A 55,648-nucleotide genomic window follows, 5' to 3' on the forward strand; every position below is an offset into this window, starting at 1 on the left:
CATTGTCGGCGCCGACGAGAAATCGGTGAGCAAGATTTCGACCGAGATGAAGGAACTCGCGGGCCGCGCCAAGGAGGGCAAGCTCCAGCCCCACGAATATCAGGGCGGTACCGCGAGCATCAGCAACATGGGCATGTTCGGCATCAGCCAGTTCGACGCGGTGATCAACCCGCCGCAGGGCATGATCATGGCGATCGGCGCAGGCGAGAAGCGGCCGTGGATCGTCGACGACGCGCTGGCCATCGCCACGGTGATGTCGGCAACCGGCAGCTTCGACCACCGTGCCATCGACGGCGCCGACGGCGCGCAACTGATGCAGGCGTTCAAGCAGATCGTGGAGAACCCGCTGGGGCTGGTGGCGTAATGATCGACGGAGGGCATGGCCCCTCTCCCCTTGCGGGAGAGGGGTTGGGGAGTGGGGTCTGCGCCGCGTCCGCGGCGCGCCGGACTCTGGCCGATGCCCTCGCTCGAAAATCCACGATGCTGGAACGCGCGCGCCATATGCGCTCGAACCCGACCGATGCCGAAAGCCGTCTCTGGTCTATTCTTCGTGGGGGACGATTGGCTGGCCTGCGCTGGCGGCGCCAGCAGATCGTCGATGATCTCTACATCGTCGATTTCGTCTGTTTTGCGCATCGTCTGGTCGTCGAAGTCGATGGCGGGCAACATGCCGGAAACGAATATGACAAGCGGCGTGATGCGTGGCTGCAATCGCAGGCTTTTCGTGTCCTGCGATTTTGGAACAGCGACATACTGACCAATAGGGAAGGCGTTGCTGAAGCCATATTGCATGAAATCGAATCTCCGGGCGCGCGGACGCGCGCCAACCCCTCTCCCCAACCCCTCTCCCGCAAGGGGAGAGAGGCTTTAGAAGGAGCCCATAATGGCTGACACCAACTACGACCTCATCGTCCTCGGCTCGGGTCCCGGCGGCTATGTCGCGGCGATCCGCGCGGCGCAGCTCGGGCTCAAGACCGCGATCGTCGAGCGCGAGTATCTCGGCGGCATCTGCCTCAACTGGGGCTGCATTCCGACCAAGGCGCTGCTGCGCTCGGCCGAAATCTATCATTATATGCAGCACGCCAGGGATTACGGCCTCGCCGCGGCGAGCATCAGCGCCGATCTCGACGCGGTGGTGAAGCGCAGCCGCGGGGTCGCGAAGCAGCTCAACCAGGGCGTCACGCACCTGATGAAGAAGAACAAGATCGCCGTCCATATGGGCGACGGCAAGCTGACGGCACCGGGCAAGCTGGAGGTGAAGGGCGAGAAGGGGAGCGAAACCCTGACCGCGAAGCACATCATCGTCGCGACCGGCGCCCGCGCGCGCGATCTGCCCTTCGCGCCTGCCGACGGCAAGCGCATCTGGACCTATCGTCACGCGATGACGCCGGCCGAAATGCCGAAGAAGCTGCTCGTCATCGGGTCGGGCGCGATCGGGATCGAGTTCGCGAGCTTCTACAACGACATGGGCGCCGAAGTGACCGTGGTCGAGATGCTCGACCGCATCGTGCCCGTCGAGGATGCCGACGTGTCGAGTTTCCTCGAAAAATCGCTGAAGAAACAGGGCATGACGATCCTGACCGGTGCCGGAGTCGAGGAGCTGAAGGCGACCGGCAACGGCGTCTCGGCAAAGATCAAGACGAAGGACGGCAAGGTCCAGGCGGGCGACTACAGCCACGCCATCGTCGCGATCGGCATCCTTCCCAACACCGAGGGCGTCGGGCTCGACACGCTCGGCGTGAAGACCACCAAGGGGCATATCGATACCGATCCTTATTGCCGGACCAATGTGAAGGGGCTGTGGGCGATCGGCGACGTCACCGCGCCGCCGTGGCTCGCGCACAAGGCGAGCCACGAAGGCGTGATCGCGGCCGAAGCGATCGCGCAGGAACTGGGCAACAAGGACGTCCACCCGCATCCGATGGACGCGCGCAACATCCCCGGCTGCACCTACTGCCACCCGCAGATTGCGTCGGTCGGCCTGACCGAGGCGAAGGCGAAGGAAGCGGGGCACGAGGTGAAGGTCGGCAACTTCCCCTTCGTCGGCAACGGCAAGGCGATCGCATTGGGCGAGGTCGAGGGCTTCGTGAAGACGGTCTTCGACGCGAAGACGGGCGAACTGCTCGGCGCGCATATGGTCGGCGCCGAGGTGACCGAGATGATCCAGGGCTACACCGTCGGCAAGACCGCCGAACTGGTCGAGGCGGATTTCATGCACACGGTCTTCCCGCACCCGACGATCAGCGAGACGATGCACGAAGCCGTGCTCGGCGCCTGGGGCCGCGCGCTGCACATCTGAGGTCGCCGATTTCTTAAGTTTTGGGCGCTATGCAGGCCGGCGAAGGGGACGGCCATGCGCACGATCAGGTTCGGGACCGGAAAGCTCGTCATCGGAACGCTGGCGGGGATCGTCCTGCCGGCGATGGGGTTGCCGATGCTGTTCGGCGGCGGTCTGCTTGCCGTTCTCGGCGTCGTCCTGATCGTCGCAGGGCCGCTCGCTTCGGCGTCGAGCATCAAGCGGCTGCTCGGTGACGGCGTGGCGCTGGAATATGACGCCGCCGGGGTGCGCGTCGCGACAAGCTGGTCGTCGGAGCGCTTCCGCTGGTCGCAGGTCCGCAGCATCGGCCGCAGCCAGCTCGTCACCCGCATGTACGGCTTCATTCCGGTGAACCGGCAGAATTTCATCGACTTCAAGGTCGAAGGCGGCGTGTTCGGAACGCGGACGATCCGCCTTGCCGCATCGGTGCTCGACGTGAAGAAGCGCGATCTCGATTCGCTCGTCGGCGACCTGCAGGCGGCGCATGCCGGGCAGGTCCCCGCGGCCGCGATGGAACCGGCAGCGTCCGCGAGGCCAGAGCGCGGCCGCGATCCGCTCGAAGGCGCCCCGCGCGGCGACACGTTCGACGCCGACGCGGCGCTCGCGCGCTATCTCGCCCATCGCCCGGCGCCCCAGCACGAGGCGCCTGCCGCGACGCCCGGCCTGCGTCCCCGCCCGACGTTCGGCCGCAAGGTCGCCTGACCGCCCGCTTGCACGGCGCTTCGCGGGCGTCTGGGGCATGGCGACTGTAGAAGAACTCCTATATCCGTTCGTGTCGAGCGAAGTCGAGACACCCATCGGCCTTGCGCCACGACGATGGGTGTCTCGACTTCGCTCGACACGAACGGGTTTAATTGATGCCATCTTGCTTCAGGCGCCGGGGATGATCGCGCGCAGTTCGCTTTTTTGGGCCGCATTGCTGGTCGCCGCCGCGCTGCTGCTCGGCTTCGCGACCGGCGCTCTGGCCCCCGTCGATGAACGCCTGTCGAAGGCATTGGCGCTGCGCGAGGGTGCGGCGGCGCCCGCACTGATCGCCTTCCTGCAAGGCGTGAGCTGGTTCGGCGGCGGTGTCGCGCGCTGGGCTCTCGTCCTCATCCTGTGCCTTTCGTTCTGGCGCTGGGTGGACAGGCAGGCGGCGCTGCGGCTGTTCGGCGCGGCGCTCGCGGCCAATCTGGCGTCGAGCCTGCTGAAGACTGTCTACGACCGGCCGCGCCCCGACCTTGTCCCGCACCTCGATCGGGTGTCGAACTGGTCCTATCCCAGCGGTCATGCGACGAGCGTCGCGGCGATCGGGATCGCGCTCGCGCTGCTCGTCCCGCCGCGCTGGCGTCCGGCGGCGGCCGGTTTCGCGGCGCTCGCGATCCTGCTGACCGCGCTGTCGCGGGTGATGCTCGGCGTGCACTGGACGAGCGATGTCGTGGGCGGCACGCTGCTCGGCGCGGGATGCGCGCTCGCGGTAGCGGGGACCGGGCGCGTCAGCCGCTGAGCAGCACGACGCCGACGACGAGCAGCAGGCAGCCCGCGAGCCGCCAGCGCCCGACCGCCTCGCCCAGAAAGATCATCCCGAACAGCGCGCCGGCCATCATCGACATCTCGCGCGTCGGCGCGACGACATGGACCGGCGCGCCCATCCGCAGCGCCGTCAGCACGAGGATATAGGAAGCGGGCGACAGCAGCCCGACCGCGATCGCGAGGCGCCAATGCCCGCGCATCCGCGCCATGTTCCCCCGCGGGTCGCGCAGGATCACCGGCAGCAGGAAGAAGAAGCGCAGCGTGTTCGACAGCCAGTCGAGCACGACGGGAAGCACGCCGAGCCGCTTCACCGCCCAGCCGTCGACGACCGTATAGGCGGCGATCAGCGCGCCGGTGCCGAGTCCCCAGCGCACGCCGCGATGCGCCTCCGCGCTGCGGAAGGCGGCGAAGCGGCCCTGCGTCGCGATCAGCCCTATGCCGGCGACGACGAGCAGCAGCCCCGCCAGCCCCGGCGCGCTGATCGCTTCGCCGAGCAGCACGACGGCGCCGACCGACGCGAGCATCGGCCCGGTGCCGCGCGCGATCGGATAGACGACCGACAGATCGGCGACCTGATAGCCGCGCTGGAGGCACAGGCTGTAGGCGAGATGGATGAGCGCCGACAGCAGGATGACGCCCGCGACGGGCAGGCTCCACGCCATGCCGTCGCTCAGCAATATCCACGCGACCCATGGCGCATAGGCGATGCCCGCGACCAGATTATACGCAAAGACGAACGCGACGCCGGCGTGCGCCGCGCGCTTCGCGAGCAGGTTCCACGTCGCATGGATCAGGGCGGCGAGAACGACGAGGCCGAGTGAGAGAAAGGTCATGGGAAGCCCGGCCTTCCTATCCGATTGCCGGCGGCGATCAATCACCCTCGACAGTCGCGCCGAACGGACTAACGTTGCGTGCATGGCACATGGCACCCACGACTTCGTCCCCGACCCGCGCAACGATGCGATCCTGATCAACGTCAACGGCGCGCTCGTCCCGCGCGCCGAGGCGAGCGTATCGGTGTTCGACAGCGGCTTCATGCTCGGCGACGGCGTGTGGGAAGGGATTCGCGTCCACAAGGGGCGCATGGCCTTCCTCGACCAGCATCTCGACCGATTGTGGGAAGGGGCGAAGGCGATCGCGATGGATATCGGCCTGTCGCGCGCGGAACTGGAGCGGCGGCTCTACGACACGATCGACGCCAATGGCATGGACGGCTGCCACATCCGGCTGATGGTGACGCGCGGTATCCGCTCGACGCCCTATCAGGACCCGCGCGTCGTCATCTCGCCCGCGACGATCGTCATCATCGCCGAGCACAAGGACCCGCTGCCCGCGACGGTGGAGACGGGGCTTTCGCTCTTCACCGTCCACGTGCGCCGCGGTGACCCCGCGGTGCAGGACCCGAAGCTCAATTCGCATTCGAAGCTCAACTGCATCACCGCCTGCATCCAGGCGGCGCAGGCGGGCGCCGACGAGGCGCTGATGCTCGACCCGCACGGCTTCGTCGCGACGTGCAATTCGACCCATTTCTTCATCGTCCGCAAGGGCGAGGTGTGGACGTCGAGCGGCGACTATTGCCTCGGCGGCATCACGCGCGGCAACGTCATCCGCATCTGCCGCGAAAACGGCATTCCGGTGTTCGAGAAGAATTTCTCGCTCACCGACGTCCATGGCGCCGACGAGGCGTTCGTCACCGGCACCTTCGCCGGCGTCGTCCCGGCGCACACGGTCGACGGCCGCCAATTGACCGAGGGCAGGGGGCCGATGGTCGAGCGCCTGCAGGGGCTCTACAAGCAGTTGATCGAGCGCGACATCGCGGAGCGGGGGCGCCCATGACGACCGTCCGCATCGCCATGTGGTCGGGGCCGCGCAACCTGTCGACCGCGATGATGCGCAGCTTCGGCAACCGCGCCGACACCTTCGTCACCGACGAGCCCTTCTATGGCGCCTATCTGAAGGCGACGGGCGATCCGCAGCCGATGGCCGACGCGGTGATCGCCGACATGGATTGCGACTGGGCCGGCGTCGCGCGCAGCATGACCGGGCCGTGCCCGGCCGGGAAGGCCGTCTGGTACCAGAAGCACATGGCGCATCACATGGTCGGCCCGGTCGCGCACCACGACCTGCCGGGGCTGCGCCATGCCTTCCTGATCCGTGACCCGGCGCGCGTCGTCGCGAGCTATGCCGCAAAGCGCGAGGCGGTGCGGCCCGAACATCTCGGCACCGCGAAGCAGGTCGAATATTTCGATCGCGAGGCCGACCGGCTCGGCCACGCGCCGCCGGTTGTCGACAGCGCCGACATCCTGCGCGATCCCGCCAATATGCTCGCCCGATTGTGCGAAGCGGTCGGCATCGCCTGGGATCCGGCGATGCTGCATTGGCAGGCGGGGCTGCGCGACACCGACGGCATCTGGGCGTCGCACTGGTACGACGCGGTCGCGGCGAGCACCGGCTTCGGCGCGCCCGACAAACCGATGCCCGATCTCGACCCCGCGGCGCGCGCGGTCGCCGATGCCTGCCGCGCCGACTATGACTATCTGGCACAGCACAAGATTTCGATCTGAGACCTTTTCCGCTGTCCTGCCGCGCCGCTTTTTGCCATCAGGGTCGCGGGCACCAACAATGGGGGCGGATATGCAATCCAGTGTGAAGTTCGGCGGTTTCCTGCGCGCAATCGCCTTGGGCGCGGGCGCGGTCTTCGCCGCGAGCGCGGCGCAGGCCGATGGCGGGCAGACGGTGATCACCGCCGCGCGCTATGTCGACGTGCTGACCGGCAAGACGGTCGAGCATCCGGCGATCTTCGTCGGCGCCGACGGCCGCATCGCGAGCATCGCCGACGCGCGCACCGTGCGCTGGGGCAGCGACGTGAAGCAGATCGACCTCGGCGACCGCACGCTGCTGCCCGGGCTGATCGACATGCACGTCCACCTGACCTCGCTGGCGGAAGTCGGCGGCTATCAGGGGCTGCGCTACACCGACAGCTTCTGGACCGTCGTCGGCGTTGCCAATGCGAAGAAGATACTCGACGCCGGCTTCACCACCGTCCGCAACCTCGGCTCGGCCGATTTCGGCGACGTCGGGCTCAAGCAGGCGATCGAGGGCGGTCATATCACCGGGCCGCGGATCATCCCCGCGGGCTGGGCGCTGGGCGCGACCGGCGGACATTGCGACAGCGGCGGGCTGCCGCCGTCGATGGATCGCAAGCAGCCGTCGATCGTCGACAGTCCCGAGGAAGCGCGCGCCAAGGTGCGCTGGCTGCACAAATATGGCGCCCGCGCGATCAAGATCTGCGCGACCGGCGGCGTCTTTTCGCTCGGCGACAGCGTCGGCGCGCAGCAGCTCACCTTCGACGAGATGAAGGCGATCGCCGACGAGGCGCATATGCTGGGGTTGAAGGTCGCGGCGCACGCGCATGGCGACGACGGGATCAAGACCGCGATCCGCGCCGGAATCGACACGATCGAGCATTGCAGCCTGGCGAGCGACGAGGCGATCCGACTCGCGGTCGAGCACAAGACCTGGTTCGACATGGATATCTACAACGACGATTATATCCTCGCGACCGGCACCGCCAACGGCACCGAGCAGGAAAGCCTCGACAAGGAAAAGGCGATCGGCCTCGCGCAGCGCCAGACGTTCCAGCGCGCGGTCAAGGCAGGGGTGCGGATGATCTTCGGCACCGATGCGGGCGTCTACCCCCACGGCGACAATGGCAAGCAGTTCGCGAAGATGGTCGAATGGGGCATGACCCCGCTGCAGGCGATCCGCGCCGCGACCGTCAACGGCGCCGAAGCGCTGGGGATGACCGGCGACGTCGGCGCGATCGCGGTCGGCCGCTATGCCGACATCATCGCGGTCGACGGCGACCCGCTGACCGATGTGACCCGGCTGGAACATGTCGCGGCGGTGGTGAAGGGCGGGACGCTGGTAAAGAGCGAATAGACGGCGCCCGGCGAAAACAGGGAAACGTCATCCCAGCGAAAGCTAGACGCTGATGATTTTGGATTGGCCCACTTCGTCATTGCGACCCCGGACCTGATCCGGGGGAAGCAATCCAGGGCGTTTTACGCCTGCTCTGGATTGCCGCGCGGCTTCGCCGCTCGCAATGACGAGTCCATTCGATGTCATCACGCCCTAAGGTCTGTGGGGATTCAGAGTCTATCGCCGCGATATTGTATAAAGCCGTGTTCCCCCGCGAAGGCGGGGGTCCATCTTCGGCCGGTTCCATCTCGAAACCACCGCAGATGGGTCCCCGCCTTCGCGGGGACACACGATAAAGGACAGTTGCAAGATGAATCCCCACACGCCTTAGGACGGATCGACATTCAGAAGATGGCGAGCCGGAGTCGAAGACGACCACAGGTCAAAATAGTGGATTTTCGGGACCCGGAGCGCAGCGTGCTGATGGCATGTGAGCAGCGGAAGCGCGAAAATCCGCCATTTGCAGGCCGCCAGAGCTGAATGGCGATCCGTCCTAGAGTGTTTTCAAGTCAGGTGGAATTACCTGACGACTCGGAAAACACGGTAAAACTAGAATCTAGAGTGCCGGTTTTGATTCCATCAAAACCGAACGCGCTCTAGAGCCGCTATCGCCATTACAGACCGCCAGCGGCTCCAGCTTTCGTTGGGGCGACGGATGCCGGTCCGGGAAACCGTCGTTCAGACGACCAGCTTGTCGACCATCGCCTCGCGCATTTCGGGGGTGACGTTCAGCACCGCCTCGGCATAGCCCGCGATGTCGCCATGATCGCGGCGCACCGTGGCCAGCGCGGCGTCGAGGTAGGCGGGGTTGACCGACATCAGCGCGCGAACCGCATCGTCCTTGATCTCGCCGCCATAGCGCTGGCGGATATGCGCGGCACCCTGGGCGATCCGCTCCTCGATCTTGCCCGCCGTGTTGGTGAGCAGATAGTCGTGCATCAGATCGTCCTCGTGCACGCCGAGCAGGCGGTGGACGATCGCGACCGCAAAGCCGGTGCGGTCCTTGCCCGCGACGCAATGAACGAGGCTCGGCGCATCATATTCGGCGAGCGCCGACAGATAGAGGCGCAGCGTCGCGACGAGCGCGGGGCGATAGGGCATGGCGGCATAGGTGTCGATCATCCGCGCCCGCGCCGTCTCGACGTCGATCGCGCCGCCGGCCGCCTGAAGATGCGGAGCGAGGCCCGCGGTGATGCCGCCCGCGAACAGCACGCGCGCCGCGAACCGGTCCGATCGGCGGCACGGATGCAGTTCGCGCTCGTCGTCGCCGCGCAGGTCGACGACCGTTTCGAGCCCCAGCGCGTCGAGCGCGGCGAGGTCGTCGTCGGTCGCCGCCTCGTGCTGCGCCGACCGCCACAGCACGCCGCTGCGCAGCTGCCCGCCGCCTTCGACGCCATAGCCGCCATAATCGCGGAAGTTGTGGACGCCCGAAAGCGGCAGGACGCGGTCGGCGGCCATGGTCAGTCTCCCGTGAACACCGGCGCGCGCTTTTCGACGAAGGCGTTGATCGCTTCGCGGTTGTCGGCGGTTTCGTGGACGATCGCCTGATAGGCAGCGCTGAGTTCGAGGATGTCGCTCATCCGGCTGTGCTGCGCCTCGCGCAGCAGCCGCTTGGTCAGCCGCAGCGCGCGCGGCGGGTTGCAGACGATGCGCTCGGCGATCGCGACGGCGCGGTCGAGCAGGTCCGCATCGGGCACGACCTCGGTGACGAGACCATAGTCCTTTGCCGTCGCCGCGTCGAAACGGTCGCCGGTCAGGAACAGTTCGGCGGCGCGCGGATAGCCGAGCACGCGCTGGAGCAGCCAGGCGCCGCCGTCGCCGGGGACGATCCCGACCTTGATGAAGCTGCACGCGAATTTGGCGCTCTCGGCCGCGATGCGGATATCGCAGGTGCAGGCGAGGTCGCAGCCGAGCCCGATGGCGTGGCCGTTCACCGCCGCGATCATCGGCACCTCGCAGTCCATCAGCGCGCGGATCACCGCCTGGACGCCGCGGCGATAGTTGGCGCGGGTCGAATCGGGCTGGTCGAGCACCCCGATCCCCTGCCGTTCCTGCATGCTCTTCAGGTTGCCGCCGGCGCTGAACGCCTTGCCGCTGCCGGTCAGGATGATCGCGCTGACGCCGCGATCCTCGCCCAGCCCGCGCAGCGTGTCGATGATGTCGTCGCAATCCGCATGCGTTCCGATCGCGTTCATGCTTTCGGGCTTGCTCATCGTCAGGATCGCGATCTTGCCCCGCCGTTCGACACTCAGAAATTCACCCACGCCCTTATCTCCTCTAGAATCCCGACTCTGGAGCATCGAGACATCAATTGTACCCGTTCGTGCTGAGCTTGTCGAAGCACCGTCCTTTCTCTGACTCCGTAAGAGAAAGGACGGTGCTTCGACAAGCTCGGAGCCTGCCCCCGCGAAAGCGGGGGGCAAATGGTTCAGGTTTAACCCGCGGTGCTCTAGCGAACCGCGCCGCCTTCGCGCAGCGCCTTGATCCGGTCGGCGTCATAGCCGAGCCCGGCCAGCAGCGCATCGCCGTCGGCGCCAACCTCGGGCGCCGCCAGCGGCACGTCGTTCGTCGTCGCCGAATAGCGCGGCGCCGGGGCGGGCTGGGTCGCGCCGCCGATGGTGACGAAGGTTTCGCGCTCGACATTGTGCGGATGCTTCGGCGCCTCGTCGAGCGAGAGCACGGGCGCGAAGCAGACGTCGGTCATCTCCATCAGCGCGCACCATTCATCGCGGGTCTTCGTCGCGAACAGCGCGGTCAGCCTGTCCTTGAGCGGGCCCCATTGCGCGGGGTCCATCTGGGCGTCGAAGGCGGGATCCTTGTCGAGCCCCGTCTTCTCGCGCAGCAGCGCATAGAATTGCGGCTCGATCGACCCGATCGAGATGAACTTGCCGTCGGCGCAGCGATAGGTGTCATAGAAATGGGCGCCGCTGTCGAGCATGTTGACGCCGGCTTCGTCGTGCAGCCGGCCCATGGCGCGGAAGCCCCAGGTCATGCCCGCGAGCAGCGCCGACCCGTCGGTCATCGCGCAGTCGATCACCTGGCCCTCGCCGGTCTTCGCCGCGTGGAGCAGCGCGCTGGCCATGCCGAACGCGAGCATCATGCCGCCGCCGCCGAAATCGCCGACATAGTTGACGGGCGGCGTCGGCTTCTCGCCGGCGCGGCCGACCGTGTGCAGCACGCCCGACAGCGCGATATAGTTGATGTCGTGCCCCGCCGACTGGGCATAGGGACCGAACTGGCCCCAGCCGGTCATGCGGCCATAGACGAGCTTCGGATTGTCGGCGAGCAGCACCTCGGGCCCAAGGCCCAGCCGCTCCATCACGCCGGGGCGATAGCCCTCGATGATGCCGTCGGCGCTTTTGCACAGGTCGCGCGCGATCTCGACCGCCTGCGGGGTCTTCATGTCGAGCGCGATCGAGGTGCGGCCGCGCGACAGCGGATCGCGGGGGTCCATGAACCCGCCCGGGCGGTCGATGCGGATCACCTCGGCGCCATGGTCCGCGAGCATCATGCCGCAGAAGGGGCCGGGGCCGATGCCGGCGAACTCGATGATCCTGACGCCCCTGAGCGGTCCGGTCATATCGTGTCTCCTGTTCGTTCGTCAGCCACCCGCGAGCGGAGCGAAGCGCTCGCGGGTAGCGATAATTGCCTCAGATGCGTTCGATGATGATCGCCGGCGCCATGCCGCCGGCGGCGCACATGGTGACGAGACCGTAGCGGCCGCCCGAACGCTCGAGTTCGTCGAGCGCGGTGCCGATCAGCATCGAGCCGGTGGCGCCGATCGGGTGGCCGAGCGCCATCGCGCCGCCGTTGATGTTCACCTTCTCGCGATCGAGGTCGAGGTCGCGGATGAACTTTTCGGCGACCACCGCGAAAGCCTCGTTGATTTCCCAGACGTCGATGTCCTCCTTCTTGAGGCCCGCCTTTTCCAGAACCTTTTTCGCCGCGGGGACCGGGGCGTTGAGCATCAGCGTCGGATCGTCGCCGATATTGGCATAGGCGACGACACGGCCGCGCGGCTTCAGCCCATGCTTGTCGGCATAATCCTTCGAGGTCAGCAGGACCGCCGCCGCTCCGTCGACGACGCCCGAGCTGTTGCCGGCATGATGGACATGCTGGATTTCCAGGTCGGGATAGCGACGATTGATCTGCTTGCGGAAGGTCGTCCCGTCACCGAGGTCGAAATCGGCGAGGGCGGTAAAGCTGGGCTTCAGCGCCGCCAGCCCCTCGGCCGTGGTTTCGGGGCGCGGGAATTCCTCGCGGTCGAGCGCGACGCTGCCGTCGGGATTGTGGACGGGGACGACCGACTTGTTAAAGCGGCCTTCCTTGATCGCCATGTCGGCGCGCTGCTGGCTGACGAGGGCGAGGGCGTCGAGCGCTTCGCGGCTGATCCCCTCCATCGTCGCGATCGCGTCGCCGCACACGCCCTGGTGCGACTGCGGGTGCAACGCGTCGAGTTCGGGGTTGCCCGATCCCATCATGCGCTGCGGCAGGCCGGCATTGGCGCGCTCGGCGGACAGCTGCTGCTGATAGCTCATCATCTCGGTGCCGCCGGCGATGACGCAATCTTCCATGCCGCTCATCACGCTGGCGGCGGCGAAGTTCACCGTGCTGATGCCGCCGCCGCAGAAGCGGTCGAGCGTCGTGCCGCTGGCCTTGATGTCATAGCCCGCCGCGAGCGCCGCCATGCGGCCGAGGTCGCCGCCCTGCTTGCCTTCCTGCGTCGAGGTCGACCAGACGATGTCGTCGACGGTCGCGGTGTCGAGATTGTTGCGGTCGCGGATCGCGGCGAGCACCGTCGCGGCCAGATGCTGCGGGTGCAGGTGCGACAGCGCGCCCTTGCCGGGCTTGCCGATTCCGCGCGGGGTGCGGACGGCGTCGATGATATAGGCTTCGGACATGTATTTATTCCTTTCGTTGGGGAGATAATCAGCGCGGCGCCATGCGGATCGCGCCGTCGAGGCGGACGCACTGGCCGTTGAAATAGGTGTTGCGAACCATCTCCATCGCCAGGCTCGCATATTCCTCGGCCTTGCCGAGGCGCTTGGGGAAGGGGACGGAGGCCTCCAGGCTTTCCTTGACCTTCGGGTTCATGTTGCCGAGCAGCGGCGTGCCGAACACGCCCGGCATGATCGAATTGACCCGGATGCCCAGGTCCATCAGGTCGCGCGCCATCGGCAGGACGAGGCCGTTCACGCCCGCCTTGGCCGATCCGTAGATGACCTGCCCGATCTGCGCGTCCTGCGCCGCGACCGACGCGGTGAAGACGATCGCGCCGCGCTCGCCGTCCTCCAGTTCGGGCAAGCTGGCCATGCCCTCGGCGGCGATCGAGCCGATGCGATAGCTGGCGGTCAATATGCCCGCGACGCCATATTCGTAATCGGCGGTCGGGGTGCGGCGGTATCGGCCGGTTTCCTTGTCGAAGGCGAGCGTCTTGCCGCGGCGCGAGGTCATCGCGCAGTGGACGGCGATGCGTTCCTGCCCATGCGCCGCGCGCGCCGTGGCAAAGCCGTCGACGACCGACTGCTCGTCGGTGATGTCGACATGGACGAACAGCCCGCCGATCGCCTTCGCGACCTCTTCGCCGAGCGCGTCGTTGATGTCGAATATCGCCACCTTGACCCCGGCGGCGGCGAGCGCTTCGGCGGTCGCGCGGCCCAGCCCCGATGCGCCGCCGGTGACGACGGCCGCGGTGGAGGAATCGATCTTCATGGGGAGGCTCCTGTCAGGCTGGTATCTCGTTGAAGGGGACGCCCTTGTCGGGGCGATGATCCTGCGGCAGGCCGAGGATGCGTTCGGCGATCGTGTTGAGCAGCGTCTCGTCCGACCCGCCGGCGATGCGGCCGGTCGGCGCGTTGATCCAGCTCGAAGCCCAGTCGTCCTTGGGCGAGGCGTGCGCGTCGAACGCGAAGCCCCCTGCGCCCTGCAAATCGATGGCGAGTTCGGACAGCTTCTGGCGCGAGCGCACCGCGACCAGCTTGTTCAGCGATCCCTCCGGCCCCGGCGTCATCCCCGCCTGCATCATCAGCCGCGCGCGCACATTGATCGAATCGAGCCCGGCGCGCATCGCATAATTGCGCGCGATCTGCTGCCGGATTCGGCCGTCCTCGATCGCCGGGCGGCCGTTCAGCCGCACCTCTTTCGCCAGGTCGACGAACAGGTCGAGGTGCGGGCCGAAACCGGCGCTGTCGGTCGCGACATAACGCTCGATCATCAGCGTCGCCATCGCGACCGCGAAGCCGCCGCCGACCGGCGACATGCGATGATCGTCGCCGATCCGCACATCGTCGAAGAACACCTCGTTGACATGGCTGTCGCCGCCCGCGAGCTTGATCGGGCGCACTGTGACGCCCGGCGCCTTCATGTCGACCCAGAAATAGGTCAGGCCCTTGTGCTTGGCGACGGTCGGGTCGGTGCGCACGACGATGACGCCATAGTCGCTATATTGCGCCCAGCTCGTCCAGACCTTCTGCCCGTTGATCTTCCAGCCGTTGCCGTCGGTCTCGGCGCGGGTGCGCAGGCCGGCCAGGTCGGTGCCGCCCGACGGTTCGGAGAAAAGCTGGCACCAGATTTCCTCGCCCTGCAGCGCCTTCAGCACGCGTTCCTTCACGAACTCGCGGTCGGTGCCGAACTGCATCAGCACCGGCACCGGCATTCCCAGCGAAATGCCGAAATAGACGTTCGGGAAACCGTGCTTCATCTCCTCGGCCTCGAAGGCGATCTTCTCGATATGGCCGAGCCCCTGTCCGCCCAGATCGGTCGGCCAGTTGATGCCGGCGAATCCCGCGTCGAACTTCGCCTTCTGATACCGGCGGCCGAGCGCGAGATCCTCTTCGACCGACAGGCCCTTGCGCGCTGCCTTGCCGAATTGCGGCACCATCGATTCGCACCATGCGGCGGCCTTGGCGCGCCAGGCTTCCAGATCGCTCATGCGTCTTCTCCCGCCAAACGGTCGACGAGGATATCCTCCCAGAACAGGGTGCTGCCCTGTTCGAGCGCCAGGCTGCGCGCGCGGCGCATGTGAAGGTGCAGGCCGATTTCCCACGTCACGCCGATGCCGCCGTGAATCTGGACGCAATCGCGCGCCGCGCTGTCATAGGCTTCGGTCGCCGACAGCCGCGCAGCGGCGGCTGCGGTGATGAAATCGTCCGCGCCCTCGCGCGCCGCGGCATGGATGCAATTGGCGCGCGCCAGTTCGACAAGGCCGTAAAGCTCCGCAATGCGGTGCTTGATCGACTGGAAGGCGCCGATCGGCTGGCCGAACGCCTTGCGCGTCACCGCATAGTCGCGCGCGATCTCCATCAGCGCTTCGGCGCCGCCCGTCTGTTCGTGCGCGGTGACGACGGCCTGGAGCGCAAGGATGTGCAGCGCCGCGTCGCGCGCCGCGCCGCCCGTCTCCAGACGCGCGGCGGGCGTGCCCGCGAAAACGAGGTCGGCGAGGCAACGACTGTTGTCGAAACTGGCAACCGTCCGCCGCTCGACCCCGGCCAGCTCGGCGACCGCCAGCACCGGCCCGTCCGCTCCGGCGGAGAGCAGGATCGCGACGTCGGCGGCGACGCCGCCCGACACGGCGGGCGCGATGCCGTCGAGCCGACCGTCGGCGAATCGCACGCCGGGTTGCGCCGGCAGCGGATCGGCGCCCGATGCAAAGGCGATCGCCCCGATGCTGTCGCCGCTCGCGAGGCCCGGAAGCCAGCGCGCCTTCTGCGCGTCGGAGCCGTAGAGTTCGATCGCCTTGGCCGCGCCGAAGCCAGAGGTCAGGAAAGGCGCGCCGCTCAGCGTGCGTCCGGCCTGATGAGCGATCAGTCCCAGCTCGACGAGGCCGAGCGCCAGCCCGCCATGCGATTCGGGCAGCGCGAGGGCGGTCCAGCCCTGCTCCTTCGCGGTCGCCCAGAAACCTTCGTGATAGCGCCCCTCAAGCTCAAGCAGCGGCAGTAGCTCTTCCTTGCGCATGCGGGCCTCCAGCACGCGCCGCGATTCCGTCGCGATCGCCTGCTGGCCCTCGTCGTGGAGGATCGTCATCGCCGCACCTGTCCTTCTCTCACCCTTCGCTCTTGCCAATGAACCGGACGTTGACGTAAACGTCAAGTCAATTCCGGCGCGGCGGCGACGTAGCGTCACCATGTGGGCAACGAACAGAGGGAAGGACAGCGAATGGCTTTCAAGACGCGGATCACCGAGATGCTGGGAATCGAGCATCCGATCGTGCAGGGCGGTATGCAGAGCGTCGGCTATGCCGAACTGGCGAGCGCGGTGTCGAACGCCGGCGGGCTCGGCATCCTGACGGCGCTGACCCAGCCGACTCCGCAGGCGCTGCGCGAAGAGATCGAGCGCTGCCGGTCGATGACCGACAAGCCGTTCGGCGTGAACATGACGGTGTTTCCGACGATCAACGCGCCCGACTACAAGGCCTATGCGCAGGCGATCATCGACGGCGGGGTCAAGATCGTCGAGACGGCCGGGACGCAGGCCGTGCGCGAAATCTGGGAAATGCTGAAGCCGCACGGCGTCACCATCCTCCACAAATGCACCGCGGTGCGCCATGCGCTGTCGGCCGAACGGGCGGGCTGCGACATCATCTCGATCGACGGCTTCGAATGCGCGGGGCACCCGGGCGAGGACGATATTCCGGGGCTGATCCTGATCCCGGCGGCCGCCGACAAGGTGAAGATCCCGATGCTCGCTTCGGGCGGTTTCGGCGACGGACGCGGCCTCGTCGCGGCGCTCAGCCTCGGCGCGGAGGGCATCAACATGGGCACGCGCTTCTGCGCGACGAAGGAAGCGCCGATCCACGACAATGTGAAGCAGGCCTATGTCGAGAATGACGAGCGCGGCAGCTTCCTGATCTTCCGCAATTTCAAGAACACCGCGCGCGTCGGCAAGAGCGCGGTCAGCGAAGAGGTGGTGCGCCGCCTGTCGTTGCCCGATGCGAAGTTCGAGGACGTCCAGCCGCTCGTCGCGGGCGCTGCGGGTCGCGAACTGCTCGAAACCGGCGACCTCAGCAAGGGCGTCTTCTGGGCCGGTATGGTGCAGGGGCTGATCCACGACATCCCGACCTGCCAGGACCTGATCGACCGCATCATCGGCCAGGCCGAAGCGATCATCGACCAGCGCCTGGCGGGCTTTCGCCGCTAGAGTGTTTTCAAGTCAGGTGGACTCACCTGACGACTCGGAAAACACGGCAAAACAAGAATCTAGAGTGCCGGTTTTGATTCGATTAAAACCGAACGCACTCTAGAAGCCGATGACGTTGGATTGACCTTGCGAGCGGAGCGGAGCAATCCGGGGCGGCCTGCGGCCGCTCTGGATTGCCGCGCGGCGTCGCCGCTCGCACTGACGATTCCGCCGAATGCGGCATCCGTGTGTTCCCCTGAGCGCGGGGACCCGAAGCGCCCTGATGCCGTCACCGAACTTGACCACGGGGTCCCGCTTGTCGACGCCGTTGAGCGAGACCCCCGGATCAGGTCGGCAATTAATCCCTTTTTCGAAAGACAATCGTTCCCCGGCGAAAGCCGGGGTCCACGCGGGGCAGCGCTGTGCCATCTGGACCCCGGCTTTCGCCGGGGAGCAGGCTCTTACGCGTCAAAATATATACGCCGATCAGGCCCGGGGGTGGCGGTCAATTCGGTGGAAAAAGAACGCCCCGCCGCAGGACGACGGGGCAGTGGGGAGATGGTGCCGAGGAGCAGGCCGCCGCGACCGTGTCGCATTGGCTACAGGCCGACACCGAACCTGTGTCCGGCAGAATAGGGTGGAAGCATGTCCTCGCGTTGATATGGATCAAGCGAGGCCATATTCTTTCGCGGGCTGGCCTTGCCCGGGAAAGCACGGCATGGCCCTCGTGATCAGGAAAGACGGAATGGCATGACGACGGTCCAATATCGCGGCTTCGCGGGCGTTCGGCTCGAAGCGGACATCATCGGGTCGGAAAACGATCCCGCGGTGCTGCTGCTGCACGGGGCGGGGCAGACGCGCGCGGTCTGGGCGCGGCTCGCCGATGCGCTCGAACAGGCCGGGCGCCGTGTCATCAGCCTCGACCTGCGCGGGCATGGCGGCAGCGAATGGCCGGCCGACGGCCGCTATGATTTCGACGCGATGGTCGAGGATCTCCGCGCCGTGCTCGCGCAGCTCGGTACGCGTCCGGTGGTCGTCGCCTCGACTTTCGGCGGCTGGATCGCCAGCGCGGCGCTGGCGCGCGATGCGGCATTGCTGGCTTCGGGGCTCGTGCTCGTCGACCTGCCTGTCGGCGGCGACAGCGGCGCTGCGCTTCGGATCGGCGAATGGCTGCACGACGCCGTCAGCCCCGGGCCGGGGCAGCCCGCCTGCGATCCGCGCCTCGCCGATGCGTTCGACACCGCGGCGCTGGCCGAACGTCTCGCGGATGTGGCCGGGACGATTACGCTGCCGACGCTCTACATCCACGGTCTGACGAGCGATCTGGCCTCGCGCGCCGATGCCGCGTCCTTCGTCAATCGGCTTCCCGATGGCGAACTCGTCGAGGTCGAGGATACGGCGCCGCGCTTCGCCGACGATGGCAGCGATACGCTCGGGGCCTATCTGATCGACTTCCTCGAACGCCGTGTGCCGCGCGAATCGCCCGCATATCGCGCCGGGTCCGATGCGCGCACCTTTCGCGACGCGCTCGGCTGCTTCGCGACGGGCGTGACCGTGGTGACCGCGATCGACCCCGACGGCGTGCCGATCGGCCTGACGGCGAACAGCTTCACCTCGGTATCGCTCGATCCGCCCTTGCTGCTCGTCTGCATCGCGAACAGTTCGGGCAGCGCGGCGATCCTGCGCGGCGCCGACCATTTCGCGGTCAACGTCCTCCAGATCGGGCAGCAGCCCACCTCGAACCGCTTTGCCGGCAAGGGGGAGGATCGCTTTGCCGCGACGCCTTGGGAAATCGGCGAGTTCGGCACGCCGGTGCTCGTGGGGTCGCTCGGCAGCTTCGAATGCGCGCGCGATGCGGTGCACGAAGGGGGCGATCATTTCATCCTCGTCGGACGGGTGCTGAAGGCGATTTTCGAGCCGCGCCGCGATCCGCTGCTCTATTTTCGCGGCAAGTATCGCAAGCTGCACTTCGTCTGAGCCCACCACGCAATGCCCCCGGCCGTGCCGCTTTGTCGTCGAATCGAGGCCGAAGCCGGATCGCGGCACGGTTTCGCGCGTTGATGTACGCGAAACACCGGCCCTGACATGGAGGACTTCATGGGATATCTGAGCAAAGCCGCCGTCTGTCTGGCGGCGTTTTCGATGGTGGCGGCACCAGTTGCGGCCTCGGCCGCCTCCGTATTCGACGGCGCGCGCGCGGTATCGTCAAGCGAGGAAAGTAGCGAGTTCGCCGGCGGCGCAAGCTGGATCATCGGTCTGATCGGGCTTGCCGCGGGCATCGCGGTGATGATCGCGATCGCCGATGACAACGACGACGATTCACCTGTCAGTCCCTGACAGCCGGGTTCGCCTCTTATGGAATGAAGCGCTTGCGGTTTCGAAGTCGCAAGCGCTTCTATTTCTGGAGGGAGTTTCGGATTCCGAAAGCGGCAGCCCGGCAGCGCCGGCCGATCGGGCAGCTTCGACAATCGGCGCGATCGGCACGGCAGACCGTCTGACCCAGGCGTTTGATCAACACATGGAGTTCCGCAAGATCGGTCGCACACCAGTCGGACAATGCCGTCATGGTCAGATCATAGACGGTCCGCGTGTCGGCCTTGCCTCGAACGAACCCGAATCGACGCATGATCTTCAATATATGCGTGTCCACTACGAAGGCCGGCATGCGCAACGTGCTGAAGTTGAGGGTGGACGCCGAAACCTTTCGGCCGACACCCGGCAAACGTTCCAGCCACGCGAGCGCGCTCTCTACGTCCAGCGCGCCGAGAAACGTCAGGTCGAAATCAGGGCGATCTGCGGCGACGGAGGTCAAGGCATCACGAAGGTATTGCGCCTTTACATCAGGAAAGGTCACATCACCGATGACTTTCTCGACCTCAGCGGTCGTCGCTCGTGCGATGCTGAACCATTCGGGATAGATCTTGACGAGGCGGTGATAGGCGCCCAACGAGACGGCGTCGCGTGTGCGACCGCTGATCATCGACTTCACCAGCTGGCCGACGGGCGTTCGCACACGGACCGGTTCAGCAGGGCGGCCAAAGCGGCATCTTAACCGATCCCGCACCCACTCCATATCTTCTGTAGCCCAGAAGCTAAACGCCATCTGCATAGTCTCATAATACGAACAAAAAGAGAACATCGCAAGAAAAAAAGCGGCCGACGGGCTGTGCGGTCGCCCCGGCACGTCGCACTATGGGATTAGATTCGGCAGAAAATGGCGGAGCGGGAGGGATTCGAACCCTCGATACGGTTTTGCCGTATACTCACTTTCCAGGCGAGCGCCTTCGACCACTCGGCCACCGCTCCGCATGCCTTGGACGAGCGCCCCTAATCGGTTGGCAAGGCTTTCGCAAGTCGCATGGACGTGGCAGACAGGCCCGATGAGACATCTGTTCCTGGCCGCAGTCGCCGCCTCGCTCGCCATTCCGTCGCACGCCCAGCAGGCGGAACCGCCGTCGCCGGGCGAGATCGTGGCGGCCGCTCCGGACGAATCGTGGATCGCCATCGCGCCCACGGACCTGCTCGTGATGGACCTGGCCTCCGATGCGAAGGGGCAGCCGCGGCGCGTCATCATCCAACTTATGCCCGCGCCGTTCAGCCAGGGATGGATCGACAATATCCGCAAGCTCGCCGCCGCGCATTGGTGGGACGGCACCGCCGTCACCCGCGTGCAGGACAATTATGTCGCGCAATGGGGCGATCCGACCGAAGCGAAACCGCTGCCGGAAGGGCTGACGGCCGTGCCGGAGAGCGCATATGTCGTGGACGCGAAAACGGCCGCGGATTGGTCCGCCGCGCGGGCTATGCACGTTTCGGCGCCGGTGATCGCCGATCCCTATGCCTCAAGCCAAGCGCTTTGGGGATGGCCCATCGCACACGGTGAGAATGGCGAGATATGGCCCGTCCATTGCTACGCCATGGTCGGTGTCGGTCGCAATATGTCGCCAGATACGGGCTCCGGCGCCGAACTCTATACGGTGATCGGCCACGCGCCCCGCCATCTCGACCGCAACATCGCGCTCGTCGGACGCGTCGTGAGCGGGATCGAGCATCTGTCGAGCCTGCCGCGCGGGACGGGCCCGCTGGGCGTCTATGAGCGGGCGGATGAGCGCGTGCCGATCCTGTCGATCCGGCTCGCCAGCGATCTGCCCGCAGCCCAGCGACCGCGGTTCGAATATCTGTCGACCGAGAGCGAAAGCTTCGCGCGCTATGCCGACGCGCGCGCCAATCGCCGCGATGCCTTTTTCATCCGGCCGGCGGGCGGCGCCGACATCTGCAATATCCCGGTTCCGATCCGCCCTGCTGCCCAGAAATAGGTAGCATGGAAGATTTCACCGTCACCGTGCCGCTGTGGCGCTGGCAATCCGCGACGGGAACTGCCGCCTGGCATTTCCTTACGATCGTGGGCGAGGCGGCCGATGGCATCAGGCTGGCGGCGCTCGGCGGGCAATGGCTGGACGGGCGCCGCGGATTCGGATCGGCAAAGTATTTGTGACGATCGGCGATACGTGCTGGAAAACGTCAGTCTTTCCGCATCGCGAAAGCGGTGGCTGGCTGTTGCCGGTCAAGGCTGCGGTGCGAAAGGCCGAAGATCTGGCCGAGGGCGATGCGGTAACCGTGACCGTCAGTCTTTAGCCGGGCTTTCGGCCTTCGCCTCGCGTGCCTTTGCCTTGCGCTTGCGCAGATTGGCGCGCAGCGCTTCGGCCAGACGGCGCTCGCGTTCGAGGTCGGTGGGGGAGGGCGGCTGACTCATGCACCGGCCATGCCCGCGAAATCCGCACGACGTCAAGCCTCGCAGCTTGACAGGCGCGGGACGCCCCGCCATAGGCCGCGCCTGCCCCGCGACGTCGCCGCCGCGGCCGGCCGGCGCTGCTGTAGCTCAGTGGTAGAGCACTCCCTTGGTAAGGGAGAGGTCGACAGTTCAATCCTGTCCAGCAGCACCATCTTTTTCAGATTTTCGTCGCCAGCAGCCAGTCGTGGAACAGCTTCACGGCGGGCTGGCGCAACGCGCGGGGCCGGCAGACGAACCAATAGCTGTAGCTGCTGTCGACGTCGAAATCGAACAGGCGCACGAGCCGCGGGTCCTGCGCGTCGTCGAAGTGATGGGCGTGCATGAAGGCGACGCCGATCCCCTGCGCCGCGGCTTCCAGAATCAGCGGGCCCGAATCGAAGAAATCGACCCCCGCCGGTTCCAGATAGGGCATGCCGATCGCCTGCCGCCATTCGCTGAAAGTTTCGGGCATCTCGCGGTGCAGCAGGATGGTCATCCGCTGAAGCTGTTCGGGCACCGTGATCGGGCGGTCGCCGTCGGTCAGCGCCCGCGATGCGATGGGGAACACCTTGTTCTGATCGAGCCGGGCCGCGTAGAGGGCTGGGTCGATCGCGCGCGCCAGAGCGATCGCCGCATCTATCCCTTCGCCCAGCCGCGCCTCGCCATGCGACATGGTGTCGATGTCGATATGCAGTTCGGGATGCTGCTGGCGCAGCGCGGGCAGCCGCGGGAACAGCCGCTGCTGCGCAAAGAGCGGAAGGACGTTGAGATGCAGGCGCAGCGAAGCTTCGGGGCTGCCGGCGCGGACGAGCACCGACCGCAGATCATCGAGGATCGGGCCGAGTTGATCCTGCAACTGCCGCCCGGTTTCGGTGAGCTTCAGGCCGTGATGATGCCGATTGAACAGCGGGCGACCGACCGCATGCTCGAGCGTCTGGATACGCCGCGACAGCGCCGGCATCGACAGGCCCAGCTCGCTCGCGGCGGCCTTCACCGTGCCGTGGCGCGCGACCTCCAGAAAGGCCTCCATGCTGCTGAGGGGGGGAAGGCGTTGCATCATCGTCTCCTGACGGCGCTGATGGCATGGCCTTGGCAAGCTTGCCAGAATTTTGTGCGGCGCGTCATCGATCGTTCCGCCGCGGGGGGTGAAATCGGGGAACGATCCTCCTATCTTTCCCGTTCTGACCATTTTGCGGGAGACGGGTATTGGCCGACGCACCGGTGAAGGAAAAGCAGGTCAAGTTGCAGGTTGCGACGCTGCGCGCGGAAGAAAGCGGCGCAGGAATCGCGCGCATTCCGCGGTCCGCGATGGCCGCGCTGGGCGTGACCGAGGGCGATGTCGTGCAAATCAGCGGCAAGCGCGATACCGTGTCGCGGATTGTCGCGCCCTATCCCGAGGACGAGGGGTTGGAGGTGATCCGCCTCGACGGCCTGCAGCGCGCCAATGCGGGTGCTGGTGCCGGCGACATGGTGATGCTGAGCCGGGTGGAGATGCGTCCGGCAACGCGCGTCGTCTTTGCCCCGGCGCAGGAGAATCTGCGGCTTCAGGGATCGGCGATGGCGCTCAAGCGCAGCTTTTTCGGGCGTCCGCTCGTTGCCGGCGACACGGTGGCGACCGCGGGGCAGCAGCGCCTGCCTTCGGGCGACATGCCGCCGCAGCTCCGCCAGATGCTCAACGCGCCCGCCTATGCGCTGGCCGAGGTACGCCTGCTCGTCGTGTCGGCGACCCCGAAAGGCGTCGTCTTCATCGACGAAAACACCGAAGTCGAACTGCTCTCCGAATATCAGGAGCCGCAGGATGCGCGCCGCACCGACGTCACCTATGACGACCTCGGCGGGCTCGGCGAGACGATCGACCAGCTTCGCGAGATGGTCGAACTGCCGCTGCGATATCCCGAACTGTTCCGGCGGCTGGGCGTCGATCCGCCGCGCGGGGTGCTGCTCCACGGGCCGCCGGGTACCGGCAAGACGCGGCTGGCGCGCGCGGTTGCGAATGAAAGCGACGCGCAATTCTTCCTGATCAACGGCCCGGAGATCATGGGCAGCGCCTATGGCGAGTCCGAAAAGCGGCTGCGCGAGATCTTCGAGCAGGCGACCAAGGCGGCGCCGTCGATCCTGTTCATCGACGAGATCGATTCGATCGCGCCGAAGCGCGGGCAGGTGACGGGCGAGGCCGAGAAGCGGATCGTCGCGCAGCTTCTGACGCTGATGGACGGGCTCGAACCGCGGACGAACCTCGTGGTCATCGCGGCGACCAATCGTCCCGATGCGATCGACGAGGCGCTGCGCCGTCCCGGCCGCTTCGACCGCGAGATCGTGATCGGCGTTCCCGACGAGAAGGGGCGGCGCGAGATATTGGGCATCCACACTCGCGGTATGCCGCTGGGCGAGGATGTCGACCTCGACGAACTCGCGCGCACGACTTTCGGTTTCGTCGGCGCCGATATGGCGGCGCTGACCCGCGAGGCGGCGATCGAGGCGGTGCGGCGCATCATGCCCAAGCTAAACCTTGAGGACGGGACGATCCCGCCCGAGGTGCTGGAAGAGGTGCGGGTGACGCGCGACGATTTCCTGAACGCGTTGAAACGCGTGCAACCGTCGGCGATGCGCGAGGTGATGGTGCAGGCGCCCCGGACGCGTTGGAGCGATATCGGCGGCCTCGACGCCGCGCGCGACAAGATGATCGAGGGCATTGAACTGCCGCTCAAGCATCCCGAGGCGTTCCGCCGGCTCGGCATCCGCCCGGCCAAAGGCTTCCTGCTCTATGGCCCGCCGGGCACCGGCAAGACGCTGCTCGCCAAGGCCGCGGCGCGCGAATCGGACGCGAACTTCATTGCGATCAAGTCGTCCGACCTCCTGTCCAAATGGTATGGTGAGAGCGAGCAGCAGATCGCGCGATTGTTCGCGCGGGCGCGGGCGGTGGCGCCGACGATCGTCTTCATCGACGAGCTCGACAGCTTGGTTCCCGCGCGCGGCGGCGGAGCGGGCGAGCCGCAGGTGACCGAACGCGTCGTCAACACGATCCTAGCCGAGATGGACGGGATAGAGGAGATGCAGTCGGTCGTCGTCATCGGCGCGACCAATCGCCCGACCCTGATCGACCCGGCGCTGCTACGTCCGGGGCGGCTCGACGAACTGATCTATGTCTCGGTTCCCAATGCCGAGGGGCGGCTACGCATCCTGGAAATCCATACCGGCCGGATGCCGCTCGCGGACGATGTCTCGCTCGATGCGCTCGCCGAGCGGACCGAGCGCTTCACCGGCGCGGACCTCGAGGATCTGGTGCGCCGCGCGGGACTTGCGGCGCTCAAGCGCTCACTCGACAGTGACATCGTGACGATGGCCGATTTCGAGGCCGCGCTGAAGGATACGCGTGCCTCGGTCACCGAGGCCATGGAGCGCGATTATGAAAAGATCCAGGGCGAGATCAAGCAGCAGGCGATGAGCGTCGATCCGATCGGCTTCTTCGCGCCGGGCATGCTCAAGCCGGTCCGCGAGCAGAAGCACGGGGGCGAAGCAGAAGCAAAGGATTGATTCAGTCCTAGGGCTGGTCCTCCTGCTGGAGGGCGGACCAGCCCCACAGCACCAGCCAGCCGCAGAACATCGCCATCAGGCCATAGGACACCATCGCGTGCCAGTTGTAGAGCAGTACGCCGACCGCGGGTGAGACGATGTAGGCCGACCCATTGATCGACGCGGTCATGCCGGCGACGCTGCCCTGATCACGGCGTGATACCGAGAGCGAAGCCCCCGCCGTGAAACCGGGCCGGAACAGCCCGAAGCCGAGCGAGGCGAGGGCGAAGCCGATGACGATCGCGTGCAGATCCTGCGCCAGCCCGGTCAGCAGGATGCCTGCCGCACCGAGCGCCGCGCCGTATAGGACGGTGGTGCGCGGCGTCATCTTCAGCAGCGGGATCAGCCCCCATTGCGCGAGCAGCGTCGCGAAGGCGCCGGCCATCAGCACGATACCGGTGATCGCGGCGCCCTCGTCGGGCTTGAGGCGCAGGTGCAGCCGGTCGAGGATCAGGAAGCCGATGACCCCCAGCATCATCGCCTGCGCCTGGCCGCCGAAGAAGCCGGCGAGCAGCCAGGGCCGCACGCGCAGATCGCGCCAGCCCAGCGCCTTTTGCGTCGAGGGATCGCGGTCGTTCTCGTCCTCCGCCGTCGGCTCGGCCGGGCCGGCGGATAGCGGGTAGGGCGCGATCGCGCCGCGCGCGGCGAATCGCGGCGTGTCGTTGGGCAGGCGCCAGCGTAGCATCACCAGCACGATCAGGCCGATGAGCGCGAAAACGAGCAATGGCCCCGCGAGTCCGACGAAGGGCAGGATGAAGAAGGGCGCGATCGCTGGTCCGATCACGGTGCCGAGCCCGAATGAGGAGGAGACGAGCGACAGTGCCTGCGTGCGCTCCTCGGCATCGGTGCGTGCGGCGACATAGGCCTGCACCGCGGGCGGCGAGGCCGAACCGAGCCCGCCGTAAAGGCTGCGGAACAGCGCGAAGAGGATGAAGGTCGTGCTCGCCGCGATCGCGCCGCTCAGCCCGGCCCACAGCGCGAGTCCGCACAGCGCCATCGAGGCGAGGAAGCCGACGATGCCGAGCGCCATCAGCGCCCGACGCCCGCGTTTGTCCGACTGGCGCGCCCAGTGCGGCGCGGTCATCACCCACAGCAGCGCCGACCAACTGAAGGCGAGACTGACCCACACGTCGGGGATATGCAGCTTGGCGCCGATCGCCGGCAAGATCGACTGCATCGCGGTATTGCCGGCCGCGGCGACAAGCATGATGGCGAAAAGCACGGCCATGCGGTCGGCGGGAATCGAACGCGCTATCGCCGTCATGTTCGCCTCCTTTCGTCGCAAGCCTGCCTCTCCCTACACGCGAAGCGCGCGCTGTCCAGCATCGGGCCAGACTCTTTCCTTGCGCCGCGGCTTCAACTTTGCCACGCAATTTCCGACCCTAACAATGCGAAAGCCATCATGACCAACCCCAGGGCGCAGGCCCATGAATCGAAGATCGCGCCGCTCAGCCGGATTCGCGAGCGGCTCAAGCGCGTATTCGGCCCGTGGGGCATGTTTATCCGAGGCTTCATCAAGCATCCGGTCATGGTGGGTTCGATCGTGCCGTCGTCGCCGACGCTGATCCGCCACATGCTGCGGCCCGTCGACTGGAAGAACACGAAGCTGTTCGTCGAATACGGCCCCGGCGTCGGCACCTTCTGTCGTCCGATCCTCGAGCGGATGCCGGGCGACGCGACGCTGATCGCGATCGACACCAACGAGGATTTCATCGCCTATCTGCGCAAGGACATCCGCGACAGCCGCTTCATCGCGGTGCATGGGTCGGCCGCCGATGTCGAGGCCATCATCGCGGCGCACGGCTTCGACCAGGCCGATTACGTCCTGTCGGGCCTGCCCTTCTCGACGCTGCCCGCCGGGGTCGGTCCGGCGATCGCCGCCGCGACGCACCGCGTCCTCCGCCCCGGAGGCGCTTTCCTCGTCTATCAGTTCCGCGCCCGCGCGCGCGATTTCCTCGCCACGCATTTCAGGCGCATCGACAATGCCTTCGAATGGGTCAACGTCCCGCCCTGCTTCCTCTTCTGGGGCTGGAAGGACTGACCCTTTCAGATATCGGGGTCGGGATCGGCGAGACCGAAATTCAGCCGCCGCGATACCGTATAGTCGACGATGCCGACCACGAACCAGGCGAGCGTCCAGCGCAGCCGCGTCAGCCACCCGGCGCGCACCTTGTGCGACGACCGGGTAACGATCGCGCAATTAGGTTCGAGGCCCGCCAGGAAGTCGCGCATGCGCGCCGCGAACTCGGCATCGGCGATCCGCACCATGATCTCGACATTCAGGAACAGGCTGCGGATGTCGAAATTGGCCGATCCGATGTAGACGACATTGTCGATTACGATCAGCTTTATGTGCAGCCGGCACGGCTGATATTCCCAGACTTCGGCTCGCCGACGCAACAGATAGCCGTAGAGCAGCCGCGACGCGCCGATCGTCGCGGCATTGTCCGACCGCCCGGCCATGACGAAGCGCGCACGCCCCTGTCGCGCGACGCGTCCCAGCCGCCGCAGCATGCCTCGTCCCGGCGAGAAATAGGCCATCGCCATGTCGAGTCGCGCCGCGCCTTCCAGGTCGCTGCGCACTGCGCGCGCCCATGGCGACAGACGCTGCGTCGGGCCGCCGACCAGCCAGGATATGGGGCCTTCCCGCTGCGGCCATGTGCGGATCAGGCGTCGCAGCATCAGCAACTTGCCGTCGTGGTGCAAGGTATAGGCGTGAAGCCGCTCGAACCACCTCGCCACCTGGACAACGCTGGCCCCCTTTACGATCAGGCCGAGGTCGAACCAGCAATCGCGGTGCGGCTCGTCCAGATAGGTGTCGGCGATGTTGAATCCGCCGGTGACCGCGATGGCATCGTCGATCAGGATCAGCTTCTGGTGATTGCGGATCAGATAGCTTGACCGCCAGCGCCGCGAGAAGAAGGTTACCTCGCCCCCCGCCGCGCGCAGCGGCGCGAACAGAGTGTCGGGCGTCGTCGCCGATCCGAAGCTGTCGATCACGGCGCGCACCCGAACCCCGCGCCGGGCGGCGGCGGTCAGGTCCACGACCATCGCGCGTCCGGCGGAATCGTCGGCGAAGATATACATGACCAGGTCGATGTTCCGCACCGCCCCCGCGATCAGGTCGTGCAGTCGCTCGCGGCGCTCGCTGCCCGAGAAGAGCAGTTCGAGCCGATGGCCCGCGACGTCCGCGGTCAGTTGCTCCGGCATCGGGCTTTGATCGGCCGCTTCGGTCATCGCCCGGACATAGGCTGCAGGCGCCTCCGCGCAAGAGGGCCGCGACCACAAGGCGCTACGCTGCCGATGCCTCAGTCTTCCTGTCCGTAGCCCAGCGGCAGGCCGACCGTCAGCGTGGCTACATCGCACTTCATGGCCCGGCATAGCCTGATGAGCGCCACGAAGGTCAGATTATGCTCGCCGCGCTCGATTCGCCCGACATAGCTGCGATCAAGCCCCGCTTCGTGGGCAAGGCCTTCCTGCGACATGCCTAGCTCGCGCCTGCGAGCGCGAATGCGCTTGCCCAAGATGTCCAAATAGGGATCCATCCGCTCCAGTCACGGGATAGGTGACTATCAGTCCACGGAGTATTGATCCTTTTGTTAACCTTTGCGGCTTATTCGATTCGCAGTTTGACCGATGGAGGGTGAGACGAGGAATTGGAAAGCCGCTGCGGTCATCGCGGCATTCATGGTACATGGGACGGCGCAGGCGCAGACGGTATTCCATTGGCCCGTGCCCGAGACGCAGCCGCTCGGGGAGGCCAAGCGTTACTATCTGCCGATGGGAACGCCACTGATGTTGAAAACGCGCACGCAAATTTCGACCAAGGACAACAAGCCCGGCGATCGCGTGTATCTGGAGGTGGCCGAAAGCGTCAGTTTCCGCGGACAGATCATCGTCCCGATCGGTGCGCCTGTCGTTGCCGAGGTGTCGCGGGCGCAGCGTAACGGTCATGTCGGCAAAAAGGGAAAACTTGAGATCCGACTGCTTTATGCGGAAACGCCGAGCGGTCCCGTGCGCCTTACGGGAACATCCTATGACGAGGGCAAGAGCGGCACGGCGCTGTCGGTCGGCACGATGTTGTTTGCGTCGGCGCTGGGTGGTTTCTTCATTCACGGCACAAGCGCCAGGATCGACGCGGGAACGCCCGTGGAGGCCTATCTCGCGGAACCGCTGCGATTCACTTGGTATCCGGAGCCGCGTCCCAAGATCGCGTTGATTCCGGCAGCCCGATTCATACGAAACGGCGCGCCCCGGCTTCTCTTCCTTGCAACAGCCGGTATCGCGAGCGGATTGACCTGCGATACGGGCAGGCCGTGCGGGGCGGGGCGGTGGACCGGGCGCCTTGAACTCTACCGCCCCCCACACCGCGCTCGATTGACATTTTGTCGGCTCCCTGCTAGCGCGCAGCGCTTGCCGCCACGCCTCTCCGGCTGGCCTCTCCTCAATCCAAGGAAACAACATGGCCCGCGTTACCGTCGAGGATTGCGTCGACAAAGTTCCCAACCGTTTCGATCTGGTCCTGCTGTCCGCACACCGCGCGCGCGAGATTTCGGGCGGTTCGGAGCTGACGATCGACCGCGACCGCGACAAGAATCCCGTCGTCGCGTTGCGCGAGATCGCCGAGCAGACCGTGCGTCCCGTCGACCTCAAGGACTCGCTCGTCGGCACGTTGCAGAAGGTGGTCGTCGACGATGACGATACGCCCGATGAGATCAGCTCGATCGCGCGCTCGGCCGAAGCACTGCGCCTGACGGCCGCCGCGCCGCCGCGCAGCCCCGCCGGCGGCGGTGGCGATTTTGAATAAGCGCCGCGTCCGACGCATCGAAAGGGGCTCCGGGAAACCGGGGCCCTTTTTCGTTGCGCTATTGGATCATGGCAGCCGGGTCAGCTCGGCGACGCGGATCGCGCGCGAGGCGAGCAAGGGTTCGAGGATGATGCCGATGCGGTGCGCCCGCTGCGACCGGGCGGTGATGTTGTAGAGGCTGTTCGCGACCACGTCGGCGATCTGCACGCCGTCGGACCGCCGGCTGTCCGCAAGCGACGCGCGGCCCCAGTGACCGAGCCCGGTCTGGATCGTGTCGCGCACGCGCGTCAGGATCGCGGGGTCGTAGCGGCCGTCGTCGATCACCACATCGGTGCACACGCCGCCCGTTTCGGGCAGCCAGTGGCCGACCGCGCTGTCGAGCAGCGCCGCGTAAAGGGCGAGGTCGCTCAGCGGGGTGCCGTTGGCATTCGGCAACAGCCGCTCGCGCTCAGCGACCGCGACCCAGGCGCGTCCACCGGCACGATCGAACAGTTCGAGCAGATAGGCACGCTCGGTCAGGCTGATCCGGCTGCCCTTCAGTTCGCCGCGCAGGCCCGTGACCGCACGAAAGCGCGCGTGGATCGCCGCCGCCGCCTCGGGGGTGAGCATCACCGCGGCAAAGGTCATCGCGCCGGCGTTGAGCCCGCCCGATTCGTCGCAGTAAATCGTCATGATATGGCGAAGAGCGTGGCCGGTCCGTCCGGTCCCGCCACGCTGCCCCCTTTTTCTCCGTGAATGCCCCGAGTCATCGTGTCCGTATCATGGCGCATCAGGCGGGGCACGGATAGCGCTTCTTCATCAGGCCGTCGAAGGCGGCATAGACGCTTACCGACTTGCGCGTCTGCGGCGGGTAGGTGCGCAGATGTGCGAGCCATTCCTCGGGCGTCAGCGTGCCCGAAGCGGGAGGGCAACTCGTCGTCTTGCGCCCCGCCCGGCGTTCGGCGTCGATCCGCGCCTTGTAGCGCTTGCCGGCAGCGATCACCTCGCCCTTGAGCGCGCCCGCTTCGGGGGTGGCGAGCGCGAGAGGGCCGAGTCGCATCAGATTGTTGGCGCGCGCCAGAAAGGCCGCGACGCTCATGTCGCCGGGTGCCATGCCGCACAGCAACGCGGCGGTACCCAAGGCGACCGCCGCGCGTGCGCTTTGCCTCCGGATCACTCGCTGCACCCCGACATCATTTACCGAACGCCCCCGATCAGGGATCAGGCGCCCTGCGGATTGGCGTCGCCGAAGGGGCGCGGCTTGCGCTTGATCTGCGGCAGCGAACCGGCGTGACCCTGGATCGGCGTGCCAGGGCGGCCCTCGTCATTCTCGCGGCCTATGTCCTCGCCCTTGATCGCCCGGCGCGCTTCCTCACCCGACAGCGTCTCATATTCGAGCAGCGCCCCCGCGAGCAGGTGCAGTTCGTCGAGATGATCGGTCAGCACCTGCCGCGCGGTCGTCTCGCCTTCCTCGACGAGGCGGCGGACCTCGCTGTCGATCAGCTTCGCGGTCTCTTCCGACATGTTCTGCGCCCGCGACACGCTGTGGCCCAGGAACACCTCGTCCTGATTGTCGCGATAGCGCAGCCAGCCGAGCTTTTCGGACATGCCATATTCCATCACCATCGCGCGCGCCATGTCGGTCGCCTGCTGGATGTCGTTCGACGCGCCGGTGTTGAGCTCGTCCTTGCCATAGATGAGCTGTTCGGCGATGCGGCCGCCGAAGCAGAGCGCGAGCCGCGCCTTCATCTGCTTCATGTTCTGCGAATAGCGGTCGCGCTCGGGCAGGTTCCACGTCACGCCCAGCGCGCGGCCGCGCGGGATGATCGTCACCTTGTGCAGCGGATCGTTGCCTTCGACGTGCAGCGACACCAACGCATGGCCGGCCTCGTGATAGGCGGTCGCCTTCTTCTCGTCCTCGGTCATCACCATCGAGCGGCGTTCCGCGCCCATCAGCACCTTGTCCTTGGCTTCCTCGAACTCGTCGCTGGCGATCAGGCGCTTGCCCTTGCGCGCGGCGAGCAGCGCCGCCTCGTTGGCGAGGTTGGCGAGGTCGGCGCCCGAGAATCCGGGGGTGCCGCGCGCGATCCGGCGCAGGTCGACGTCGGGCGCCAGTGGCTTCTTGCGCGTGTGGACTTCCAGAATCTTGTGGCGACCCTCGATGTCGGGGCGCGGCACGACGACCTGGCGGTCGAAGCGGCCCGGACGGAGGAGGGCGGGGTCGAGCACGTCGGGGCGGTTGGTCGCGGCGACGATGATGATGCCTTCGTTCGCCTCGAACCCGTCCATCTCGACGAGGAGCTGGTTCAGAGTCTGCTCGCGCTCGTCGTTGCCGTTGCCAAGGCCCGCGCCGCGATGGCGGCCAACCGCGTCGATCTCGTCGATGAAGACGATGCACGGTGCGTTGCGCTTCGCTTGCTCGAACATATCGCGCACGCGGCTGGCGCCGACGCCGACGAACATCTCGACGAAGTCCGAGCCCGAAATGGTGAAGAAGGGGACGCCCGCCTCGCCCGCGATCGCGCGGGCGAGCAGCGTCTTGCCGGTGCCGGGCGAGCCGACGAGCAACGCGCCCTTCGGAATCTGGCCGCCGAGCTTCGAGAATTTGCTCGGGTTCTTCAGGAACTCGACGATCTCCTGCAGTTCCTCGCGCGCCTCGTCGATGCCGGCGACGTCGTCGAAGGTGACGCGGCCCTGCTTTTCGGTAAGCATCTTGGCGCGCGACTTGCCGAAGCCCATCGCACCCGACCCGTTGTTCTTCTGCACCTGGCGGAAGACGAAGAAAGCGACAGCGAGGATCAGCAGGAAGGGCAGCGACTGGACGAGCAGATACATCCAGAAATTCGGCACTTCCTGCGGCTTGCCGTCATATTTGACGCCATTCTCGTTGAGCATCTTGAGCAGGTCGGGATCGCGCACGACATTGGCGGTGAAGCGGTCGCCGTTCGACATCGTGCCTGTCACCCGATCCTCGGACAGCACGACCTCCTTGACGGCGCCTTCCTGCACCTTCTGCCGGAAATCGGAATAGGCGAGCGGGCTTCCCGCGGGCTGTGCGGCGCCGCCGAACATTGAGGCGACAAGGAGCATGGCGAGCAGGATGCCGCTCCAGATCATCACGCTCTTCATCCAGGGGTTGCCCTGCGGTTCCTTGTCGTCCTGCATGCGGAATCTTTCCAAAATCACATCGATGGCAGAATCGCGCCAACGGCCAGAATCTGTATCCATGGTCGGCGCGATACGATCAGCTTCCTAAGATAGGAGCATGGCGTTAAATGACAATGAGCCAATCGGTCCTATTGTCGCCTAGCGTAAAGCGGCGTTCAGCGGCGCGTTTTGCGGCGGGGCGCCGTGGAAATGCGCCAGGCGCGATGCTCGTCGGTCGCAATGGCGTCGATCAGCAGGCTGCCGACCATCGCCCGCCGACCCGCGCGCATCGCCGCGATCACCCCGTCGAGGGTGATGCCGCGCAGCCCGAGCCGTGGGTCGTTCGCCTTCAGCCGCTGTTCGACAATGCGCCGGAACAGTTCGGGCGGATAGGCGCGGTCGCGGATGATCGCGATGTCGTCGGCGTCGGGCCAGCACCCGATCGCGGCCCTGACCGCCCAGTCGAGCGCCTCATCGGCTTCCGCCAGCCAGCGTGCCGATCGCGCGGCGGCGTCGGCGTCGATGATGGTCTGCGAGGCCAGCGCCCGGCGCAGGCGCGCGCGGTCGAAACGCGTATCGGCGTTGGTCGAATCCTCGACGAACGGCAGATCGGCGTTCAGCGCGACATGCGCCAGTTCGGCGCGGCGCCAGCCCAGCAGCGGGCGCAGCACCGCGCCGTTGCGCGCGCGGATCGCCGCCAGCCCGCCGACCCCGCTGCTGCGGTTGAGCCGCATGATGATCGTTTCCAACTGGTCGTCGGCGTGGTGCGCGGTCAGCAGAAAATCGATGCCGTTCGCCTTGCGCCACGCGTCGAGCAGCCGATAGCGTTCGGCGCGCGCCGCGGCCTGCAACGAACCGCGGATCGGGGCGGGAGGGCGCAGCGTCGCGTGCGGAACATGCTCGCGCGCGCAGAAGCCCGCGACCATGCGCGCCTCGTCCGCGGATTCGCGGCGCAACCCGTGATCGACCGTTGCGGCGTCGACTTGTCCCGGCAGCAGCGAGGTCGCAAGCCAGAGCAGCGCCATGCTGTCGGGCCCGCCCGAAACCGCGACGCCATAGTGACGCCGATGCCAGTCGGGCCCTGCGACGAGCGCCAGGTCCGACGCGAAACGCTCGACCGCGTCCGCGTCAGCAACCAGTTTTTGCTTTGGCGGCAGCTGCATCATCGCGGACATCCTTTGGCGCCTTGTCTCCATAGACTTCGTCGAGCTCGCGGAACGCCTTGCACGCGTCGGCCTTCCGTCCCAGTTTCTCGAGCGCTACCCCCATGTACATCAGACTGTGCGGTGCGCGGGCGCCGCTCGGCCGATCCTTGTAATTATTATAGAAAGCGACCGCGGCGAGGCTTGGCTTGCCTTCATCGAGATAGGCGCGGCCGAGGAGGTTCTGCGCGTAGCTCGCAAGTCGGTGATTCGGCCATTTCGTGACCACCTGCTTCAACTGTGCTTCGGCCTCGGGGTAGAGCTTCGCCTCCCACAGGCGATAGCCGTAATTGTAGCTGTCCTCGACCTCGTTGCCGGTCGCGGGAATCTCGACCTTCTTGACCAGCGCAAGCCGTGTGGCGTCGGGTGTGGTGGCTGCGGGCTTGGTCGTTGCCGGCTTCTTCGCCGGCGTCGCTGCGGCGGTGGTCGCGACCGTCGCGGGCGGCTTGACCGTGGGAGCCAGGCTGGCAGGTGTGCCCGTTACCTCGGACGCTTCGGGTGCTGCGAGGCGCTTGTCCGTTTCGGCCTTGTAGGCGTTGAATTTCTTTTCGAGTTCGCGAAGTTGGAAGGCGTTCTGCTCGGTTTGTCCGGTCAGCGTCTGGAGTTGCGCTTCGAGCGCATCGACGCGCGCGGTCAGGTCGATCACCGGTGCGCTGCTCTTGACCCGTTCGCCCGGCGTGTTGTCGGGTGCGATCTCGCCCTCGAAGAAGGCTGGGCTGCCGCCCGGGAACACCGACCGCTGGACGGCGCGCATTTCCTTCTCGAGCCGTTCGACCCGCTTGTCGATTCCGGCATCCTGCGCGAGCGCCGGCACCGAAGCCGAAAGCGTGATCGCGGCGGTTGCGAGAAAAGAGATATGACGCATCTTCATCTGCCGATAGGCCCCCACCAATTAACCTTGTTTGGCGTCCATAACGCGGCACGGGGCGGCGGCGCAAACCCATTTCGGTGCACCGCAGTTCCGATCGGCCCGATTGTTGTGGAATTCAGCGCCGCGGCGAAGCCTTCGGCGCCGGTGCTGTGGCGCCGCCCTCGGCCCGCGCCAGAAGGTCGGCGGGCTTGAGCGAGATGCTCTTGACCAGCGTGTCGGCGGCGCCGAGCGACCCGATGTCGCGCCCGCCGACGGTCACCTTGAGCGCCTGCGGACGGCTGGTGCGCAGCGTGAACTGCTCAATATAGGCAGAGGGCACCTGGTAGGTCTCGCCGGGATCGAGCGTGCGCCAGTTCTCGGTCTTGCCGTTTGCATCGTCGAACCCAATCCATACCTCCGAAATGCCGGTGAGCACGATCGGCGCGTCGGCGGGAACGGCGCCGTCGGCGGCGGTCTTGCCCGCTACGACCGGCGCGGTTGCGGCCGCGGGAGCTTCGGATGCGTCGGCATCGCGATTCTGCGCTGCGACCAGCGCCTCGTCGGGCTCGACCGACAGGAAGCGCCATACGCCATAGGCCGAAACGAGCACGGCGGCGACGATCACCAGCGTCCACGCCAGCCGCGCGGTCGGCAGGCGGGCGGGGTCGGTCGGTTCGTAAGCCTCGTAAATCGGCCGGGCGCCATATTGATCCTCGTCAAGTTCGCGGCGGATGTCGGCGGCGATCTCGGTTTCGGGCAGGTCGACCGCGCGGGCATAGGCGCGCGCGAAGCCCGTGACATAAGTGCGCCCCGGCAGCTCCGAAAATTCGGATTTCTCTATGGCTTGAAGATGCCGCTGTGTGATGCGCGTGCGCGTCGCGACGTCGGCGAGCGACAATCCCGCCGCCTCCCGCGCCAGCCGCAGCCGGTCGCCGGTGCGCGTGATCGCCAGTTCGCCCTGCGTGGCGACCTCTTCCTCTGCCATTGCTGTCTCCGTGCCGGTCGGTGCAACCCGGTTTGACCGTGGCGCCGTTCATCGCATTGGCGATGCGCGAAAGTCAAATGAAGTTCGGCGAAACGTAGGCGGCAGGCATGCAGGTAAGGTGCGGCCCGAGGGGCAGGCGATCAGAGCACATATTTGCTGAGGTCGGTGTCGCCGACGACGTCGGCAAGCTGCCGGTCAACATAGGCGGCGTCGATGGAGAGCGTCGTGCCCGTCCGGTCCTCGGCGGTGAAGCTCACCTCCTCGACGAGCCGTTCCATGATCGTCTGGAGGCGGCGGGCGCCGATATTCTCGACCTTCTCGTTGACGTCCGCCGCGAGCCGCGCGACGCGCGCGATCGCATCGGGCGTGAAGGTCAGCGTCACGCCCTCGGTCGCGATCAGTGCCGAATATTGCTCGGGCAGGCCGGCCTTGGTCTCGGTCAGGATGCGGACGAAATCCTCCTCGCCGAGCGCGCCCAGTTCGACGCGGATCGGCAGGCGGCCCTGGAGTTCGGGTAGCAGGTCGCTAGGTTTCGCGACGTGAAAGGCGCCAGAAGCGATGAACAGGACATGGTCGGTCTTCATCGGACCATATTTGGTGGCGACCGTCGTACCTTCGATCAGCGGCAACAGGTCGCGCTGCACACCTTCGCGGCTGATAGAGCCGCCGCGCACGTCGCTTACCGCAATCTTGTCGATCTCGTCGAGAAAGACGATGCCGTTCGCCTCCGCATCGGCCAGTGCGACGCGCGCGACGTCGTCCTGGTCGAGCCGCTTGTCCTGCTCCTCCTCGATCAGCCGCGTCGCGGCCTCCAGCACGGTCAGCTTGCGGCGCTTCTTCGGCAGGCCGCCCATCGCCTTGCCCAGCATGTCGGACAGGTTGATCATGCTCATCTGCCCCGGCTGGCCGGGAAGCTCGAACGGCATATTCGGGGTGTCGGCGACCTCGATCTCGACCTCGCTGTCATCGAGGTGGCCTTCGCGGATGCGCTGGCGGAAGCTCTGGCGCGTCGCCTCGCTGGCGCCCTTGCCGGTCAGCGCATCGAGCAGTCGCTCCATCGCCGCCTCTTCGGCCGCCGCGCGTACCGCCTCTCGGCGGCGGTCCTTCTCCAGCCGCACCGCTTCCTCGACCAGGTCGCGCGCGATCTGCTCGACGTCGCGGCCGACGTATCCGACCTCGGTAAACTTGGTCGCCTCGACCTTGATGAAGGGCGCGTCCGCGAGCTTGGCGAGACGGCGCGAAATCTCGGTTTTGCCGCATCCGGTCGGGCCGATCATCAGGATATTCTTGGGGCTTACCTCGTCGCGCAGCTCGGGCGCGAGCTGCTGGCGGCGCCAGCGGTTGCGCAGCGCGACGGCGACCGCGCGCTTCGCGGCATCCTGGCCGATGATATGCGTGTCGAGCGCGGCGACGATCGCCTTCGGGGTCAGATCCTTGTTCATGGTCGATTATGCCTGGATGTCGATGGTTTCGAGGGTGGTCTGGTCGTTGGTGTAGACGCAGATCTCGGCGGCGATCTTCATCGCTTTCTTTGCCAGCACCTCGGGGTCCTTTTCGTAATCGACAAGCGCGCGCGCCGCCGACAGCGCGTAATTGCCGCCCGACCCGATCGCCGCGATGCCGCTCTGCGGTTCCAGCACGTCGCCGTTGCCGGTGATGACGAGCGTCACCTCCTTGTCGGCGACGATCATCATCGCCTCCAGATTGCGCAGATATTTGTCGGTGCGCCAGTCCTTGGCGAGTTCGACCGCGGCGCGCAGCAGCTGGCCGTGATGGCGTTCGAGCTTCGCCTCGAGCCGCTCGAACAGCGTGAACGCATCGGCCGTCGCCCCCGCGAAGCCGCCGATGACGCTGCCGTCGTGCAGGCGGCGGACCTTTCGGGCGTTGGGCTTCATCACCGTCTGGCCCATGGAAACCTGGCCGTCGCCGATGACGACGACCTTTTCCGGGGTGCGTGCCGACAGGATGGTGGTCCCGTGCCAGGGCGCGGCACGATGTGCGTGAGGATCGGTCATGCGGCGCGATATGGGCAATCGGCGCCGGGGCCGCAAGGGGAGGGAGATGCAATCAGATCGCGGTGGCGCCGAACGTGTCGCACTGGCGCGGATCACCGGTCTCCAGCCCCCGGCGCAGCCAGCGCATGCGTTGCTCGCTGGTTCCGTGGGTGAAGCTTTCGGGTACTGGCCGCTGACCCGCCGAGCGCATCAGCGTATCGTCGCCGATCGCGTTGGCAGCGGTCATCGCTTCCTCCATATCACCCGGCTCCATCACGGTCTGGCCGTCTTTCGTCCGCGCCTGTGAGGCCCACACGCCGGCGTAGCAGTCGGCCTGTAACTCCATGCGGACTTGAAGCGCGTTTCCTTCCGCCTGCGAGGCACGGGCCTGCGCGCGGCGAACCTGATCCGATGTGCCGGTGATCGTCTGAATATGATGCCCGACTTCGTGCGCGACGACATAGGCTTGCGCAGCATCGCCGGCCGCGCCGAACTTCGTCTTCAATTCGTTGAAAAAGCTGGTGTCGAGATAGATGCCATGATCGGCGGGGCAATAGAAAGGTCCCATCGCCGCCTGTGCCGCGCCGCAGCCCGAACTGTTCTGGTCGGTGTAGAAGCGCAAGCCGGGCGCGCGATATCCGCTGATCTGGCTTTCCCAGAAGCGGTTGGTCGAACTGAATACCTGGCATGCAAAGCGCTCCGCGGCCGTGTCGCAGGCGACGCCTTGTTGCGCACCACGACTGTCAGCCATCGGGTCGGCTGTGCCGCCACCCATGCTCAGCATTTGCGAACCGGGGCCAAGAAAGACGAAGGCAAGCACGCCGATCAGCAGGATCGTGCCGCAACCCATCTTGCGCCCGAGCAGCATCGGCAGGAGGCCGAACAGAAGCCCGCCCATGCCGCCACCGCCGCCGCCGCCGAACCCGCCGCCCCCGCGACCGAGGTCGCGGATATCGTCGCCGGGGTCGTAATCGTCGAGGCGCATATGGCTCTCCGCTGTTGAAAAATACCTGTTGCCCGTTTGTGGCAGCGGCGGGGGGCAATTGGAAGAGGCTTCGCGCGGGAACCGGCTCTTGCCAAGGGCGTTGCTGCGGTGCACCAACGGCTCCGGCCGTCCCGCCCCCCGAAAGGATCGCTTCGAGTCCATGCCCCGCCGCGCCGCCCGAGCCGCCTTGCCCTTGCCCGACCTCGTCGTGCTGGTCCTGCAGGGCGGCGGAGCGCTCGGCGCCTTTCAGGCCGGGGTCTACGAGGCGCTGATCGATCTCGGCGTCGAGCTCGACTGGGTCGCGGGCATATCGATCGGCGCGATCAACGCCGCGATCATCGCCGGCAATCCACGCGACGCGGCGGTCGGGAAGATGCGGGAGTTCTGGGAAGGCGTGTCGTCGGCGCTGCCCGTCCTGCCGGTGGCCGACAATGATCTGGCGCGCGAATGGGCGCATTGGGCGGCGGCCGGACAGGTCGCGGCCTTCGGCGTTCCGGGCTTCTTCACGCCGCGCATCCCGCCGCCGATGTTCGCCGCGCCGCAGACGCCCGCCGCGATCAGCTTCTACGACACGGCCCCGCTGGTCGAGACGCTCGACCGCCTCGTCGACTGGGACCGCGTCAACGACGGCAAGGTGCGCCTGTCGGTCGGCGCGGTCGCGGTGGAAACGGGCAATTTCCGCTATTTCGACACGCGCACCGACCGCATCGACGCGCGCCATATCCTCGCGTCCGGCGCGCTGCCGCCGGGCCTGCCGCCGGTCGAGATCGACGGCACCTGGTATTGGGACGGCGGGCTCGTTTCGAACACCCCGCTCGAACATGTCGTCGAAAGCGCGGACGAGGCGATGCTGGTGTTCCAGGTCGACCTGTTCCCGGCGCGCGGCCCGCGCCCGCACGATCTGGAGGAAGCCTGGTCGCGCGAGAAGGATATCCGCTTTTCCAGTCGCACCCGCCGCATTTCGGACGGGCTGGTCCGGCGGCGCAAGGAACATCGGCTGATCGCCCGGATGCTCGACAAATTGCCCGAGGAGATGCGCGCGCTGCCCGAGGTGAAGGCGGTCGAGCGCATGGTCGACTGCAAGGCGCTGAACGTCGTCCAGCTCATCCACCAGCCGCCGGCATGGCAGACGGGCGCGCGCGACTTCGAATTCTCGCGCGCGACGATGGACGCCAACTGGGCGCTGGGCCGCGCAGCGGTCGAGGCGTCGCTGAAGGACGGGCACCTGCTCGCCGAAAGCATCGCCGAAGGGCGGTCGGACAGTTTCGCCGTCGAAGCTGGCGGCCTGCAGCCCAGATCGGCGCATGCCGTTTCCCCATCCCCTCCCGAGAAAAAGGACTGATTCCATGCATCTCAAAGGCAAGACCGCCCTCGTCACCGGCTCGACCTCCGGCATCGGACTCGGCATCGCCAAGGCGCTCGCCGCGGCGGGCGCGGACATCATCATCAACGGTTTCGGCGACGAAGGCGCGATCGAGGCCGAGCGCGCGGCGCTCGCCGCGCTGAACGGCGGCAAGGCGGCCTATGACGGCGCCGACCTCACCAGGCCCGACGCGATCGCGGAAATGTTCGAGCGCGCCGACAGCGACATGGGCGGAGTCGACATCCTCGTGAACAATGCCGGCACCCAGTTCGTGTCGCCGGTCGAGGATTTCCCGGTCGAGAAATGGGACCTGATCCTCGCGCTCAACCTGTCGTCGGCCTTCCACACCATCCGCCACGCCGTGCCGGGGATGCGCAAGAAGGGATGGGGCCGCATCATCGGCACCGCCTCGGCGCATTCGCTCGTCGCCTCGCCGTTCAAATCGGCCTATGTCGCCGCGAAACACGGGCTCGCCGGGCTGACCAAGACGGTCGCGATCGAGGTCGCCGACGCGGGGATCACCGCCAATTGCATCAGCCCGGGCTATGTCTGGACGCCGCTGGTCGAGAATCAGATTCCCGACACGATGAAGGCGCGAAACATGACGCGCGAACAGGTGATCAACGACGTTCTGCTCGCGGGGCAGCCGACCAAGCAGTTCGTGACGGTCGAGCAGGTCGCGGCGCTTGCCGCCTTCCTGACCCGCGACGAGGCGGCGAACATCACCGGTGCGAACCTGAGCGTCGACGGCGGCTGGACCGCCGCCTGACGCTGGGCGATCCTGCCTGCGGCGCGCTGCGTCCTTGAGCATTGCGTCATCCGCTCCTAAGGTTAACGGTGAACCGGACCAGGAGAGACGGACGATGTGGGGTCGCACCTTTCTATATTTGACATGCGCGGCGGGGCTGGGGCTCGCCGGATGCCGGACCGTGCCGGCGATGCCGCCCTCGGCGGCCGACGCCGCGCCGGCGGAGGCCGCGGGCACCTGGCGCGCCACCGCGACCGACCAGGACAAGGCGCGCATCCGCGGCTGGTATTCGAGCTGGACCGCGGCGCTCGCCGACGCGCGGGCAAAGGGCTATGGCGCCGATGTCGAGCGCGAAGGCGTATTGCTGCAACCGACGGCGGCGCTGCCCAATCCGCACCTGCCCGCGGGCGAGTATCGCTGCCGCACGATCAAGCTGGGCACGCAGGGACGCGGTGCGATCGGCTTCATCGCCTATGACTGGTTCCGTTGCCGCGTGTCGGACGAGCAGGAACTCGCCAGCCTGACCAAGCTGACGGGGTCGCAGCGGCCGGTCGGCCTGATCTTTCCCGACAATCTCAAGCGCCAGATATTCCTCGGCACGCTGGTGCTGGGGGATGAGAAGATCCCGGTCAATTACGGCAGCGACCGGATGCGCGACATGGCGGGGCTGATCGAACGGATCGCCGACAATCGCTGGCGGCTGGTGCTGCCGGCGCCCGCCTATGAATCGCTGCTCGACGTGATCGAGCTGGTGCCGGCAAACGGATGATTTGAAAACAGGGGAGCGATAATGAAGATCAGCGGGCGGATTTTGGGACTGGGCGCCGCGGCGCTCGCGCTCGGCTTGGCGGCGCCGGTGGCGGCGCAGTCGCTGGGCGACCAGGTGCAGAAGCAGATGCCCTCGCTGATGGACATCTACAAGGATCTGCACGCGCATCCCGAACTCAGCTTCATGGAGGTCCGCTCGGCGGGCATCCTGGCCGCCGAGGCGCGCAAGCTGGGCTTCACGGTGACCGAGAAGGTCGGCGGAACCGGCATCGTCGCGGTGATGAAGAACGGCCCCGGCCCGGTGGTGCTCGTCCGCGCCGACATGGACGGGCTTCCCGTCACCGAGCAGACCGGCCTTCCCGGCGCGTCGACGGTGCGCGTGACGACCAAGGAAGGCGTCGAGACCGGCGTCATGCACGCCTGCGGCCACGACACGCACATGACCGCATGGATCGGCGTCGCACGGCTGATGGCGGCGAACAAGGGGCAGTGGTCGGGGACGCTGGTGATGATCGGCCAGCCCGCCGAGGAGCGCGGCGCGGGTGCGCGAATGATGCTGGCGGACGGGCTCTACACCCGTTTTCCCAAGCCCGAATATGCGATCGCCTTTCACGACGCGGCGCAGTTTCCCGCGGGCATGATCGGCTATACGCCGGGCTATGCGCTCGCCAATGTCGACAGCGTCGACGTCACGGTGAAGGGGCTCGGCGGTCATGGCGCCTATCCGCAGGCGACCAAGGACCCGATCGTGCTCGCCAGCCGCATCGTCACCGCGCTCCAGACGCTCGTCGCGCGCGAGATCAGCCCGCTCGACAGCGGCGTCGTCACCGTCGGCAGCTTCCACGCCGGCGCCAAGCACAATATCATCCCCGACGAGGCGAAGCTGCAACTGACCGTGCGCAGCTATACCGACGAGGTGCGCACGCAACTGCTCGACGGCATCGCGCGCATCGCGAAGGGCGAAGCGATCGCGGCGGGCATGCCGGAAGACAGGATGCCGACGATCAGCGTCGCAAAGGACGAATATACGCCGTCGGTCTTCAACACGCCCGAGTTCACCGAAGAGATGGCGGCCTTCCTGAAGACCCGCTTCGGCGACCAGCGCGTCGTGCAGATGCCGCCGGTGATGGGCGGGGAGGATTTCAGCCGCTATGGCCGCGAGGACAAGACGATCAAGAGCTTGATCCTGTGGGTCGGCGGCGTTCCGCAGGCCGAATATGACGCCGCGAAGAAGGAAGGCCGGACGCTGCCGAGCCTCCATTCTCCTTTCTGGGCACCCGATGCTCCCGCGGTCATCTCCACCGCGACCGAGGCGTTGGCGTCGATGGCGATGAAGCTGATGCCGAAGGGTTGATCATATTTGGCAATTATCCCTTTTCGACAAGGAGCTGCTCCCCGGCGAAAGCCGGGGTCCAGATGGCACAGCGCTGTTTCGCATGGACCCCGGCTTTCGCCGGGGAACAGCTCGTTTGCCTGAAGGATAATATGCCGTCATGTTTCGCGGCCGCCGTTATCAACCCTCGATGAATCCTCGCAGGCTTTATGATCTGGGGATTCGGCGTTCGGCGGGCTGCCTTATCCGTTCGTCATGCTGAACTTGTTTCAGCATCCATGGCCGGAGCTTCCCTTTTGCGCCGCCTTTCATTCGAGGGCAGACCATGGACCCTGAAACAAGTTCAGGGTGACGAAAGGGAGGAACCGGGGTCGCAACGACGCAGTGGGTCAATCCAAAGTCATCGGATTCCGGGAACAGGGAATTCGCCTCGAAGGAAACAAACCCGGCAGCCGGGATTGAAAAGCCCGGCCGCCGTTCCTATGTAGCGGGAATGCGGGCCGGGCCCCTCTGGCGTCGGCGGGATCAACATCCCGCCACGTGATGTCGGACCGCATCGGGTGACACCGATGCACGGCGGCCAATTCTCCCCCCTGATCCAGGTCCCGGCATCGGCGTCGCCTGTTTTGAGTTCGCTCAATCAGGAGGCCATATGTCTGTGAATCCCCATATCTTTCACTTGACCGCGTTGCACCGGCGGCTCGACGAAGCCGTCCGGCGCGAGGCGCGCCGCCGCGGCAGCGATCCGTTTCGCGTGCTGCGGCTCAAGAAGCTGAAGCTGGCGGTCAAGGACCGCCTCGCATCGCTGATGCGGTGCCCCGTTCGCGCCCGCTGAATCCGGCAATGAAGGCGAAACGCGCTGCTTTCGGCGGCGCGTTTCGTCTGTCCAGGGATCGTCATCATGGAATTTCTCTTCACCGACTGGCTGGGAACCCCGGCCTGGTTCTGGCTGGCCTTTCTCGGCCTCGTCATCGCCCTCACGGCTTTCGACCTTGGCGTGTTGCACAAGGAGAACAAGGAGATGGGCATTGCGGAAAGCCTGAAGCTCTCCGCGCTCTACATCGGCATCGCGCTCGCGTTCGGCGCCTGGATCTGGGTCGAAAAGGGCGGCGATGCGGGCCTTCAATATTATACCGGCTTCTTCATCGAAAAAGCGCTGTCGATCGACAATATCTTCGTCATCTCGCTGATCTTCGCGACCTTCGCGATTCCGGCGCGCTATCAGTATCGCGCGCTATTGTGGGGAATCGTCGCGGTGATCGTGCTGCGCGGCCTGATGATCGCGGGCGGTGCGGCGCTGGTCGCCGAATATGGCTGGCTGCTCTACGTCTTCGCCGCCTTCCTGATCTTCACCGGTATCAGGATGCTGTTCGCGAGCGACAAGCCGATGGACGTCGCGGGCAATCCCGTCGTGCGCTGGCTGTCGCGCCGCATGCCGATCACCGCGGAGCTGCATGGCGAGAAATTCTTCGTGCGCGTGCCCGACGCGAAGACGGGGAAGGTCGTGCTGGCGGCGACGCCGCTGTTCCTTGCGCTCGTCGTCATCAACCTCGCCGATCTGGTGTTCGCGGTCGACAGCGTGCCCGCGATCTTCGCGATCACGACCGACACCTTCATCGTCTATACCTCGAACATCATGGCGATCCTCGGCCTGCGCGCGCTCTATTTCGCGCTCGCGGCGATGGTGCATCGATTCCACTATCTGAAATATGCGCTGGCGCTGGTGCTCGTCTTCATCGGGTCGAAGATATTCGTGGCCGATTTCCTGCTCGGCAGCGCGAAATTCCCGCCGCTGGCGAGCCTGGGAGTTACCGTCGCGCTGATCGCCGGGGGCGTGCTGTGGTCGCTCGTCAGCAGTCGCCCGTCCGACTCGGCCGTGCGGTGACGGGCAGGCTGTCGAGGCCCGCCGGTCACACGGCGAGGAGAAGCGTGTCCTTGTCGCTCGGCGCGGCGGGCTGGAACATCGGGAGCGGCTCGAACGCCTCGTCGGTGACCTCGGTCTCGCCAAGCCCGTCGAGCTTGAACTGACCGAGGCGCTTTTCCTCGTCCGACCGCCAGTTCTTGTTGAGATTCAGCGCGCTGACGAACAGCGCCCCGTGCCGCTCGAACATCTGGTGCGGGGCAAGGGTCATGGCGTCGCCATTGTAGCGAGTGGACACGATGCGTCGCCGTGCGATCGCTTCCATCATTTTCAGTCGTGTATCGTTCATCGGCCCAGGGAGAGGTGGTTTCGTTGTGCGGTGCACCATACACCCGCCGCGGCAGGCCTGGCAAGCATCGCTTGATCGCTCGTCCGCCCGGTCGCCCGCAGATGCGGACGAATGCCGTTCGGATTGGCTTAACACCATATTAGCAACGCCATATTTATGACAATCCGATGACCAGGAAGGGGCAGGGGGACCTGCTGACGTTGCTGCTTGCGGCCGTCGCGACATTGTTGATCGAAATGGCGCTCGTCGAACGCAAGTTCGCGCTGTTCGGTGGCGGCTTCGGCCAGTCGCAAACGCTGGATACGCCGGCCGAGATCGCCTTGTTCCTGCTCGGTGCCGTCGGTGCGCATGCGCTGCTTTTCGGCCTGTTCTTCCTGTTGCTGCGCCGGCTGCACGGACGCGAATACGACCCGCTGATTTTCCGGTTCAACCTGCTGTTTTTCGGCGTCGCCGGCTTTCTCGCCGCGCTGACCGCCAAGTTCGAACTCTTGTCCTATTTCAGCGACGCGGTCAGCTTCCAGTTGATCCGCAATCTGGGCGGGGGAAGCCTGTTCGACGCTTTCCTGTTCGTATTGAACGAAGGCGCGCTGATGCTGATCGGCCTCGGCGGCGCGCTGATCCTCTATGGGATCGTCGTGGTCCGCCTGCGCCGGCGCGGCAATCGGACCCTGTTGCCGGCGGGTCGCTCGCCGCTGCGCTGGGCGGTGCTGGCGCTGGCGGTCGCGATGCCGGTGATCGCCGCGCAGGCCAACGGGGTGCCCGACGCGCGCGACGGCTTGCGCCGGATGACCGCCTATGGGCTGGTCAACCGGCTGCTCGAACAGCTGACCGATTTCGACCGCGACGGGTATAGCTGGTATTCGGCGCAGATCGACCGGCATCCCTTCGATGCCTCGCGCCATCCGCTGGCGCTCGACATTCCGGGGAACGGTATCGACGAAGACGGCTTTGGCGGCGATTTCGTCTTTGCCGGCGCCGATCCGGCGACGCCCGCGCCGAAGCTGCCGGCGAAGCGGAAGCATCTTGTCGTCATCGTGCTCGAAAGCACGCGCGCGGACGCGCTGACGCAACGGGTGAACGGGCGGCCGGTGGCGCCGAACCTCGCGGCGCTGGCGCGCGCGGGAAGCAGCTTTCCGCACGCCTACAGCCACGTCGGCTTCACGACGGCGTCGCTCAAGAGCCTGTTTTCGGGCGCGCTCGATCCGCGAGCGGGGGACCCTTCCTTATTCTCCGACCTCAAGGCCAATGGCTATCGCATCGGCGTCTTTTCGGGCCAGCCCGAAAGCTTCGGCGATATTTCGGCGGTGGTCGGGATGCGCAAGGCGGCCGACATATTCGTCGACGCCGAAACGCTGGCGCACGAACGCGCCTTCGGCTTCGCCGCCAAGGGCTCGCTGCTCGTCGACGAGACGAAGATACTGGCCGAATTCGATAGGCGGATGGGCGATCCGGGACCGTGGGCGCAGCCGACCTTCGTCTATTTCAATTTCCAGTCGCCGCATTTCCCCTATCATCATCCGGGCATGCCCGACATGCTGGGTGTCGATCCGCTGCCGCGCGGCGACATTTCCGCCGCCAACGCCCGCCGCGTCCAGCAGACCTACTGGAACGCCGTCGCCTATGCGGATTCGCAGATCGGCGCGGTCGTGGCGCGCCTGAAGGCGCTGGGGACGTGGGACGACACCGTGCTGATGGTCACCGGCGATCATGGCGAGGCATTGTTCGAAAACGGATTCCTGGGACACGGCCACGTGATCGAGCCGGCGCAAACCCATATCCCGTTCGTGCTGAACGTGCCGGGTCTCTCCAGCGACCGGGCGCTCGGCCTCAGGGACATGCGGTCGATCCTGCTCCAGGCACTGGGCGGTGCGCCCGCGCCCGACAATGACGCTCCGGTTTTCCTGCACATCGGAGCGGTCGATACGCCGGTCGCGATCGGCATCGTCGAACCGGGCGGCGTCTTCACGACGCTCGCGCTCGGAACCGAGGAGATATGGTTTTCCGACAGCGGTCGGCGTGCGCGCTACGGCGATCTGCACGGTGCGGACAAGGCCCGCGCCGACCGGCTGGTCAACGAATGGGCGCGACAACGCTGGATGCGCCATCTGGCGACCCGCAAGGCGGCGCGAAGCTCCCCATAGCGGCGTAGCGCCGGGAGCGGGCGCGCACGGAGAAAACAATCGCGTATCGCATAAAAATGCCCGCCGGAGGTCGAACGACTTCCGGCGGGCAGGCTTTCCTCCCCAGGAAAGCTCGGGAGGCGCGAGGCGTTTGTGCAAGGCGCCCCGCGCCGAGAGGGGTGGCGCGGGGGGCAACGAAAACCCCCGCGCCTAGCTCGATCGTCAGGCGGCGAACTGGTTCATCGTATTGTCCTTGCCGCCCGCCTTCAGCGCGGCTTCGCCGGCGAAATAATCCTTGTGATCGTCGCCGATGTCGCTGCCGGCCATGTTCTGGTGCTTCACGCAGGCGATGCCCTGGCGGATTTCCTGACGCTGGACGTTCTTGACATAGCCCAGCATCGCTTCCTCGCCGAAATATTCCTTGGCCAGATTGTCGGTCGACAGCGCGGCGGTGTGATAGGTCGGCAGCGTGATCAGATGGTGGAAGATGCCGGCCCGCTTCGCGGCGTCGCGCTGGAAGCTGCGGATGCGGTTGTCGGCCTCGACCGCCAGCTCGGTGCCGTCGTAATCGACGCTCATCAGCTTCGCCCGGTCATAGGCGCCGACGTCCTTGCCGTCCGTCTGCCACGCGTCGAACACCTGCTGGCGGAAACTCAGCGTCCAGTTGAAGCTGGGCGAGTTGTTGTAGGCGAGCTTCGCATTGGGAACCGCCTCGCGGATACGGTCGACCATGCCGGCGATCTGTTCGATGTGCGGCTTTTCGGTCTCGATCCAGATCAGGTCGGCGCCGTTCTGCAGGGCGGTGATGCAGTCGAGAACGCAGCGATCCTCGCCAGTTCCGGGGCGGAACTGATAGAGGTTCGAGGGTAGGCGCTTCGGGCGCAGCAGCTTGCCGTCGCGATTGATCAGCACATCGCCCGGATTGCCCGCGCCCGTCACTTCCTCGCAATCGAGGAAGGCGTTGTACTGATCGCCGAGGTCGCCCGGTTCGCGGGTGAAGGCGATCTGCTTGGTCAGCCCGGCGCCGAGGCTGTCGGTGCGCGCGACGATCACGCCGTCGTCGACCCCCAGCTCCATGAAGGCATAGCGCAGCGCGCGGATCTTCTGCAGGAAATCCTCGTGCGGCACGGTGACCTTGCCGTCCTGGTGGCCGCACTGCTTTTCGTCCGACACCTGATTTTCGATCTGCAGCGCACAGGCGCCGGCCTCGATCATCTTCTTGGCGAGCAGATAAGTCGCCTCGGCGTTGCCGAAGCCCGCGTCGATGTCGGCGATGATCGGCACGACATGCGTTTCATGGTTGTCGATCGCATGCTGGATCTGCTTCGCCTTGACCTCGTCGCCGGCTTCGCGCGCCGCATCGAGCTCGCGGAACAGGCCGCCCAGTTCGCGGGCGTCGGCCTGCCGCAGGAAGGTGTAGATTTCCTCGATCAGCGCCGGAACGCTGGTCTTTTCATGCATCGACTGGTCGGGCAGGGGGCCGAACTCGCTGCGCAGCGCGGCGACCATCCAGCCCGACAGATAGATGTAGCGGCCCTTGACGGTGCCGAAATGCTTCTTGATCGCGATCATCTTCTGCTGCGCGATGAAGCCGTGCCAGCAGCCGAGCGACTGGGTGTAGTTGGCGGGATCGGCGTCATAGGCCGCCATGTCGGCGCGCATGATCCGCGCGGTGTAGCGGGCGATGTCGAGGCCGTTGCGGAACTTGTTCTGGGCGCGCATGCGGGCGACGCTTTCGGCGCCGATCGCATCCCAGCGGCCGTCCTGATCGCGGATGAGGCGGCCGGCCTGCGCCATGTCTTCGGTATAGCTCATCTTCACTGTCCTCGGCTGCGCCCCGGTGGGCGATGAATATGCCGCCCTTGTGCCGACCCGCCGCCCGGATTGGAAAAGCTTTGTGAATATTTCTTGTGAATAAAGCAAATGAAGTGCATTATGGCGTGTAAATCAGTAAAGAAAGTTACAATATGGCGGAGCGGCGGGTGTTCGCGGGACCGGCGGTGCGCAAGTTGCGGCGCGATGCCGGGTTGACGCAGGCGGCGATGGCCGAGGCGCTGGGCATTTCCCCGAGCTACCTCAATCTGATCGAGCACGGCCAGCGCCCGCTGAGCGCCACGGTGATCGTCCGACTGGCCGAGCGCTTCGGCTTCGACGCGGCGAAGCTGGGGGCGGAGACGGTGCCGGGCGGGCTCGCCGCGCTGCGCCGCCGCCTCGCCGACCCGCGCTTCGCCGATCTCGACATCGGGTCGCGCGAGGTCGAGGAATGGCTGGAGAGCGCGCCGGCGACCGCGACCGCCTTCATCCGGCTGTTCGACGCGGCGGGCGATGCGACCGCCCCCGCTGCCGTCGAAGCGCCCGAGGTCGACGCGGTTCGCCGCGCGATCGAGAAATGGCGCAACCATTTTCCCGATCTCGATGCGCGCGCCGAGGAACTGGCCGACGAACTGCGGCTCGCGGGGGGCGACCTCTACGGCACCATCGCCGAACGGCTGCGCACGCGGCACCAGCTTGGCATCCGCATCCTGCCCGCCGACGTCATGCCCGACCGGCTGCGCTGGCTCGACTGGCATGCGCGGCAGTTGATGCTGAACGAGCTGCTGCGCCCGGCCTCGCGCACCTTTCAGGCCGCGGCGACGCTGGCGCAGATGGAGGCGAAGGACGAGATTTCCGCCCTTGTCGCGGGCGCAGAGTTCGCCGAACCCGCCGCCGCGCGCCTGTTCGAGCGGCATCTGATCCAATATTTCGCGGCGGCGCTGATGATGCCCTATGGCCGCTTCCTGCGCGCCTGCGACGCGACGGGTTACGACCTGCTGCTGCTCCAGCGGCGTTTCGGCGCCGGGTTCGAGCAGGTCGCGCACCGGCTGACGACATTACAGCGCGTCGGCGCACGCGGGCTGCCCTTCTTCATGCTCCGCATCGACCGCGCGGGGCAGGGGTCGAAACGCTATGCGGGCGCCAGCCAGTCGCCGCTCGTCGATGGCGATGCGCGCTGTCCGCTGTGGGGCGTCCACGAAGCCTTCGCGCGCCCCGGCGAGGTGATCGCCGACCTTGTCGAGCTGGAGAACGGGTCGCGCTGGTTCACGCAGAGCCGCTCGGTCGCGGCGCCCGGCGCGACGGGAGGGGGCACGCCCGCGCGCTTCGCGGTGTGCATCGGGGTCGACGCCAAGGTCGCCGCGCCGCTGGCCGCCGCGCGCGGCATCGACCTGATGCGCAGTCCCGCGACCCCGATCGGCCTCGGCTGCCGCCGCTGCACGCGCAGCGGCTGCGTCCAGCGCTCGATGCCGCCGCTCGGCCGTCCGCTGCGTTTCCGCGAAGGCGAGCGCGGGGTCAGCGCCTTCGATTTCGCGGGGGATTAGGGCATCGAGCCTTAAAATCTGACCCATCGTCCCGAACGGATAAGGGCGTTGCAGGTTTATGCACGGTTTCTCTTTTCCGTCTCCCTGATCTTGTCTGGCAATGATCCCTTTTCGACAAGTCACCGTCCCCGGCGAAAGCCGGGTCCATGCGAGGTAGCGCTGTGTCATCTGGACCCCGGCTTTCGCCGGGGAACAGCGCCTGACTTGCCTGAAGGGTATAGATGCCGACTTGTTTCAGAGCCTGCCCCGGACCCGATCGGGGCCCATGGTCCGCCCTCGCCTGAAAGGCGGTGCAAAAGGAGAGGTCCGGCCATGGATGCTGAAACGAGTTCAGCATGACGAAGGATGTGGCAGCGCCAAACCCCGAATCCCCACAGGTCTCAGGTCACGAACCGATAGACACGAACGGGCGAGACTGTGCGGTTCTTCAGGCCTTTTGCGCCGCCACCCAGCGGTCGATCATCGATCCGAGGACGTCGATCGGCATCGCGCCCGCCGCCAGCGCGGTGTCGTGGAAGGCGCGGATGTCGAACTTGTCGCCCAGCGCCGCGCGCGCCCTTTCGCGCGTTGCGACCCAGCGCGTCTGTCCGACCATGTAGCTCGTCGCCTGACCGGGCCACACGCAATAGCGTTCGACTTCGGTGACGTTCGAGGGTTCGGGCGTGCCGAGCGCCTCGTTCATATAGGCGATCGCCTTCTCGCGGCTCCAGCGATAGTGGTGCAGGCCGGTGTCGACGACGAGCCGCGCGGCGCGGAACATATAGGATTGCAGGTAACCGAGACGGCCGAAGAGGTCGCCGTCATAGACCCCCATTTCGTCGGCAAGCTGCTCGGCGTAGAGACCCCAGCCCTCGGTATAGACCGAATAGACGGGCAGGCGGCGCAGGCGTGGGATACCCGTCGCTTCCTGCGCCAGCGCGATCTGGTGATGATGGCCTGGCGTCGCTTCGTGATAGGTCAGCGTCGGCAGCGTCCATGATGGATTCTCCGCGGTATCGCGCAGGTTGATGTAATAGGCGCCGGGGCGCGAGCCATCGAGCGCCGGAATCTGGTAATAGCCGCCGGCGGCGCCGTCCTCGATCTCCGCCGGGACGCGACGAATCTCGACCTTCGCCTTGGGCAGGCGGCCGAACATCTCGGGCAGGCGGCGCTGCATCTCCTCGATCTGTTCGTTGAGCTTGGCGATCAGTTCCGTCTTGCCGGCGTCGGTGTTCGGATAGATGAAGCGCTTGTCCTCGCCGAGCGCGCGCAGCCGCTCGGCGACCGTTCCACCGGTCATGCCCTGTTCGCGGAAGATCGCGTCGGCGCGCGCGGTCAGTTCGGCCATGCGTTCGAGCCCGAGCTGGTGGATGGCTTCGGCCGACATTTCGGTCGTCGTCGCGAAGTTCAGCGCATAGGCGTAATATGCGTCGCCCTTCGGCAGCCGCCAGACGCCCGCGTCGTGGGTCGCCTTGGGACGGACGCGCGCCAGTTCGGCCGCCTGGCGGCGCATCGCCGGATAGATTTTGCCTGCGACGATCGCGGCGCAGCGGCGTGCCCAGTCGCCGGGGATATGTTTTGCGTCGGTCCTGGCCTTGAGATTGGTGGTGAGGCCGTTGGCCTCCGCGGCGGGCGCCATGATCTTTTCGTAGAGGCCCAAGGTGCGGTCGATGACGAAATCGGGTGGAATGATTCCCGCCGCATGGTCGGTCTTCATCCGGTTCGTCTCGTTGTCGAGCTGGACCGCGAAATCCTCGCAACGCGCCAGATAGGCCTCGGCATCGGCCGCGTCGGCGATGCTGTGCTGGTTGACGAGGAAGTCGGGGATCGAGCGGTAGGTGCCGCTGAGCTGGGTGACCGGGTGCGGCTCCGGCCAGCTGTGCAGACCATAGGTGAAGCTGTCATAGGCCTTCACATAATGGTCCCACGGCCCACGGAAGGTCTCGTAATTGACGAGGTCCATCCCCGACAGCTTCGCCGCGTCGATCTTCTCGAGCGCGGCGAGGCCGAAGCGATAGAGGTCGTGGCTGCGCTCGATCCCGGCGGGCGAACGGTCGGCGAGGCGCGACTTGGCCGCGGCGTGCGCGCCTTTGTCGAGCCCCAGCGCGGTGGCGAACTCGGGGTCGTTCTCGACCAGCATGTCGAACAGGCGCTCGTAGAGGGCGTTCAGCCGTTCGCCCTCGCTTTGCGCCGGATCGGCGAGCATCGCGCGGGCGGGGGAGCGCGTCGCGCCGAGCGCGGAGGCGGCGGCGAGCGTGGCGATGAGCGTGCGGCGATCGAGCATGGAAATCTCCGGGAGAAAAAAGCGTCGGAGATCGGTCTAGCCGCCCCGGTCAGCGCTGTATTGTAATCAGTTGACGCGCGCGCCACCGGCCGGGCGTGACGCCGCTGATGCGCGCGACGGCCCGGGTCATGTGCGCCTGATCGGTGAAATGCAGGCGGTGCGCGATAGCGGCGAAGGATTCGCCGCTCGCCCGGGCGGCGGCGAGCGCCGCGCGGGCGCGGACGTCGGCGCGATAGGCCTTGGGCGTGCAGCCATAGGCGGCGCGGAACCCCCGGCTCAGCGTTTCGGCCCGCACGCCGTGCGTCTCCGCCCAATCGGCGAGTGCAAAAGGGGTGAGTGTCCGCAGGTCGCGGGCGAGCAGGTCTGGCCAGTCGCGCGCGGCCGCCGGCACGGCGGTGAAATCCTCGACGAGCAGTGCCGCTGCCGCCGCGGCGTCGCGGCTCGCGACGCGGACCAGCGCGTCGGGGTCGCGCACCCGTCCGCGGACGTGCGACGCGCCAGCGAGCGTGGGCGGCAGGTCGAGGATCAGCACGCGCGCGCCGCGCGCCTCGACCCGGTCCAGATGCGATTCGAAGTCATGGTGGATCAGCGCGTCGCCCGGCCCCACGTCGAAACGGCCCTCGTCGCCGGCTTCCTGATAGCCGCCTTCGAGGACGATCGCGACATAGGGCGTGTCGTGGCAATGGCGGCCGCGCAGTTCATTCGGTACGTGGGCGAGCAGGCCCAATGGTGCGGCGGCGAAGGGTGGGAGCGCGATCATCGCTGCGGTCTATCGTTTGACGCATCGGCGGTCATCCCCGAATAGCCCGGCGACAAGTGTAAAATTAACCGACAGTTGACGCCTCTCCGCTAGAATCGCGCGACGAAAGGGTTCGCCGCACTCCATGTTCCGTCTGTTCAAGCATTATGTGCCGCATGCGGTCGTCTGGCTGGCGCTGATCGAGTTCCTGGCGCTGCTGGGATCGGCGGAGGCGGCGTGGCATATCTATGCCCATTTCGCCGATTTCGACGCGGGGACGCTGACGGGGCGGTGGCTGCCGCTGACGACCTTCGCGCTCGCCAACGCGCTCGCGCTGATGGCGACCGGGATGTACGGGTCGGAGGCGCTGCGATCGATGCGGTTCGCGACCGCGCGGCTGCTCGCGGCGATCTCGCTGGGGGTCATCTTCCTCTCGGTCGTCGGCTTCCTGCTGCCGACCGCGACGCTGTGGCGGGTGAACAGCCTGTATGCGATGGCGCTCGCGATCGCGGCGCTGTTCCTGATCCGGCTGGGCATGACGCGGGTGGCGGGCGCGGAGACCTTCAAGCGGCGCATCCTGGTGCTCGGCGCCGGCACCCGTGCGGCGCGGCTGCAGGCGCTGGCCGATGCGCCCGGCAGCGGCATCGCGATCGTCGGCTTCGTCGCCATGTCGGGCATCGAGCGCAAGGTGAAGGACGCGGTGCCGCGCGAGGCGATCGACAATCTGTCGGAGCATGTCGTCGCGCTCGGCGCCGGAGAGGTCGTGCTGGCGATGGAGGAACGGCGCGGCGCGCTGCCGCTCGCCGACCTGCTGCGCGTCAAGACCGCCGGGGTCCATGTCAACGACATCGCGAGCTTCATCGAGCGCGAGACGGGGCGCGTCGATCTGGCGACGACCAACCCCAGCGCGCTGATCTTTTCCGACGGCTTTTCGGCGGGGCAGCGAATCTCGCGCGTCGGCAAGCGGATATTCGATATCATCGCCAGCATCGCGGTGCTGGTGGTCGGCCTGCCGCTGATCCTGATCGCGGCGATCGCGGTGAAGATCGACAGCCGGGGCCCCGCTTTCTATGGCCAGTCGCGCGTCGGCCTGTTCGGCGAACCGTACCGGATCTGGAAGATCCGGTCGATGCGCACCGATGCCGAGGCGGCGGGGCAGCCGGTCTGGGCGAGCGAGAACGACCCGCGCGTCACCCGCGTCGGGCATGTCATCCGCAAGCTGCGCATCGACGAACTGCCGCAGCTCTGGTGCGTGCTCAAGGGCGAGATGAGTATCGTCGGCCCGCGCCCCGAGCGGCCGGGCTTCGTCGCCGAACTCGAACGCGAGCTGTCCTATTATGCCGAGCGGCACATGGTGAAGCCGGGGCTCACCGGCTGGGCGCAGATCAATTATCCCTATGGCGCGTCGGTCGAGGATGCGCGGGTGAAGCTCGAATACGACCTTTACTATGCCAAGAATTATTCGCCCTTCCTCGACCTGCTGATCCTGCTCCAGACGGTGCGGGTCGTGTTGTGGCCGGAAGGGGCCCGC

Annotated in this window: 53 protein-coding genes and 2 tRNA genes (2 of these 55 cut by a window edge); 27 read left to right on the forward strand and 28 right to left on the reverse strand. The window is 66.5% G+C overall.

Going from position 1 to position 55,648, the window contains the following annotated elements:
- From SGRAN_RS10150 to SGRAN_RS22580, 5 genes are all read left to right on the forward strand, one after another.
- On the forward strand, positions 1–364 hold the 3' portion of the coding sequence (locus SGRAN_RS10150; RefSeq protein WP_067183249.1) for a pyruvate dehydrogenase complex dihydrolipoamide acetyltransferase. It extends 974 nt beyond the left edge of the window; only the last 364 of its 1,338 coding nucleotides appear in the window; its start codon lies off the left edge, out of view; its stop codon occupies positions 362–364.
- Positions 365–480: 116 nt separating this feature from the next.
- On the forward strand, positions 481–891 hold the full coding sequence (locus SGRAN_RS21710; RefSeq protein WP_082737192.1) for an endonuclease domain-containing protein: 411 nt from the start codon (positions 481–483) through the stop codon (positions 889–891).
- Positions 884–2,299: a dihydrolipoyl dehydrogenase gene (lpdA, locus tag SGRAN_RS10155; protein ID WP_067183251.1), complete on the forward strand. Its 1,416-nt coding sequence runs from the start codon at positions 884–886 to the stop codon at positions 2,297–2,299. The genes SGRAN_RS21710 and lpdA overlap by 8 nt, the downstream gene beginning before the upstream one ends.
- Positions 2,300–2,353: 54 nt before the next feature.
- Positions 2,354–3,019 (forward strand): hypothetical protein, encoded by a 666-nt coding sequence (locus tag SGRAN_RS22575; protein ID WP_067183254.1) that lies wholly within the window; start codon positions 2,354–2,356, stop codon positions 3,017–3,019.
- A 181-nt stretch (positions 3,020–3,200) separates the two neighbouring features.
- Positions 3,201–3,803 carry a phosphatase PAP2 family protein gene (locus SGRAN_RS22580; protein WP_067183257.1) on the forward strand — a complete coding sequence of 201 codons (603 nt, stop codon included), beginning with the start codon at positions 3,201–3,203 and terminating at the stop codon, positions 3,801–3,803.
- Here SGRAN_RS22580 and SGRAN_RS10170 read toward each other — a convergent pair.
- Positions 3,793–4,662 carry a DMT family transporter gene (locus SGRAN_RS10170; protein ID WP_067183259.1) on the reverse strand — a complete coding sequence of 290 codons (870 nt, stop codon included), beginning with the start codon at positions 4,660–4,662 and terminating at the stop codon, positions 3,793–3,795. The genes SGRAN_RS22580 and SGRAN_RS10170 overlap by 11 nt on opposite strands.
- 82 nt (positions 4,663–4,744) lie before the next feature.
- On the opposite strand from SGRAN_RS10170, the gene SGRAN_RS10175 reads away from it, so the two are divergent.
- The 3 genes from SGRAN_RS10175 (at position 4,745) to SGRAN_RS10185 (ending at position 7,771) form a co-directional block, all read left to right on the forward strand.
- Positions 4,745–5,665 carry an aminotransferase class IV gene (locus SGRAN_RS10175; RefSeq protein WP_067183262.1) on the forward strand — a complete coding sequence of 307 codons (921 nt, stop codon included), beginning with the start codon at positions 4,745–4,747 and terminating at the stop codon, positions 5,663–5,665.
- Positions 5,662–6,393 (forward strand): sulfotransferase-like domain-containing protein, encoded by a 732-nt coding sequence (locus SGRAN_RS10180; protein ID WP_067183265.1) that lies wholly within the window; start codon positions 5,662–5,664, stop codon positions 6,391–6,393. Before SGRAN_RS10175 ends, SGRAN_RS10180 begins: the two co-directional genes overlap by 4 nt.
- Positions 6,394–6,463: 70 nt before the next feature.
- Positions 6,464–7,771, forward strand: coding sequence for a Xaa-Pro dipeptidase (locus SGRAN_RS10185; protein ID WP_082737194.1), 1,308 nt, complete (start codon positions 6,464–6,466; stop codon positions 7,769–7,771).
- A 717-nt stretch (positions 7,772–8,488) separates the two neighbouring features.
- Here the strand turns inward: SGRAN_RS10185 and SGRAN_RS10190 are convergent.
- The 7 genes from SGRAN_RS10190 to SGRAN_RS10220 form a co-directional block, all read right to left on the reverse strand.
- Positions 8,489–9,268: a tyrosine-protein phosphatase gene (locus SGRAN_RS10190; protein WP_067113146.1), complete on the reverse strand. Its 780-nt coding sequence runs from the start codon at positions 9,266–9,268 to the stop codon at positions 8,489–8,491.
- A 2-nt stretch (positions 9,269–9,270) separates the two neighbouring features.
- Positions 9,271–10,074, reverse strand: a complete 804-nt coding sequence (locus SGRAN_RS10195) for a crotonase/enoyl-CoA hydratase family protein (RefSeq protein WP_067183267.1) — start codon at positions 10,072–10,074, stop codon at positions 9,271–9,273.
- A gap of 185 nt (positions 10,075–10,259) precedes the next feature.
- The gene (locus SGRAN_RS10200) at positions 10,260–11,390 is read right to left on the reverse strand and encodes a CaiB/BaiF CoA transferase family protein (protein ID WP_067183269.1); all 1,131 of its coding nucleotides are present in this window, start codon (positions 11,388–11,390) and stop codon (positions 10,260–10,262) included.
- A 70-nt stretch (positions 11,391–11,460) separates the two neighbouring features.
- Positions 11,461–12,711: an acetyl-CoA C-acetyltransferase gene (locus SGRAN_RS10205; protein ID WP_067183272.1), complete on the reverse strand. Its 1,251-nt coding sequence runs from the start codon at positions 12,709–12,711 to the stop codon at positions 11,461–11,463.
- 28 nt (positions 12,712–12,739) lie between these two features.
- On the reverse strand, positions 12,740–13,522 hold the full coding sequence (locus tag SGRAN_RS10210; protein ID WP_067183275.1) for an SDR family NAD(P)-dependent oxidoreductase: 783 nt from the start codon (positions 13,520–13,522) through the stop codon (positions 12,740–12,742).
- A 13-nt stretch (positions 13,523–13,535) separates the two neighbouring features.
- Positions 13,536–14,741 carry an acyl-CoA dehydrogenase family protein gene (locus SGRAN_RS10215; RefSeq protein WP_067183276.1) on the reverse strand — a complete coding sequence of 402 codons (1,206 nt, stop codon included), beginning with the start codon at positions 14,739–14,741 and terminating at the stop codon, positions 13,536–13,538.
- On the reverse strand, positions 14,738–15,832 hold the full coding sequence (locus SGRAN_RS10220) for an acyl-CoA dehydrogenase family protein (protein ID WP_067183279.1): 1,095 nt from the start codon (positions 15,830–15,832) through the stop codon (positions 14,738–14,740). Before SGRAN_RS10220 ends, SGRAN_RS10215 begins: the two co-directional genes overlap by 4 nt.
- Before the next feature lie 132 nt (positions 15,833–15,964).
- On the opposite strand from SGRAN_RS10220, the gene SGRAN_RS10225 reads away from it, so the two are divergent.
- From SGRAN_RS10225 to SGRAN_RS10235, 3 genes are all read left to right on the forward strand, one after another.
- The gene (locus SGRAN_RS10225; protein WP_067183281.1) at positions 15,965–16,945 is read left to right on the forward strand and encodes an NAD(P)H-dependent flavin oxidoreductase; all 981 of its coding nucleotides are present in this window, start codon (positions 15,965–15,967) and stop codon (positions 16,943–16,945) included.
- A gap of 729 nt (positions 16,946–17,674) precedes the next feature.
- A complete protein-coding gene (locus tag SGRAN_RS10230; RefSeq protein ID WP_067183283.1) occupies positions 17,675–18,901 on the forward strand; it encodes an alpha/beta fold hydrolase in 1,227 nt (408 codons plus the stop codon).
- A gap of 120 nt (positions 18,902–19,021) precedes the next feature.
- On the forward strand, positions 19,022–19,261 hold the full coding sequence (locus tag SGRAN_RS10235) for a hypothetical protein (RefSeq protein WP_067183287.1): 240 nt from the start codon (positions 19,022–19,024) through the stop codon (positions 19,259–19,261).
- A 58-nt stretch (positions 19,262–19,319) separates the two neighbouring features.
- Here SGRAN_RS10235 and SGRAN_RS10240 read toward each other — a convergent pair whose 3' ends face one another.
- Entirely contained in the window at positions 19,320–20,033 is a 714-nt protein-coding gene (locus SGRAN_RS10240; RefSeq protein ID WP_067183289.1) for an endonuclease III domain-containing protein, read from the reverse strand.
- Positions 20,034–20,139: 106 nt separating this feature from the next.
- Positions 20,140–20,230, reverse strand: a tRNA-Ser gene (locus tag SGRAN_RS10245).
- Between the two features lie 74 nt (positions 20,231–20,304).
- Here SGRAN_RS10245 and SGRAN_RS10250 point away from each other — a divergent pair.
- The 3 genes from SGRAN_RS10250 to SGRAN_RS23000 are packed head-to-tail and all read left to right on the forward strand — an operon-like array spanning position 20,305 to position 21,559.
- Positions 20,305–21,240 carry a peptidylprolyl isomerase gene (locus SGRAN_RS10250; protein ID WP_067183292.1) on the forward strand — a complete coding sequence of 312 codons (936 nt, stop codon included), beginning with the start codon at positions 20,305–20,307 and terminating at the stop codon, positions 21,238–21,240.
- Positions 21,241–21,245: 5 nt separating this feature from the next.
- On the forward strand, positions 21,246–21,419 hold the full coding sequence (locus tag SGRAN_RS22995; protein ID WP_237234006.1) for a hypothetical protein: 174 nt from the start codon (positions 21,246–21,248) through the stop codon (positions 21,417–21,419).
- The gene (locus tag SGRAN_RS23000; protein WP_237234007.1) at positions 21,416–21,559 is read left to right on the forward strand and encodes a DUF1905 domain-containing protein; all 144 of its coding nucleotides are present in this window, start codon (positions 21,416–21,418) and stop codon (positions 21,557–21,559) included. Before SGRAN_RS22995 ends, SGRAN_RS23000 begins: the two co-directional genes overlap by 4 nt.
- On the opposite strand, the gene SGRAN_RS23145 is transcribed toward SGRAN_RS23000, so the two are convergent.
- Entirely contained in the window at positions 21,549–21,677 is a 129-nt protein-coding gene (locus SGRAN_RS23145; protein ID WP_311880700.1) for a hypothetical protein, read from the reverse strand. The two genes, SGRAN_RS23000 and SGRAN_RS23145, sit on opposite strands and share 11 nt — an antisense overlap.
- A gap of 115 nt (positions 21,678–21,792) precedes the next feature.
- Between SGRAN_RS23145 and SGRAN_RS10260 the strand changes: the two genes are divergently transcribed.
- Positions 21,793–21,867: transfer RNA gene (locus SGRAN_RS10260), tRNA-Thr, on the forward strand.
- Between the two features lie 6 nt (positions 21,868–21,873).
- On the opposite strand, the gene SGRAN_RS10265 is transcribed toward SGRAN_RS10260, so the two are convergent.
- Positions 21,874–22,752: a LysR substrate-binding domain-containing protein gene (locus SGRAN_RS10265; RefSeq protein ID WP_067187024.1), complete on the reverse strand. Its 879-nt coding sequence runs from the start codon at positions 22,750–22,752 to the stop codon at positions 21,874–21,876.
- Between the two features lie 149 nt (positions 22,753–22,901).
- On the opposite strand from SGRAN_RS10265, the gene SGRAN_RS10270 reads away from it, so the two are divergent.
- Positions 22,902–25,229, forward strand: coding sequence for a CDC48 family AAA ATPase (locus SGRAN_RS10270; protein WP_067183295.1), 2,328 nt, complete (start codon positions 22,902–22,904; stop codon positions 25,227–25,229).
- A gap of 7 nt (positions 25,230–25,236) precedes the next feature.
- Here SGRAN_RS10270 and SGRAN_RS10275 read toward each other — a convergent pair whose 3' ends face one another.
- The gene (locus SGRAN_RS10275) at positions 25,237–26,532 is read right to left on the reverse strand and encodes an MFS transporter (RefSeq protein ID WP_067183297.1); all 1,296 of its coding nucleotides are present in this window, start codon (positions 26,530–26,532) and stop codon (positions 25,237–25,239) included.
- A gap of 138 nt (positions 26,533–26,670) precedes the next feature.
- On the opposite strand from SGRAN_RS10275, the gene SGRAN_RS10280 reads away from it, so the two are divergent.
- Positions 26,671–27,309 (forward strand): class I SAM-dependent methyltransferase, encoded by a 639-nt coding sequence (locus SGRAN_RS10280; RefSeq protein WP_067183300.1) that lies wholly within the window; start codon positions 26,671–26,673, stop codon positions 27,307–27,309.
- Positions 27,310–27,314: 5 nt separating this feature from the next.
- On the opposite strand, the gene SGRAN_RS10285 is transcribed toward SGRAN_RS10280, so the two are convergent.
- Both SGRAN_RS10285 and SGRAN_RS10290 read right to left on the reverse strand, forming a co-directional pair.
- Positions 27,315–28,505, reverse strand: coding sequence for a phospholipase D-like domain-containing protein (locus SGRAN_RS10285; protein WP_067183303.1), 1,191 nt, complete (start codon positions 28,503–28,505; stop codon positions 27,315–27,317).
- Positions 28,506–28,576: 71 nt separating this feature from the next.
- Positions 28,577–28,801: a helix-turn-helix domain-containing protein gene (locus tag SGRAN_RS10290; RefSeq protein WP_210434223.1), complete on the reverse strand. Its 225-nt coding sequence runs from the start codon at positions 28,799–28,801 to the stop codon at positions 28,577–28,579.
- Between the two features lie 929 nt (positions 28,802–29,730).
- On the opposite strand from SGRAN_RS10290, the gene rpoZ reads away from it, so the two are divergent.
- Positions 29,731–30,075: a DNA-directed RNA polymerase subunit omega gene (gene rpoZ, locus SGRAN_RS10295; protein ID WP_067110812.1), complete on the forward strand. Its 345-nt coding sequence runs from the start codon at positions 29,731–29,733 to the stop codon at positions 30,073–30,075.
- Positions 30,076–30,141: 66 nt separating this feature from the next.
- Here rpoZ and SGRAN_RS10300 read toward each other — a convergent pair whose 3' ends face one another.
- The 9 genes from SGRAN_RS10300 to ypfJ all read right to left on the reverse strand — a co-directional run bounded on the left by SGRAN_RS10300 (position 30,142) and on the right by ypfJ (position 39,217).
- Positions 30,142–30,747, reverse strand: a complete 606-nt coding sequence (locus SGRAN_RS10300) for a DUF3800 domain-containing protein (protein ID WP_067183308.1) — start codon at positions 30,745–30,747, stop codon at positions 30,142–30,144.
- A 97-nt stretch (positions 30,748–30,844) separates the two neighbouring features.
- Positions 30,845–31,195 carry a hypothetical protein gene (locus tag SGRAN_RS10305; protein ID WP_237234008.1) on the reverse strand — a complete coding sequence of 117 codons (351 nt, stop codon included), beginning with the start codon at positions 31,193–31,195 and terminating at the stop codon, positions 30,845–30,847.
- A gap of 80 nt (positions 31,196–31,275) precedes the next feature.
- The gene (gene ftsH, locus SGRAN_RS10310; RefSeq protein WP_067183313.1) at positions 31,276–33,219 is read right to left on the reverse strand and encodes an ATP-dependent zinc metalloprotease FtsH; all 1,944 of its coding nucleotides are present in this window, start codon (positions 33,217–33,219) and stop codon (positions 31,276–31,278) included.
- Positions 33,220–33,377: 158 nt separating this feature from the next.
- Positions 33,378–34,367 (reverse strand): tRNA lysidine(34) synthetase TilS, encoded by a 990-nt coding sequence (gene tilS, locus SGRAN_RS10315; RefSeq protein WP_067183316.1) that lies wholly within the window; start codon positions 34,365–34,367, stop codon positions 33,378–33,380.
- On the reverse strand, positions 34,330–35,274 hold the full coding sequence (locus SGRAN_RS10320) for a YbgF trimerization domain-containing protein (RefSeq protein ID WP_067187025.1): 945 nt from the start codon (positions 35,272–35,274) through the stop codon (positions 34,330–34,332). Before SGRAN_RS10320 ends, tilS begins: the two co-directional genes overlap by 38 nt.
- 115 nt (positions 35,275–35,389) lie before the next feature.
- The gene (locus SGRAN_RS10325) at positions 35,390–36,238 is read right to left on the reverse strand and encodes a helix-turn-helix domain-containing protein (RefSeq protein WP_067183318.1); all 849 of its coding nucleotides are present in this window, start codon (positions 36,236–36,238) and stop codon (positions 35,390–35,392) included.
- A 140-nt stretch (positions 36,239–36,378) separates the two neighbouring features.
- A complete protein-coding gene (hslU, locus tag SGRAN_RS10330) occupies positions 36,379–37,680 on the reverse strand; it encodes an ATP-dependent protease ATPase subunit HslU (protein WP_067183321.1) in 1,302 nt (433 codons plus the stop codon).
- A gap of 6 nt (positions 37,681–37,686) precedes the next feature.
- Positions 37,687–38,253 (reverse strand): ATP-dependent protease subunit HslV, encoded by a 567-nt coding sequence (gene hslV, locus SGRAN_RS10335; RefSeq protein ID WP_067183324.1) that lies wholly within the window; start codon positions 38,251–38,253, stop codon positions 37,687–37,689.
- A 52-nt stretch (positions 38,254–38,305) separates the two neighbouring features.
- Positions 38,306–39,217 (reverse strand): KPN_02809 family neutral zinc metallopeptidase, encoded by a 912-nt coding sequence (gene ypfJ / locus SGRAN_RS10340; RefSeq protein ID WP_067183326.1) that lies wholly within the window; start codon positions 39,215–39,217, stop codon positions 38,306–38,308.
- A 160-nt stretch (positions 39,218–39,377) separates the two neighbouring features.
- On the opposite strand from ypfJ, the gene SGRAN_RS10345 reads away from it, so the two are divergent.
- The 6 genes from SGRAN_RS10345 to SGRAN_RS10370 all read left to right on the forward strand — a co-directional run bounded on the left by SGRAN_RS10345 (position 39,378) and on the right by SGRAN_RS10370 (position 45,314).
- Positions 39,378–40,559 carry a patatin-like phospholipase family protein gene (locus SGRAN_RS10345; protein WP_067183330.1) on the forward strand — a complete coding sequence of 394 codons (1,182 nt, stop codon included), beginning with the start codon at positions 39,378–39,380 and terminating at the stop codon, positions 40,557–40,559.
- Between the two features lie 4 nt (positions 40,560–40,563).
- Complete coding sequence (locus tag SGRAN_RS10350) at positions 40,564–41,349, forward strand: 3-hydroxybutyrate dehydrogenase (RefSeq protein ID WP_067183334.1); 786 nt, start codon at positions 40,564–40,566, stop codon at positions 41,347–41,349.
- A gap of 94 nt (positions 41,350–41,443) precedes the next feature.
- Positions 41,444–42,097 (forward strand): DUF4893 domain-containing protein, encoded by a 654-nt coding sequence (locus SGRAN_RS10355; protein ID WP_067110844.1) that lies wholly within the window; start codon positions 41,444–41,446, stop codon positions 42,095–42,097.
- Between the two features lie 21 nt (positions 42,098–42,118).
- Positions 42,119–43,450: an amidohydrolase gene (locus SGRAN_RS10360; RefSeq protein WP_067183337.1), complete on the forward strand. Its 1,332-nt coding sequence runs from the start codon at positions 42,119–42,121 to the stop codon at positions 43,448–43,450.
- Positions 43,451–44,081: 631 nt separating this feature from the next.
- Entirely contained in the window at positions 44,082–44,264 is a 183-nt protein-coding gene (locus SGRAN_RS10365; protein ID WP_067183340.1) for a DUF465 domain-containing protein, read from the forward strand.
- A 66-nt stretch (positions 44,265–44,330) separates the two neighbouring features.
- Positions 44,331–45,314 carry a TerC family protein gene (locus SGRAN_RS10370; protein WP_067183343.1) on the forward strand — a complete coding sequence of 328 codons (984 nt, stop codon included), beginning with the start codon at positions 44,331–44,333 and terminating at the stop codon, positions 45,312–45,314.
- Between the two features lie 25 nt (positions 45,315–45,339).
- Here SGRAN_RS10370 and SGRAN_RS10375 read toward each other — a convergent pair whose 3' ends face one another.
- Positions 45,340–45,618, reverse strand: a complete 279-nt coding sequence (locus SGRAN_RS10375; protein WP_311880701.1) for a WYL domain-containing protein — start codon at positions 45,616–45,618, stop codon at positions 45,340–45,342.
- A gap of 188 nt (positions 45,619–45,806) precedes the next feature.
- On the opposite strand from SGRAN_RS10375, the gene SGRAN_RS10380 reads away from it, so the two are divergent.
- Entirely contained in the window at positions 45,807–47,780 is a 1,974-nt protein-coding gene (locus SGRAN_RS10380; protein WP_067183348.1) for a sulfatase-like hydrolase/transferase, read from the forward strand.
- Between the two features lie 201 nt (positions 47,781–47,981).
- On the opposite strand, the gene SGRAN_RS10385 is transcribed toward SGRAN_RS10380, so the two are convergent.
- Positions 47,982–49,574, reverse strand: coding sequence for an isocitrate lyase (locus SGRAN_RS10385; RefSeq protein WP_067183351.1), 1,593 nt, complete (start codon positions 49,572–49,574; stop codon positions 47,982–47,984).
- Positions 49,575–49,726: 152 nt separating this feature from the next.
- Here SGRAN_RS10385 and SGRAN_RS10390 point away from each other — a divergent pair, with 152 nt between their 5' ends.
- Positions 49,727–51,115 carry a helix-turn-helix domain-containing protein gene (locus SGRAN_RS10390; RefSeq protein WP_067183354.1) on the forward strand — a complete coding sequence of 463 codons (1,389 nt, stop codon included), beginning with the start codon at positions 49,727–49,729 and terminating at the stop codon, positions 51,113–51,115.
- Between the two features lie 427 nt (positions 51,116–51,542).
- Here SGRAN_RS10390 and SGRAN_RS10395 read toward each other — a convergent pair whose 3' ends face one another.
- Entirely contained in the window at positions 51,543–53,378 is a 1,836-nt protein-coding gene (locus SGRAN_RS10395; protein ID WP_067183355.1) for a DUF885 domain-containing protein, read from the reverse strand.
- A gap of 49 nt (positions 53,379–53,427) precedes the next feature.
- Positions 53,428–54,138: a helix-turn-helix domain-containing protein gene (locus SGRAN_RS10400; protein WP_067183358.1), complete on the reverse strand. Its 711-nt coding sequence runs from the start codon at positions 54,136–54,138 to the stop codon at positions 53,428–53,430.
- Positions 54,139–54,262: 124 nt separating this feature from the next.
- On the opposite strand from SGRAN_RS10400, the gene SGRAN_RS10405 reads away from it, so the two are divergent.
- Positions 54,263–55,648 carry the 5' portion of a TIGR03013 family XrtA/PEP-CTERM system glycosyltransferase gene (locus SGRAN_RS10405; protein WP_067183361.1) on the forward strand. Its footprint extends 3 nt past the window's final position, so 1,386 of the gene's 1,389 nt are visible here — the first part of the coding sequence; its start codon is at positions 54,263–54,265; its stop codon lies off the right edge, out of view.

The sequence above is a fragment of the Sphingopyxis granuli genome (assembly GCF_001559015.1).
GTDB lineage: Bacteria > Pseudomonadota > Alphaproteobacteria > Sphingomonadales > Sphingomonadaceae > Sphingopyxis > Sphingopyxis granuli.

Bases quoted from the DNA above. Each gene is read 5' to 3' on its own strand.
- SGRAN_RS10180 (WP_067183265.1), top strand. From the start codon at position 5,662: ATGACGACCGTCCGCATCGCCATGTGGTCGGGGCCGCGCAACCTGTCG.
- rpoZ (WP_067110812.1), top strand. From the start codon at position 29,731: ATGGCCCGCGTTACCGTCGAGGATTGCGTCGACAAAGTTCCCAACCGT.
- SGRAN_RS10285 (WP_067183303.1), bottom strand. From the start codon at position 28,505: ATGACCGAAGCGGCCGATCAAAGCCCGATGCCGGAGCAACTGACCGCG.
- SGRAN_RS10210 (WP_067183275.1), bottom strand. From the start codon at position 13,522: ATGAAGATCGATTCCTCCACCGCGGCCGTCGTCACCGGCGGCGCATCG.
- SGRAN_RS22995 (WP_237234006.1), top strand. From the start codon at position 21,246: ATGGAAGATTTCACCGTCACCGTGCCGCTGTGGCGCTGGCAATCCGCG.
- SGRAN_RS10170 (WP_067183259.1), bottom strand. From the start codon at position 4,662: ATGACCTTTCTCTCACTCGGCCTCGTCGTTCTCGCCGCCCTGATCCAT.
- SGRAN_RS10355 (WP_067110844.1), top strand. From the start codon at position 41,444: ATGTGGGGTCGCACCTTTCTATATTTGACATGCGCGGCGGGGCTGGGG.
- SGRAN_RS22580 (WP_067183257.1), top strand. From the start codon at position 3,201: ATGATCGCGCGCAGTTCGCTTTTTTGGGCCGCATTGCTGGTCGCCGCC.
- SGRAN_RS10300 (WP_067183308.1), bottom strand. From the start codon at position 30,747: ATGACGATTTACTGCGACGAATCGGGCGGGCTCAACGCCGGCGCGATG.
- SGRAN_RS10280 (WP_067183300.1), top strand. From the start codon at position 26,671: ATGACCAACCCCAGGGCGCAGGCCCATGAATCGAAGATCGCGCCGCTC.
- hslV (WP_067183324.1), bottom strand. From the start codon at position 38,253: ATGACCGATCCTCACGCACATCGTGCCGCGCCCTGGCACGGGACCACC.
- SGRAN_RS10375 (WP_311880701.1), bottom strand. From the start codon at position 45,618: ATGATGGAAGCGATCGCACGGCGACGCATCGTGTCCACTCGCTACAAT.
- SGRAN_RS10320 (WP_067187025.1), bottom strand. From the start codon at position 35,274: ATGAAGATGCGTCATATCTCTTTTCTCGCAACCGCCGCGATCACGCTT.
- SGRAN_RS10370 (WP_067183343.1), top strand. From the start codon at position 44,331: ATGGAATTTCTCTTCACCGACTGGCTGGGAACCCCGGCCTGGTTCTGG.
- SGRAN_RS10265 (WP_067187024.1), bottom strand. From the start codon at position 22,752: ATGCAACGCCTTCCCCCCCTCAGCAGCATGGAGGCCTTTCTGGAGGTC.
- SGRAN_RS10250 (WP_067183292.1), top strand. From the start codon at position 20,305: ATGAGACATCTGTTCCTGGCCGCAGTCGCCGCCTCGCTCGCCATTCCG.
- SGRAN_RS10220 (WP_067183279.1), bottom strand. From the start codon at position 15,832: ATGACGATCCTCCACGACGAGGGCCAGCAGGCGATCGCGACGGAATCG.
- SGRAN_RS10240 (WP_067183289.1), bottom strand. From the start codon at position 20,033: ATGCAGATGGCGTTTAGCTTCTGGGCTACAGAAGATATGGAGTGGGTG.
- tilS (WP_067183316.1), bottom strand. From the start codon at position 34,367: ATGATGCAGCTGCCGCCAAAGCAAAAACTGGTTGCTGACGCGGACGCG.
- SGRAN_RS10345 (WP_067183330.1), top strand. From the start codon at position 39,378: ATGCCCCGCCGCGCCGCCCGAGCCGCCTTGCCCTTGCCCGACCTCGTC.
- SGRAN_RS23145 (WP_311880700.1), bottom strand. From the start codon at position 21,677: ATGAGTCAGCCGCCCTCCCCCACCGACCTCGAACGCGAGCGCCGTCTG.
- SGRAN_RS10190 (WP_067113146.1), bottom strand. From the start codon at position 9,268: ATGGCCGCCGACCGCGTCCTGCCGCTTTCGGGCGTCCACAACTTCCGC.
- SGRAN_RS10275 (WP_067183297.1), bottom strand. From the start codon at position 26,532: ATGACGGCGATAGCGCGTTCGATTCCCGCCGACCGCATGGCCGTGCTT.
- ftsH (WP_067183313.1), bottom strand. From the start codon at position 33,219: ATGCAGGACGACAAGGAACCGCAGGGCAACCCCTGGATGAAGAGCGTG.
- SGRAN_RS10360 (WP_067183337.1), top strand. From the start codon at position 42,119: ATGAAGATCAGCGGGCGGATTTTGGGACTGGGCGCCGCGGCGCTCGCG.
- lpdA (WP_067183251.1), top strand. From the start codon at position 884: ATGGCTGACACCAACTACGACCTCATCGTCCTCGGCTCGGGTCCCGGC.
- hslU (WP_067183321.1), bottom strand. From the start codon at position 37,680: ATGAACAAGGATCTGACCCCGAAGGCGATCGTCGCCGCGCTCGACACG.
- ypfJ (WP_067183326.1), bottom strand. From the start codon at position 39,217: ATGCGCCTCGACGATTACGACCCCGGCGACGATATCCGCGACCTCGGT.
- SGRAN_RS10205 (WP_067183272.1), bottom strand. From the start codon at position 12,711: ATGTCCGAAGCCTATATCATCGACGCCGTCCGCACCCCGCGCGGAATC.
- SGRAN_RS10235 (WP_067183287.1), top strand. From the start codon at position 19,022: ATGGGATATCTGAGCAAAGCCGCCGTCTGTCTGGCGGCGTTTTCGATG.
- SGRAN_RS10230 (WP_067183283.1), top strand. From the start codon at position 17,675: ATGACGACGGTCCAATATCGCGGCTTCGCGGGCGTTCGGCTCGAAGCG.
- SGRAN_RS10225 (WP_067183281.1), top strand. From the start codon at position 15,965: ATGGCTTTCAAGACGCGGATCACCGAGATGCTGGGAATCGAGCATCCG.
- SGRAN_RS10325 (WP_067183318.1), bottom strand. From the start codon at position 36,238: ATGGCAGAGGAAGAGGTCGCCACGCAGGGCGAACTGGCGATCACGCGC.
- SGRAN_RS10385 (WP_067183351.1), bottom strand. From the start codon at position 49,574: ATGAGCTATACCGAAGACATGGCGCAGGCCGGCCGCCTCATCCGCGAT.
- SGRAN_RS10365 (WP_067183340.1), top strand. From the start codon at position 44,082: ATGTCTGTGAATCCCCATATCTTTCACTTGACCGCGTTGCACCGGCGG.
- SGRAN_RS10350 (WP_067183334.1), top strand. From the start codon at position 40,564: ATGCATCTCAAAGGCAAGACCGCCCTCGTCACCGGCTCGACCTCCGGC.
- SGRAN_RS10175 (WP_067183262.1), top strand. From the start codon at position 4,745: ATGGCACATGGCACCCACGACTTCGTCCCCGACCCGCGCAACGATGCG.
- SGRAN_RS10380 (WP_067183348.1), top strand. From the start codon at position 45,807: ATGACCAGGAAGGGGCAGGGGGACCTGCTGACGTTGCTGCTTGCGGCC.
- SGRAN_RS21710 (WP_082737192.1), top strand. From the start codon at position 481: ATGCTGGAACGCGCGCGCCATATGCGCTCGAACCCGACCGATGCCGAA.
- SGRAN_RS22575 (WP_067183254.1), top strand. From the start codon at position 2,354: ATGCGCACGATCAGGTTCGGGACCGGAAAGCTCGTCATCGGAACGCTG.
- SGRAN_RS10400 (WP_067183358.1), bottom strand. From the start codon at position 54,138: ATGATCGCGCTCCCACCCTTCGCCGCCGCACCATTGGGCCTGCTCGCC.
- SGRAN_RS10200 (WP_067183269.1), bottom strand. From the start codon at position 11,390: ATGACCGGACCGCTCAGGGGCGTCAGGATCATCGAGTTCGCCGGCATC.
- SGRAN_RS10395 (WP_067183355.1), bottom strand. From the start codon at position 53,378: ATGCTCGATCGCCGCACGCTCATCGCCACGCTCGCCGCCGCCTCCGCG.
- SGRAN_RS10215 (WP_067183276.1), bottom strand. From the start codon at position 14,741: ATGAGCGATCTGGAAGCCTGGCGCGCCAAGGCCGCCGCATGGTGCGAA.
- SGRAN_RS10185 (WP_082737194.1), top strand. From the start codon at position 6,464: ATGCAATCCAGTGTGAAGTTCGGCGGTTTCCTGCGCGCAATCGCCTTG.
- SGRAN_RS10390 (WP_067183354.1), top strand. From the start codon at position 49,727: ATGGCGGAGCGGCGGGTGTTCGCGGGACCGGCGGTGCGCAAGTTGCGG.